The sequence below is a fragment of the Arthrobacter stackebrandtii genome (genome assembly GCF_017876675.1).
Lineage (GTDB): Bacteria > Actinomycetota > Actinomycetes > Actinomycetales > Micrococcaceae > Specibacter > Specibacter stackebrandtii.
In genome coordinates, this window is the sequence record NZ_JAGIOI010000001.1 from 2,978,660 (window position 1) to 3,036,330 (window position 57,671).

The 57,671-nt window shown below is 64.7% G+C and carries 50 protein-coding genes, 1 other RNA gene and 1 riboswitch (2 of these 52 running past the window's edge); of the genes, 26 read left to right on the forward strand and 25 right to left on the reverse strand.

Going from position 1 to position 57,671, the window contains the following annotated elements; genetic code table 11:
- The 12 genes from JOF48_RS12945 to ssrA all read left to right on the forward strand — a co-directional run.
- On the forward strand, positions 1-148 hold the end of the coding sequence (locus tag JOF48_RS12945) for a type II secretion system F family protein (protein WP_209681318.1). 791 nt of this gene lie to the left of the window's left edge; the window shows 148 of its 939 coding nt (coding positions 792-939); the start codon falls outside the window, past its left edge; the stop codon is at positions 146-148.
- Between the two features lie 157 nt (positions 149-305).
- On the forward strand, positions 306-488 hold the full coding sequence (locus tag JOF48_RS19700; RefSeq protein WP_245346945.1) for a hypothetical protein: 183 nt from the start codon (positions 306-308) through the stop codon (positions 486-488).
- A gap of 65 nt (positions 489-553) precedes the next feature.
- Positions 554-862 (forward strand): pilus assembly protein, encoded by a 309-nt coding sequence (locus tag JOF48_RS19705; RefSeq protein WP_245346525.1) that lies wholly within the window; start codon positions 554-556, stop codon positions 860-862.
- Positions 843-1,304, forward strand: coding sequence for a hypothetical protein (locus JOF48_RS12955; RefSeq protein ID WP_245346526.1), 462 nt, complete (start codon positions 843-845; stop codon positions 1,302-1,304). The genes JOF48_RS19705 and JOF48_RS12955 overlap by 20 nt, the downstream gene beginning before the upstream one ends.
- The gene (locus JOF48_RS12960) at positions 1,301-1,825 is read left to right on the forward strand and encodes a pilus assembly protein TadG-related protein (RefSeq protein ID WP_209681322.1); all 525 of its coding nucleotides are present in this window, start codon (positions 1,301-1,303) and stop codon (positions 1,823-1,825) included. Before JOF48_RS12955 ends, JOF48_RS12960 begins: the two co-directional genes overlap by 4 nt.
- Before the next feature lie 11 nt (positions 1,826-1,836).
- Positions 1,837-2,955 (forward strand): peptide chain release factor 2, encoded by a 1,119-nt coding sequence (gene prfB / locus JOF48_RS12965; RefSeq protein ID WP_209681324.1) that lies wholly within the window; start codon positions 1,837-1,839, stop codon positions 2,953-2,955.
- A 335-nt stretch (positions 2,956-3,290) separates the two neighbouring features.
- The gene (ftsE, locus tag JOF48_RS12970) at positions 3,291-4,211 is read left to right on the forward strand and encodes a cell division ATP-binding protein FtsE (protein ID WP_209681326.1); all 921 of its coding nucleotides are present in this window, start codon (positions 3,291-3,293) and stop codon (positions 4,209-4,211) included.
- Complete coding sequence (gene ftsX / locus JOF48_RS12975; protein ID WP_209681328.1) at positions 4,208-5,122, forward strand: permease-like cell division protein FtsX; 915 nt, start codon at positions 4,208-4,210, stop codon at positions 5,120-5,122. The genes ftsE and ftsX overlap by 4 nt, the downstream gene beginning before the upstream one ends.
- Before the next feature lie 87 nt (positions 5,123-5,209).
- The gene (locus JOF48_RS12980; RefSeq protein WP_209681330.1) at positions 5,210-6,781 is read left to right on the forward strand and encodes a M23 family metallopeptidase; all 1,572 of its coding nucleotides are present in this window, start codon (positions 5,210-5,212) and stop codon (positions 6,779-6,781) included.
- A gap of 173 nt (positions 6,782-6,954) precedes the next feature.
- Complete coding sequence (smpB, locus tag JOF48_RS12985; protein WP_209681332.1) at positions 6,955-7,428, forward strand: SsrA-binding protein SmpB; 474 nt, start codon at positions 6,955-6,957, stop codon at positions 7,426-7,428.
- 121 nt (positions 7,429-7,549) lie between these two features.
- Complete coding sequence (locus tag JOF48_RS12990; protein WP_245346528.1) at positions 7,550-8,836, forward strand: glycoside hydrolase family 3 N-terminal domain-containing protein; 1,287 nt, start codon at positions 7,550-7,552, stop codon at positions 8,834-8,836.
- Between the two features lie 94 nt (positions 8,837-8,930).
- Positions 8,931-9,298: a transfer-messenger RNA gene (ssrA, locus tag JOF48_RS12995) on the forward strand.
- Between the two features lie 118 nt (positions 9,299-9,416).
- Here the strand turns inward: ssrA and JOF48_RS13000 are convergent.
- Entirely contained in the window at positions 9,417-10,811 is a 1,395-nt protein-coding gene (locus JOF48_RS13000; protein WP_209681334.1) for an L-serine ammonia-lyase, read from the reverse strand.
- Between the two features lie 310 nt (positions 10,812-11,121).
- On the opposite strand from JOF48_RS13000, the gene JOF48_RS13005 reads away from it, so the two are divergent.
- Positions 11,122-17,463 carry an SdrD B-like domain-containing protein gene (locus tag JOF48_RS13005; RefSeq protein WP_209681336.1) on the forward strand — a complete coding sequence of 2,114 codons (6,342 nt, stop codon included), beginning with the start codon at positions 11,122-11,124 and terminating at the stop codon, positions 17,461-17,463.
- An 82-nt stretch (positions 17,464-17,545) separates the two neighbouring features.
- Here JOF48_RS13005 and JOF48_RS13010 read toward each other — a convergent pair whose 3' ends face one another.
- The 5 genes from JOF48_RS13010 to JOF48_RS13030 form a co-directional block, all read right to left on the reverse strand.
- Positions 17,546-17,797, reverse strand: a complete 252-nt coding sequence (locus JOF48_RS13010) for a response regulator transcription factor (protein WP_342591240.1) — start codon at positions 17,795-17,797, stop codon at positions 17,546-17,548.
- On the reverse strand, positions 17,784-20,165 hold the full coding sequence (locus JOF48_RS13015) for a hypothetical protein (protein WP_209681339.1): 2,382 nt from the start codon (positions 20,163-20,165) through the stop codon (positions 17,784-17,786). The genes JOF48_RS13010 and JOF48_RS13015 overlap by 14 nt, the downstream gene beginning before the upstream one ends.
- A gap of 416 nt (positions 20,166-20,581) precedes the next feature.
- Complete coding sequence (locus JOF48_RS13020) at positions 20,582-21,289, reverse strand: hypothetical protein (RefSeq protein WP_209681341.1); 708 nt, start codon at positions 21,287-21,289, stop codon at positions 20,582-20,584.
- On the reverse strand, positions 21,286-22,020 hold the full coding sequence (locus tag JOF48_RS13025; protein ID WP_209681343.1) for a hypothetical protein: 735 nt from the start codon (positions 22,018-22,020) through the stop codon (positions 21,286-21,288). The genes JOF48_RS13020 and JOF48_RS13025 overlap by 4 nt, the downstream gene beginning before the upstream one ends.
- An 81-nt stretch (positions 22,021-22,101) precedes the next feature.
- Positions 22,102-22,506, reverse strand: coding sequence for a DUF5997 family protein (locus tag JOF48_RS13030; RefSeq protein ID WP_209681345.1), 405 nt, complete (start codon positions 22,504-22,506; stop codon positions 22,102-22,104).
- Between the two features lie 290 nt (positions 22,507-22,796).
- On the opposite strand from JOF48_RS13030, the gene JOF48_RS13035 reads away from it, so the two are divergent.
- Together JOF48_RS13035 and JOF48_RS13040 are read left to right on the forward strand one after the other, a co-directional pair.
- On the forward strand, positions 22,797-23,096 hold the full coding sequence (locus JOF48_RS13035) for a DUF4193 domain-containing protein (protein ID WP_203313340.1): 300 nt from the start codon (positions 22,797-22,799) through the stop codon (positions 23,094-23,096).
- A 6-nt stretch (positions 23,097-23,102) separates the two neighbouring features.
- Complete coding sequence (locus tag JOF48_RS13040; RefSeq protein ID WP_209681347.1) at positions 23,103-24,806, forward strand: AMP-binding protein; 1,704 nt, start codon at positions 23,103-23,105, stop codon at positions 24,804-24,806.
- On the opposite strand, the gene JOF48_RS13045 is transcribed toward JOF48_RS13040, so the two are convergent.
- The 9 genes from JOF48_RS13045 to JOF48_RS13085 all read right to left on the reverse strand — a co-directional run bounded on the left by JOF48_RS13045 (position 24,803) and on the right by JOF48_RS13085 (position 34,560).
- Positions 24,803-25,195 (reverse strand): DUF3592 domain-containing protein, encoded by a 393-nt coding sequence (locus JOF48_RS13045; protein WP_209681349.1) that lies wholly within the window; start codon positions 25,193-25,195, stop codon positions 24,803-24,805. The genes JOF48_RS13040 and JOF48_RS13045 overlap by 4 nt on opposite strands.
- 116 nt (positions 25,196-25,311) lie before the next feature.
- Positions 25,312-26,073, reverse strand: coding sequence for a metal-dependent transcriptional regulator (locus JOF48_RS13050; RefSeq protein WP_209681351.1), 762 nt, complete (start codon positions 26,071-26,073; stop codon positions 25,312-25,314).
- 17 nt (positions 26,074-26,090) lie between these two features.
- Positions 26,091-27,341 carry an Nramp family divalent metal transporter gene (locus tag JOF48_RS13055; protein ID WP_209684523.1) on the reverse strand — a complete coding sequence of 417 codons (1,251 nt, stop codon included), beginning with the start codon at positions 27,339-27,341 and terminating at the stop codon, positions 26,091-26,093.
- Between the two features lie 193 nt (positions 27,342-27,534).
- Positions 27,535-28,302, reverse strand: a complete 768-nt coding sequence (locus JOF48_RS13060) for a class I SAM-dependent methyltransferase (protein WP_245346529.1) — start codon at positions 28,300-28,302, stop codon at positions 27,535-27,537.
- 291 nt (positions 28,303-28,593) lie between these two features.
- Entirely contained in the window at positions 28,594-30,021 is a 1,428-nt protein-coding gene (locus JOF48_RS13065) for an aminotransferase class V-fold PLP-dependent enzyme (RefSeq protein ID WP_209681353.1), read from the reverse strand.
- Between the two features lie 38 nt (positions 30,022-30,059).
- Positions 30,060-30,173, reverse strand: a riboswitch (SAM riboswitch).
- Positions 30,174-30,337: 164 nt separating this feature from the next.
- On the reverse strand, positions 30,338-31,153 hold the full coding sequence (gene hisN, locus JOF48_RS13070; RefSeq protein WP_209681354.1) for a histidinol-phosphatase: 816 nt from the start codon (positions 31,151-31,153) through the stop codon (positions 30,338-30,340).
- Positions 31,154-31,571: 418 nt separating this feature from the next.
- On the reverse strand, positions 31,572-32,690 hold the full coding sequence (rsgA, locus tag JOF48_RS13075) for a ribosome small subunit-dependent GTPase A (protein WP_209681357.1): 1,119 nt from the start codon (positions 32,688-32,690) through the stop codon (positions 31,572-31,574).
- Between the two features lie 4 nt (positions 32,691-32,694).
- Positions 32,695-34,038 carry a 3-phosphoshikimate 1-carboxyvinyltransferase gene (gene aroA / locus JOF48_RS13080; RefSeq protein ID WP_209681359.1) on the reverse strand — a complete coding sequence of 448 codons (1,344 nt, stop codon included), beginning with the start codon at positions 34,036-34,038 and terminating at the stop codon, positions 32,695-32,697.
- Between the two features lie 6 nt (positions 34,039-34,044).
- Positions 34,045-34,560, reverse strand: coding sequence for a DoxX family protein (locus JOF48_RS13085; RefSeq protein WP_209681361.1), 516 nt, complete (start codon positions 34,558-34,560; stop codon positions 34,045-34,047).
- Positions 34,561-34,757: 197 nt separating this feature from the next.
- On the opposite strand from JOF48_RS13085, the gene JOF48_RS13090 reads away from it, so the two are divergent.
- Positions 34,758-35,507 carry a sigma-70 family RNA polymerase sigma factor gene (locus JOF48_RS13090; RefSeq protein WP_245346530.1) on the forward strand — a complete coding sequence of 250 codons (750 nt, stop codon included), beginning with the start codon at positions 34,758-34,760 and terminating at the stop codon, positions 35,505-35,507.
- 2 nt (positions 35,508-35,509) lie between these two features.
- Positions 35,510-35,770, forward strand: coding sequence for a mycothiol system anti-sigma-R factor (rsrA, locus tag JOF48_RS13095; protein ID WP_209684525.1), 261 nt, complete (start codon positions 35,510-35,512; stop codon positions 35,768-35,770).
- 115 nt (positions 35,771-35,885) lie between these two features.
- On the opposite strand, the gene JOF48_RS13100 is transcribed toward rsrA, so the two are convergent.
- The 7 genes from JOF48_RS13100 to JOF48_RS13125 all read right to left on the reverse strand — a co-directional run bounded on the left by JOF48_RS13100 (position 35,886) and on the right by JOF48_RS13125 (position 43,901).
- Complete coding sequence (locus JOF48_RS13100) at positions 35,886-36,428, reverse strand: group III truncated hemoglobin (RefSeq protein WP_209681363.1); 543 nt, start codon at positions 36,426-36,428, stop codon at positions 35,886-35,888.
- A gap of 6 nt (positions 36,429-36,434) precedes the next feature.
- The gene (locus JOF48_RS13105) at positions 36,435-36,902 is read right to left on the reverse strand and encodes a hypothetical protein (RefSeq protein ID WP_209681366.1); all 468 of its coding nucleotides are present in this window, start codon (positions 36,900-36,902) and stop codon (positions 36,435-36,437) included.
- 630 nt (positions 36,903-37,532) lie between these two features.
- Positions 37,533-37,607, reverse strand: coding sequence for a 50S ribosomal protein bL37 (locus JOF48_RS20195; protein WP_411802843.1), 75 nt, complete (start codon positions 37,605-37,607; stop codon positions 37,533-37,535).
- 90 nt (positions 37,608-37,697) lie between these two features.
- Positions 37,698-38,306 carry a PadR family transcriptional regulator gene (locus tag JOF48_RS13110; RefSeq protein ID WP_209681368.1) on the reverse strand — a complete coding sequence of 203 codons (609 nt, stop codon included), beginning with the start codon at positions 38,304-38,306 and terminating at the stop codon, positions 37,698-37,700.
- Positions 38,306-39,130: a DUF4097 family beta strand repeat-containing protein gene (locus JOF48_RS13115; RefSeq protein ID WP_209681370.1), complete on the reverse strand. Its 825-nt coding sequence runs from the start codon at positions 39,128-39,130 to the stop codon at positions 38,306-38,308. The genes JOF48_RS13110 and JOF48_RS13115 overlap by 1 nt, the downstream gene beginning before the upstream one ends.
- A 283-nt stretch (positions 39,131-39,413) precedes the next feature.
- Positions 39,414-40,037 (reverse strand): GDSL-type esterase/lipase family protein, encoded by a 624-nt coding sequence (locus JOF48_RS13120; protein ID WP_209681371.1) that lies wholly within the window; start codon positions 40,035-40,037, stop codon positions 39,414-39,416.
- A gap of 60 nt (positions 40,038-40,097) precedes the next feature.
- Positions 40,098-43,901 (reverse strand): multifunctional oxoglutarate decarboxylase/oxoglutarate dehydrogenase thiamine pyrophosphate-binding subunit/dihydrolipoyllysine-residue succinyltransferase subunit, encoded by a 3,804-nt coding sequence (locus JOF48_RS13125; RefSeq protein ID WP_209681372.1) that lies wholly within the window; start codon positions 43,899-43,901, stop codon positions 40,098-40,100.
- A 306-nt stretch (positions 43,902-44,207) separates the two neighbouring features.
- Here JOF48_RS13125 and guaB1 point away from each other — a divergent pair, with 306 nt between their 5' ends.
- Positions 44,208-45,707, forward strand: coding sequence for a GMP reductase (guaB1, locus tag JOF48_RS13130; protein ID WP_209681373.1), 1,500 nt, complete (start codon positions 44,208-44,210; stop codon positions 45,705-45,707).
- A 121-nt stretch (positions 45,708-45,828) separates the two neighbouring features.
- Here guaB1 and JOF48_RS13135 read toward each other — a convergent pair whose 3' ends face one another.
- The 3 genes from JOF48_RS13135 to JOF48_RS13145 are packed head-to-tail and all read right to left on the reverse strand — an operon-like array spanning position 45,829 to position 49,095.
- Entirely contained in the window at positions 45,829-46,746 is a 918-nt protein-coding gene (locus JOF48_RS13135) for a carbohydrate ABC transporter permease (RefSeq protein ID WP_425353718.1), read from the reverse strand.
- Positions 46,743-47,720, reverse strand: a complete 978-nt coding sequence (locus JOF48_RS13140; RefSeq protein ID WP_209681374.1) for a carbohydrate ABC transporter permease — start codon at positions 47,718-47,720, stop codon at positions 46,743-46,745. Before JOF48_RS13140 ends, JOF48_RS13135 begins: the two co-directional genes overlap by 4 nt.
- Positions 47,721-47,742: 22 nt before the next feature.
- Positions 47,743-49,095 (reverse strand): ABC transporter substrate-binding protein, encoded by a 1,353-nt coding sequence (locus JOF48_RS13145; RefSeq protein WP_245346532.1) that lies wholly within the window; start codon positions 49,093-49,095, stop codon positions 47,743-47,745.
- 173 nt (positions 49,096-49,268) lie between these two features.
- On the opposite strand from JOF48_RS13145, the gene JOF48_RS13150 reads away from it, so the two are divergent.
- From JOF48_RS13150 to JOF48_RS13185, 8 genes are all read left to right on the forward strand, one after another.
- Positions 49,269-50,324, forward strand: a complete 1,056-nt coding sequence (locus JOF48_RS13150; RefSeq protein ID WP_209681375.1) for a LacI family DNA-binding transcriptional regulator — start codon at positions 49,269-49,271, stop codon at positions 50,322-50,324.
- A gap of 184 nt (positions 50,325-50,508) precedes the next feature.
- Positions 50,509-51,357: a sugar phosphate isomerase/epimerase family protein gene (locus JOF48_RS13155; protein WP_209681376.1), complete on the forward strand. Its 849-nt coding sequence runs from the start codon at positions 50,509-50,511 to the stop codon at positions 51,355-51,357.
- A gap of 50 nt (positions 51,358-51,407) precedes the next feature.
- Positions 51,408-52,415: a Gfo/Idh/MocA family protein gene (locus JOF48_RS13160; protein WP_209681377.1), complete on the forward strand. Its 1,008-nt coding sequence runs from the start codon at positions 51,408-51,410 to the stop codon at positions 52,413-52,415.
- An 85-nt stretch (positions 52,416-52,500) separates the two neighbouring features.
- Entirely contained in the window at positions 52,501-53,361 is an 861-nt protein-coding gene (locus JOF48_RS13165; RefSeq protein WP_245346533.1) for a sugar phosphate isomerase/epimerase family protein, read from the forward strand.
- Between the two features lie 67 nt (positions 53,362-53,428).
- Complete coding sequence (locus JOF48_RS13170) at positions 53,429-54,595, forward strand: Gfo/Idh/MocA family protein (RefSeq protein ID WP_209681378.1); 1,167 nt, start codon at positions 53,429-53,431, stop codon at positions 54,593-54,595.
- Between the two features lie 126 nt (positions 54,596-54,721).
- A complete protein-coding gene (locus JOF48_RS13175) occupies positions 54,722-55,768 on the forward strand; it encodes a LacI family DNA-binding transcriptional regulator (protein WP_342591242.1) in 1,047 nt (348 codons plus the stop codon).
- Positions 55,769-55,853: 85 nt separating this feature from the next.
- Positions 55,854-57,311, forward strand: coding sequence for a glucuronate isomerase (gene uxaC, locus JOF48_RS13180; RefSeq protein ID WP_209681388.1), 1,458 nt, complete (start codon positions 55,854-55,856; stop codon positions 57,309-57,311).
- On the forward strand, positions 57,308-57,671 hold the beginning of the coding sequence (locus JOF48_RS13185; RefSeq protein ID WP_209681390.1) for a mannitol dehydrogenase family protein. The gene runs 1,082 nt beyond the window's last position; the window shows 364 of its 1,446 coding nt (coding positions 1-364); the start codon lies at positions 57,308-57,310; its stop codon lies off the right edge, out of view. The genes uxaC and JOF48_RS13185 overlap by 4 nt, the downstream gene beginning before the upstream one ends.

The window sequence follows — 57,671 nt, forward strand, 5'->3', positions numbered from 1 at the left end:
TGTCCGCGACGTGGCCAAGCGCGAGCTCATGGAATCTGCCGGCCGCAAGGAAATCGGGATGATGGTCCCGCTCATTTTTGGCGTCCTGCCGCTCACGGTCGTCTTCGCAGTCTTTCCCGGCCTGGCCCTGCTGCAGTTTGGATTCTAGATGGCGGCTACCCAGGACAGGAACGGCAGAAGCAGACAACACGCAGGGCAACACCAGGTGGAGGGACAGCAACATGTACGCGAAGAACTGGATGACGGAGACGGGGGTGGCACTGCTGGTCCTCGCCGGACGCTGCAGGGCCCTTGTACTGAAGGGCATGGAGAGGCTGGGGCGGCGGCTGCCGCCGCTCCGCCCGGCCACAGAAAGGACCCGCGGGGATGTGCCCGGCTGGGTCTTGATCACCCTCATGAGCGCCATCCTCGTGGCGGGACTGCTGGCGATCGCCGGTCCCGCATTGGAAAGGCTGTTCAACCAGGCCATGGACCAAGTGGTTCCGTAGCCCGGGAGCGGCAGGCGGGCTCCGCCGTCGTCGATTTTGTCCTGGTCAGCGCCCTGGTCACTGTCATGTTTGTGGCGCTGCTGCAGCTGACGCTCGTGCTGCACGTACGCAATACCGTGGCAGATGCGGCGTCGTCGGCTGCGCGCTACGGTGCCCTCGGGGACCGGACGGCGGAGGACGCCCGCAACCGGGCCGCCGCCCTCGTGGCCGCCGCGCTGGGACCGGGCTTTGTGCAGGATGTCAGCGTGTCTGTGGGCGCACTCGACGGAATGCAGGTCATGACGGTCTCGATCAAGGCGCCGCTGCCGGTCATCGGCCTGCTGGGCCCCTCCCATGCGCTGGAGGTGAGCGGGCATGCTGTCATCACCCGCTGACGGGGCTGTGCCGGAGGCCCGTGGCGGGGCCGGGGGAGAGGAGGGCAGCGCCATCGTGGAATTCATCTTCCTGGCGGTCCTGCTGATGGTGCCGGTTGTGTATCTCATCCTGACAGTGGGCCAGGTCCAGGGCGGTGCCTACGCTGTGGTCGGGGCCGCCGACCAGGCCGCCAAGGTGTTTGTGCTCCACGAGGACGGGGCCGCGGCGGAAGCGGCTGCTCTCGACGCCATGAACCTGGCCGTCACCGACATGGGCTTTGACGCCGCCGGGGCACAGCTGACCATCTCCTGCAGCGCCGACTGCTCCACGGCGGGAACAATCGTCACCGCCCGCGTGCAGCTTCGGGTGGAACTGCCCGTGGTGGGCTCACTGCCTGGCGTAAGCGCCACCGCCGCAACCGTGGAATCCAGTGCAAGCCAAAAGGTGGGCCGGTTCAAATGAGGAAGCTGCTCCCGCCCGGCAGGCCCGCGCCGGTTCGCGCAACCGGGCCGTTCCGCACACATGGTGAGGCGCGAGCCGGTGGCCGGGACGAGGCTGGTGAGGCCGGGCAGATCATGGTGCTGCTCATTGGCTATGTGCTCCTGACGCTGCTGCTGGTCACGGTGGTGGCCGCGGCCGGCAGCCTCTACGTGGGGCACAAGAAACTGTTCTCACTGGCCGACGGCGCGGCGCTCGCAGCAGCCGACACCTTTGAGGTCAACGGCGCCGAGGGTGCCGCCGACCCCGGGACCCGGCTGGACAGCGGGGCCGTGAGGGCCGCGGCCCAGGAGTACCTTGCCGGGCAGCCAATCCCGGAAGGGCTGGACGCAATTGCGCTGGCCTCGGCCAGCGGAGCCGGGGACGGACGGACCGCGGAGGTGAGCCTGGGCGCCGTCGTTCATCCGCTGTTCATCAACTTCCTGGTACCGGACGGGATCAGCATCTCCGTCACCAGTACGGCGCGGGCCAAGCTGCTGCTGTAGGCTTGAATATCATGGCAGCGATCGACTTTCCCGCAGAACTCCGCGCCCTTCGCGCAACGTACACCTCTATAGAGCAGGTCTCCGAGGTGCCGAAGCTCTTGGAGGACATCGAGGATCTTTCGGACCAGGCAGGCTCGCCAAACCTTTGGGACGACCCCGCCGCCGCGCAGAAGGTCACCTCCAAGCTCAGCCACGCCCAGTCCAAGCTGGAGAAGCTGCGCACCCTTGAGTCCCGGATCGACGATCTCGAGGTCCTCGTGGAGATGGCGGAGGAAGAGGGCGACGCCGACACCCTCGCCGAGGCTGCCAAGGAGCTTCCGGCCCTGCAAAAGTCGCTTGAGGACCTGGAGATTGTGACGCTGCTTGCCGGCGAGTACGACGAGCGCGAAGCCGTCATCACCATCCGCTCCGGCGCCGGCGGCGTGGATGCCGCCGACTTTGCCGAAATGCTGCTGCGCATGTACCTGCGCTGGGCCGAGCGCCACGGCTACCCCACGGCCGTGCTGGACACCTCCTACGCCGAAGAGGCCGGACTGAAGTCCGCCACCTTTGAGGTCAAGGCGCCGTACGCTTTTGGCACGCTGAGCGTCGAGGCCGGCACGCACCGCCTGGTCCGCATCAGCCCCTTCGACAACCAGGGCCGCCGCCAGACCTCCTTCGCCGCGGTGGAGGTCATCCCGCTGATCGAGTCCACGGACAGCATCGACATCCCGGAAAACGAGATCCGTGTTGACGTGTTCCGGTCCTCAGGCCCGGGCGGGCAGTCCGTGAACACCACGGACTCGGCTGTGCGCATGACACACATCCCCACAGGCACCGTGGTGTCGATGCAGAATGAGAAGTCGCAGATCCAAAACCGCGCGGCCGCCCTGCGCGTGCTGCAGTCGCGGCTGCTGCTGCTGAAGAAGGCCGAGGAAGACGCCACGAAGAAGGCCATGGCCGGTGACGTCAAGGCCTCGTGGGGCGACCAGATGCGCTCCTACGTCCTGAATCCGTACCAAATGGTCAAGGACCTGCGCACCGAACACGAGGTCGGCAACGCCGGCGCCGTGCTGGACGGCGAAATCGACGACTTCATCGACGCAGGCATCCGCTGGCGCGCCGACCAGCGCAACGCCGCCAAGGCCTGAACACTCCAAAGACACAACACAAGGCTGGAGCCCTGCCGGCAGGACCCCAATCCTGACCGGCGCCTCCGCGCCTTTCCGCCGTGTCCGGGAGCAGCCGGCACCGGGCGCCACCAGGGCGGAACCTGCACGGAATCCCGCGGGCTCCAGACCCTCGCCAAGCAAAACCGTGCACAGCCGCCGTCCCACAGAAACGCCGCCCCTCGACACACCGGCACGGAACCGGGTTTCCAGCAATGGCGCGCCTAGAGTGGTAAGGCTGGCGGTTTCCACCCCCAAACCACGCCCGACGCGCCAGCACACCAGTGCACCTTCGCTGGACGGGCAATGAAAAAGTCATGATTCGTTTTGAAAATGTGAGCATTGCGTACGACCGCAAGTCCAAGCCGGCGCTCGACGATGTTTCCTTCGATGTGCAGCGCGGCGAGTTTGTGTTCCTTGTGGGCTCCTCGGGATCCGGAAAGTCGACCCTGCTGCGGCTCGTCCTGCGCGAGCACAAGACACCGCACGGCCACATCTACGTGGCCGGCCAGAACGTGGCGAGCGTGCCCAGCTGGCGCGTGCCCAAGTTCCGCCGGGGCATCGGCGTGGTCTTCCAGGACTTCCGCCTGATCCAGACGAAGACGGTCTTTGCCAACGTGGCCTATGCCATGCAGGTGCTGGGCAAATCCCGCGCTGCCATCCGTGTTGAGGTGCCGCGCGTGCTGGAGCTCGTGGGCCTGGAGGACAAGGGGCGCCGCCTGCCCACCGAACTCTCCGGCGGTGAGCAGCAGCGTGTCGCCATCGCCCGCGCCATCGTCAACCAGCCCGGCATCCTCCTCGCCGACGAGCCCACCGGCAACCTTGACCCCACCACCAGCGCCGGCATCATGGAAATCCTGGACAAGATCAACCAAAACGGCACCACCGTGGTCATGGCCACCCACGACGACGACATCGTCAACTCCATGCGCAAGCGCGTCATCGAGCTCAAGCACGGCAAGGTGGTCCGCGACGAGAACGCCGCGCAGTACACCTCCATGATCCCCGTCGTCCCTGCGGCAGGCGCCGCGAAGATGGACGACGCCGAACCCCAGACCCGCCGCCAGCGGATAGTAAGTGCCGCCGCGGCAAGAGACGCCGCCAACGACTCGCTGCCGCCGCGCCTGGAACGCCGGCGCGGCCCTGACCCCGTGCCGCCTGCTGACAACCCGGCCGGGGCGGCCACCGGAACAGATGCCACCGGCAACGCGAAGACCACGATTGAGGACCACAAGTGAGACTTGCTTTCATCATGAGCGAGTTGGGGAGCGGCCTGCGCCGCAACCTGACAATGGTCATTTCGGTGATCCTGGTGACCTTTGTGTCGCTGACGTTTGTTGGCGCCGCCGGCGTCCTCCAGATGCAAATCAGCCAACTCAAGGGCTTCTGGTACGACAAGGTGCAGGTCACGATCTACCTGTGCAACGACGTGCCGGCCAACACCAACTGCCTGGCGGGCCCCGTCACGGACGAGCAGAAGAAGACGATTGAAGGCATGCTCGGCTCGGCGGCCGTGAAGCCGTACATCGAGTCCTGGGCGTTTGAGTCCCAGGACGAGGCGCTGGTCCACTTCCAGGAGCAGTTCGCGAACTCGCCCATGGTGGATTCGGTGGAAGCCGCCAACCTGCCCTCGTCGTTCCGCATCAAGCTGACGGACCCCGAGAAATACCAGATCATCAATGAGACCTTCTCGGCCACGCCAGGGGTGGACTCCGTGGTGGACCAGCGCAGGGTCCTGGAAAAATTGTTCTCGTGGATGAACATCGCCACCTATGTGGCCATCGGCGTGGCCGTGCTCATGATCATCTGTGCTGCCCTGCTGATTGCCACCACCATCAGGCTGTCCGCCCAGTCGCGCACCAGGGAGATTGAAATCATGCGCCTGGTGGGCGCGTCGCGGACAGTCATCCAGCTGCCCTTTGTGTTGGAGGGCGTCATCGCCGCAACCATCGGTGCGCTGCTGGCCTCGGGGGCTGTTTGGGCCATTGTTCACTTCTTCATGGGCGGCTACCTTGCCGAATCCAACTCGGGAACGCCCTTCATCTCCGCCACGGACGCCTTGACCATCTATCCCATCCTGATCCTGCTCGGCGTGGTCTTGGCCGGCGTTGCGTCGGCCGTTTCCCTGCGCAAAAACCTGAAAGTGTAGGATCAGTGGGGGTAGTGTTACTGGAGTGACTCTTGTGACTAATGTTATTTGGGCATGTTTAAGCAACTTTTGAAGGAGCCAACAGGCATGAATGTGGAATCAAGCGGGGGAAATGGGCAGGTGGAGTCCCCCCGTCTTGGGCGGGCCGTGCCGCGGCACCGGACGGCAGTCCGCCGTGTCCTGCTGGGCATCAGCACACTTCTTGCCGTGGGCCTGCTGGGACTGGTTCCGGCGGCCCAGGCCGACAATGCCAGCGACAAGGCTGCGGCGCTTGAGCAGCAGGCGCAACTGGAGCAGCAGGCCAACGAGGTCCAGTCGTCGCTGGAATTTGTGGATGCCGGAATTGCCAAGTCGGCGGCGGACCTGGTCACGTTCCAGGGCCAGCTGCCCGGTGCCCAGGCAGCACTGGCAGGGGCCGAAGCCCGCGTGGCAACCGCCACGGGAGTGGTGAGTTCACTCACCGCACGGATCGACCTTGCCCAGCAGAACAAGGACAAGATCACGGCCCAGATCGCCACGGACGCCGAGAAGTCCACGGAAACCAAGGCCATGATCGGCCAGATCGCGGCCCAGTCGTACAAGGCCGGCGGACTGCCGCCGAACCTGACGCTGATCCTCGGCGCCGATTCGCCGAACGACCTGGCCAACTCCATCGACCTGGCCGAGCAGGCGCTCCGCAGCCAGACCGCTGCCCTGGAGGCGCTGACGGCGCAAAAGGCAACAAACCAGAACGCCCAGGTCCGCCTCGCCGCAGTTGAAGAGGAAATCAAGGACCTGAAGCAGCAGGCCGAGACCGCGCTGGCCGCCGAGCAGGTGGCCCGCAACCAGGCCGCCACCGAAAAGGCCAAGGTGGACAAGCTCATCAGCGACTCCGCTGCACTGAACGCCACGCTGGAGGCCGAAAAGCCCCGGATCCAGGCAAAGCTGCAGGCAGTCCAGAATGAGAAGGACGCCGTGGCCACGCAGATCGCCGAGATCCAGCGCAAGGAACGTGAAGCCGCCGAGGCTGCCGCACGCGCCGAAGCCGCCCGGCTGGCAAAGATCGAGGAAGAACGCCGCATTGAAGCAGCCCGCGTCGCCTACGAGCAGGAACAGGCGCGCATCGCCCAGGAGAAGGCCAACGCCCAGGCCAACCTCGGCGGGGGCGGCAGCTCCTACACACCGCCGCCGTTCGTCCCGCCCACGTACACGCCCCCGCCGTACGTGCCGCCGGCACCCGGCAACCCCTCCGCGTTTGGGCTGCAGCACCCCTTCGCCGGCAACATCCCCATCACCTCCGGCTTTGGCTGGCGCCAGACCCCGGCCGGCACCATCGACTTCAACGGCACCGGCTCCTACCTGCACTCCGGAATCGACTTTGGCGCCACCTGCGGCACGCCCGTTTACGCACCCGCGGACGGCGTGGTCCAGATCGCCGGCCAGACGAACGTGGTGTACGGCGGCGGCAACGTGCTGTACATCAGCCACGGAGTGGTCCAGGGCAACGCACTGATGACGGTCTTTTACCACAACTCCTCCGTCATTGTCTCCGCCGGCCAGGCGGTCAAGCAGGGCCAGCTGGTGGCATACTCCGGCAACACCGGAAACTCCACCGGCTGCCACGCACACTTTGAAACCTGGCTCAACGGCAGCCCCGTGGACCCCATGGGCCTGCTCTAGGACGGTCCGGGCCCGCAGCACGCGGGCCCGGCCTCCCTTCCGCGGGCGGGCATGTACGACCGGCGTCACAAACCCCGTCCGCCGGCCGCCCCGCCCTGCGGGTGTTGCTAAACTGGGGATCCGTGCCGCAACGTGCGTGCCGGAAAGTTTGCTAAATACCTAAGGAGTCTGCCGTGCCCAAGGAAAGTGGCCTGAAGGTGGTGGCCACCAATCGCAAGGCCCGGCATGACTACCTCATCATGGACACCTTCGAGGCCGGCCTGGTCCTCATGGGAACCGAGGTCAAGTCGCTGCGCGAGGGCAGGGCGTCCCTCGTGGACGGCTTCGCCACGTTCTACAACGACGAGCTCTGGCTAGAGGGCGTCTACATCCCCGAGTACCTCAACGGCAGCTGGACCAACCACACGGCCCGCCGCCGCCGCAAGCTCCTGCTGCACCGCGAAGAGCTCGAGAAAATCGACCGCAAGACGCGCGAATCCGGCTTCACGATCGTGCCGCTGCAGCTGTACTTCAAGGACAGCCGCGCCAAGGTTGAGATCGCCATCGCCAGGGGCAAGAAGGACTACGACAAGCGCCACGCCCTCCGCGAACAGCAGGACAACCGCGAGGCACTGCGCGCGATGCGTGAGAAAAACCGCGGCGCCTAGCCCTGCACCGCGGGCCGTTCCGGCGCGTTCCCGTTCCACCCCGGCCGGGCGGCACTGCCCCTTGGCATGACACCGTTAGACACGAAGGCAGGCTGTTGTGGCAAGTGGCACCAAGCGTTGGTTGATCATTGGCGCAGGAATCGTGGTTGTGGCGCTCGTGGCGGTGTTCGCCGTGCAGTTCTTCACCGGTGCCCCTGGCGCATCCCCCACAGCCGCGGGCTCTTCCGCTTCGCCAAGCACGAGGCCCGATCCTTCCGCCAGTGCTGCACCCTCCCCGGATGCCCCGTCGCCTGAGCCTGCCACCTCGGCGGCGCCGGCTCCCAGCGCAAGCCAGGCCCCGCCGTCGGCCGCACCGAAACCGGGCGATGCCCAGTCCGTGCTGGCGGCCATGTCCCTGGAGCAAAAGGTGGGCCAGGTCCTTATGGTGTCCTCGCCGGTGACGGGGGCCACCCCGGATTCGCTGTACGCGCTGGACACCCTATACGTGGGTAATTTTTTCATGAAGGGGCGCAGCACGGCAGGGAAGTCGGCCATTGCCGGGGAGGTCGCGGCCGTCTCGGGGCATGTCACGGGCAGCCGGACCGCCGGGGCCCTGCCCTTTGTGGCGACAGACCAGGAAGGCGGGTTTGTGCAGATCATGCAGGGCCCGGGCTTTGACACGATGCCGCAGGCAGTGGAGCAGGGCGAGCTGCCCGTGGACCAGCTGTTGGCCGACGCCACCGAGTGGGGGCGGCAGCTGGCGGCTGTGGGCGTGAACGTGAATCTGGCACCCGTGCTGGACACCGTGCCCAGCGAGGCGTTCGCCCCGAAGAATGCGCCGATCGGCTATTTCGGCCGGGAGTTTGGCTTTACGCCGGAGAACGTTTCAAGCCACGGGTTGGCGTTTGCCCAGGGCATGGCGGCCGCCGGTGTTGAGGCCACCGCCAAGCACTTTCCCGGGCTGGGCCGGGTCACAGCGAACACGGACACCGATTCGGGGGTCACCGATGCCGCCACGGTGCGCAACGACCCCTACCTCGCCCCGTTCCAGGACGCCGTGGACGGCGGGGTGCCGTGGCTGATGATCTCCAACGCCGTCTACACCAAAATCGACCCGGACAATATGGCGCCGTTCTCACCCGTGATCGTCACCGACATGGTGCGCGGGGACCTTGGTTTCAAGGGCATCATTGTCAGCGACGACATTTGCGACGCCGTCCAGGTCTCCTCGGTGCCCGTAGCCGAACGCGGGGTGGACTTCATAGTGGCCGGCGGAACCATGGCGCTATGCACCAACGAAACGCTCCTGCCGGCCATGTACAACGGCATCGTGGCGGCGGCGCAGGGCGATCCGGCCTTTGCCGGCCGGGTTGACGCCGCGGCGCTGCTGGTACTTCAGGCAAAGGCAGCCAAGGGGCTGCTTGGGTAGGGCACCGTGGAATATTTTCCGCTGCAGATGCGCTAGCATGGATAGACCACAGGCAGTTCCCTTGGGAGCAGCAGGTGGATTTGAAAAAACAATAGGGGATGATCGGTTTCGACGGTGTTCGTCGAGACAGGTGAAGCGGGTCGAGGATACAGGGTTATCTCGTAAACGATCTCTGTAAAACAATAAGTGCTGAATCAAATCGCACTGACTTCGCTCTTGCTGCCTAAGCAGTAAGACAGTCCGTCAGCCCGGGAATGCTCTCGTCCCGGATCCTGGCGTCATTTAGAGGGCCACTGCTCTAAGTTCTTGTTGTAGGCGCTTAGGGGACTTTTATACAACTGGGCCTGGCAGCTGCTTGTTTGCGAGACAGCTGGGGCCGAGAAAAACCGTACGCAAACTGCACCCGGAGAAGCCCTGACAACACAACATCGGACGGGAGTTCAATTCTCCCCATCTCCACATCCCTATTGGGCCTGTCCTCCGCTTCGGCGGAGGACAGGCCTTTTTTATTGTTCGCGGCTGTGCACACAGCCGCGAGGGGCCCGCTGCGGGCTTGCAAGCTCGCGGGAGCGGTTGGGACTCAGCATTCCACCACGTTGACGGCGAGCCCGCCCATGGACGTCTCCTTGTACTTGGAACTCATGTCGCGGCCGGTCTCGCGCATCGTCACAATGACCTCGTCGAGGGTGACATGGTGCTGTCCGTCGCCCCACAACGCCATCTTCGCCGCATTGATGGCCTTCGCCGCGGCAATCGCATTGCGTTCGATGCACGGGATCTGCACCAGACCGCCCACCGGATCACAGGTCAGGCCCAGGTTGTGCTCCATGGCAATCTCCGCCGCGTTCTCCACCTGTTCCGGTGTGCCGCCCATGACCTCGGCCAGTCCCGCCGCCGCCATGGACGACGCCGAACCCACCTCGCCCTGGCAGCCCACCTCCGCACCGGATATGGAGGCCTGTTCCTTGTACAGGATGCCTACGGCCCCGGCGGCCAGCAGGAACTTGACCACGACGTTGTCGATCGCCTCCTGCGTGGCGTTGCGGACCGCGTCGATGTAGTGGGTGGCGTAGAACATGACGGCCGGGATGATGCCGGCGGCGCCGTTTGTGGGTGCGGTGACGACCCGGCCGCCTGAGGCGTTCTCTTCATTCACGGCCAGGGCCACCAAGTTCACCCACTCCTGCCAGAACTTGGGGTCCCTGTCAGGGTCCTCCGCCCTCAGCCGTGCATGCCAGTCCGGTGCTCGGCGCCGAACCTTCAACCCGCCTGGCAGGACGCCGTCACGGTCCAGGCTTGAGTTCTTGCAGTCTTCCATGACGTCGCGAATATGGAGCAGGCCGTTGCGCACCTCCTCCTCGCTCCGGGAGACCAGCTCGTTGGCCAGCATGACGCCGCTGAAGTTCAGCCCTGAGGAGTGGCAGTGGCCCAGCAGCTCGGCGGCCGTCCTGAAGGGGAGGGGGAGGAGCTGCTTGGAACTCTCCAATTCTGCGGCCGCTGATTCAATTTCACCCTCCCGGACAATGAAGCCGCCACCCACGGAGAAGTAGGTGGCCTCGTGGAGGCTGTTTCCGGCGGCGTCGCTGACGGTGAACGTCACGCCATTGGTGTGCCGGGAGAGAATGGTCAGCGGATGCAGGACGATGTCCTCTGGGCCGTACAGCAGTTCGATGCTGCCGCCCAGGCGCAGCGGCTCCCCGGCGGCGAAGGCGGCAAGCCTGGACTCCACTTCCTCCGGCAGGATGAGTTCCGGCTCGCGGCCCTCCAATCCCAGCAGGACGGCCGTCATGGTGCCGTGGCCACGCCCCGTTGCCGCCAAGGAGCCGTAGAGGTCGACCCGGACCGAGCTGACCCGCGGCAGCACGTCCGCGCCCAGCTCCCGCACAAAGGCGGCCGCGGCTCGCATGGGCCCGACTGTGTGGGAACTCGAGGGGCCAATGCCCACTGTGAACAAATCAAAGACACCGACGCTCATGGCTTGGGCTTTCTTGACGAAGGGTATGCGCTCGGGGTTGGAGCGCCTGCGTTTCAATGCTACAGCCAGCCAGATGGCCAATGTGATCGGGGCCGCAGCACGGCACATTTTTGCCATATTTTCACGCTCAATGTCTCTGGAGGGTTAATCGGGACGGTGATTTATTCGCCATTCGGCTAATTCGGCTGTCCCGGATGGAAGCATCGTCGGTGGATATTTGGCTCACGCCGCGCCTTGGGGGTGTGCGGAGCTTCGTCGATGGTGCGTTGCACGAGTGGTTTGTGGGGCACCACCTATTGTGAGGAAACGAATGTTAATGATTCGAAGGGGGCTGGCGCTGCTGCTGGCCCTGCTGCTGGCGTCCGGGATCGGGGCACCAGCCGCGATGGCCGCGCCAGATGGTGACATCCCCGCACCCGCCAGTGTTGGCGGAGGGATGTACCTGGAAAAGACGGTGGCTGATCCCAAGCCACTGAAGCCGGGAGATTTTGTAACATACGACCTGACCATCGGCTGCTCGTCGATTGAAGTGCCGTGCGTCGATGCCAAGCTCATTGACCTGCTGCCGCCGCCGCTGGTGGTTAGCACCGTCACTCCGACTGGATTCAAGCAGCCCGTCGAAGAGAAATATAACGATGACCGCAGCCAGGTTGAGCTGACCTTCAACGAGTTTGCTCCCGACAGCCCCGAAGAAAAGGGCCTGATTGCCGGTTCTGACTACCACATCACCATCGTCGCGCAGCTGCCAGCGAACGCTTCCGCCGAGCTGGGCGGCACCTCGCTCATCAACGAGGCCACGCTGACGTCCACGACCGGCAGGGTCACCGACCCGGCTCCGGCCGTTCCGGTGGAAATCGATCCCGCACTCAAGGCGGATATTACCAAGGCGTGGGGCGTGCCGAGCACCATTGCCGGTGAAGAGACCGCCAACGCACTGACCCTGGGCGGCATCAGGAATGCCTCGCTTGTGGGTGCCAACGCACTGACCATCCTGGAGCCTTCCGGCGAGAGCAAACCGTTCGATCAGGTTGCCTTCACCGGATTTGGCGCACACACCTTCCCCGAGGGAGCCGACACCGTCACCGTCAACTGGTTTGTCGGGGAAACCAAGCACGACGGCGTTCCCTCCGCAGAACCCACGATCCCCGCCGATGTTGACTTGGCCGCCATCACCGGCTTCGAGATCATTTACACCTCCTCCACTTCCACCACCGGCGACGGCGCCAAGGGTGGCATTGTTGCAGATGGCACGGCCGGTTCCCTGGTGCTCAACACCGTGGTCCGCCCCGGCGCCACCGGCGTTGTGCGGAACGAAACAAGCATTGTGGCCACAACGCCCAAGGGCGATTCACCCGTCGCGAAGGCCGAGAACTCGTTCGAGATCACGGCCGTGACCTTCGTGGTCAACGCCACCAAGTCCATTGCGCCGCCGAGCGTTGTTGCACAGACGCCGGGCTTCGAGGGCCGCACGGAGAACAAGGCCACGGTTTCCATTGGTGCCGTGAACGGCTCCAACCAGCCGTTGCAGACCATGACCATCAAGGAGCCGTCCACCGGCACCGACCCCTTTGGGGCAGGCATCGACTTTGACGAGTTCGTGGCCAGCGGCTGGCCTGCCAACACCGACAGCATTGTTGTCACTGTGGACGGCACCGAATACACCTTGGCCGAGTCGGACGGAAAGATTGCCTTCCCGGCCAACATGCCCAAGGGCGAAGCCGTGAAGTCCTTCACGGTGGCATTCACCGGAAACTACGCCCCGGGCGAATCAGTTGAAATGAAGTTCGGTGTCATTGGTGAGACCGTTGGCGACTACACCAACACCATCGAAGCCGGCGGAACTTCTGCCGGAGGAACCCCTGCCGCAACCGGCGAGGCCAGTGCGCCCCTGAAGGTTGTCGAGCCTTCCGAGGACCTGGTGGGCGGCAAGTTCTTCTCCACCGCCGGCATGTACGCTTCCGACAACCGCGTTGAAGGAGTCACCGGTGAGAAGGTCAACGCGACCCTGAACACCAAGGTCAAGGACTCCTCCAACGTCCACGTGCGTGAAATTGTGCAGACCGACAACTTTGAGACCATGATGCCCAAATGGAAGGCCAACAAGGTCACCATTGCAGAGATCCAGGGCGCCTCGACCGTCAAGGTTGAATACCTGAACGCTGCAGGCACCTGGATTGTCCTGAAAGAAAACGCTGCCAGCCAGGAGATCCTCGACCTGCCTGAAGGTGCCAAGGGGGTGCAGGTTACATACCAGCGCACCGAGGGCACGTTCCCCAAGGATGCCAACGTCACCTCCGTTGTGGAGTTTGAACTGACCCAAGACATGGCGGCCGGGGACGAGTTCAGCAACAACCTGGGCCTGAACAAGGGCGAGAACACAACGGCAGAAGTTGTTTCGGACAAGAACATCAACCTCGGCGTCACCAAGTCCTGGGCACCAGGCACAGTTGTCCAGAAGCCGAACAACAAGAACCCGGAATCGAAACTCACGCTGGGAGCAAACAACAGCTCCGCGAACGCCGTGGACTCGCTGAAGGTTTCCGAACCGGCGGCAGGCACAAAACCGTTCGACTATGTTGAGATCACCTCTCTTGGCGTCGTGCTGGGCGACGGCGCAACTGCCGAGCTGGCCCGCCTGAAGCTGACCCTGGCCGACGGTGGAACGCGCGAACTCTCCGGCACGGAAGCTCTCTCACCGGCAGGAGTTGAGGGCATTGACTGGGCCAACGTTGTTGGCTTTGACTTCTCACTGGTCAAGACCGGCGACTTGCTGGTTCCCCGCCAGGCCAGCTTCACCGTGAACGTCAACACCAAGCTGCGTGACACGGTGCTGGGCACCAACGAGCTGGTTGACACTGCCCTGGGCAAGCTGGATCCGGCCTACACCATCCCGAACACCGTGGACGCAACAGTGGCCCGCGACGGGGAATCCAAGGATGACAGGGCCTCGGCGGAGTTGAAGGTCATCACCGAAAACTCGGTGGAGATCACCCCGGCGCTGACCAAGTCGTTCAACCCGGCCGGCCCCGTCCCGCTGTTCCCGCTGACGCCCACCGAGGTCACCCTCGCCATCAACTCCGGCGCGGACAAGGCAGACAAGATAATGGTCGAGGACATCGACCCGACCTTCTGGAATGCCTTTGACTTTGTGAAGTGGACCGACTTTGCGAGCGGCCCGGGCAACGCGAAGATGACGTACGAATTCTTCACGGGCGGCACGTACAAGACCGTTGACGGCAGTCTCGAGGTCACCGGCGGCGAATGGACCAAGGCCGAAAACCTGGCGACGAACATGAACTCGCTCGTGGATGCCCACAACGGCAAGGCGCCCATGACCGCCGTCGAAGGTTTCCGGATCACCATTGAGAGCGGCAACTACGAGGAGCTGGCCCGCAACGTCAACACCTTCAAGTTCCAGGTGAAGCCGCGCTACATGCTGCGGTCCGGTGAAATCAACAGCAGCGACGATGGCACCAGGAACCCCGGCGAGACTGCAGACCGCACCATTGCCAACACGGCAAGCGGCAAAATGTCACGGCTGGGCAAGCTACACGAGGTTCCGGATTCGACGGCTGACTACGCGTTTACGCCGGGTGTCCTGGGATCAACTGTGACCAAGACCAACAACGCCCTGGATGCGAAGATCGCGGCAGGCGGCGAGGCAAGCTACACCATGACGGTTGAGAACAACGGCACCGAGCCGATCCTCGACCCTAAGATTGTGGACAAGCTTCCGTCGGATGCCACTGGACCCATGATGGGCGTGGATCCCGACTTTGCCGCAACCACCGTCTACAAGCTGGACAATGCCTTCACCTCCGCGAAGCCCGGCACAACCATCCCCACCGATAGCGAACTCGTTTCGGCAACCGTTGTGGATGGTACCGATGTCACCTTCACCTTCCCCGCAGGCACCGTCCTGTACCCGGGTGAAAAGTACACCGTGGTGCTGGCCGTCAAGGTGCGCTCCGGCCTTCCTGCAGGCTCCAACCTGGTGAACAGCATGGAATTCTCCGGCTCCAACATGCCTGAACCGGAGAAGGGCGAGAGTCCCGTTGTTGTCATTGCAGGCCAGAGCTACAACTCCATGAAGCTGGTCCGCGAAGTTCCTTCGGCAGGCCAGACCGCTCCCACCGGCGTGCACAACGTGGTCAACAACCGCGAGTGCTACGACTTTGGTGACGGCTTCTACCGCTACCCGTGTGTTGTTGAGACCAAGCCCGGCGGCACCGCCGAGTGGCAGCTCACCGTAACCAACACCGGCAACGTCCCCACAAACCACATGGAAATCCTGGATGTGTTCCCGTGGATCGGTGACCACGGTGTGACCACCAGCCAGTCGGGCACCCCGCGCGGCACCAAGTGGACCCCCACTCTGCTGGAAATCAAGGAGGCCGAACTGCCTGAAGGTGCCACCCGGGAGATTTTCTACCTGGTTGGCGATCCCGCAAGCTGCAAGCCTGTCGGTGACTTTGGCGACGGAACCCCGTGGTCCGGCTGTGAAGACAACTGGCTCAGCGAGCGCCCGGCGAACCCCAAGGACATCATGGGACTGAAGGCCGTGTATGACTTTGCGCCGGGCCTGGCCCTGAACGAAGGTGTGTCACTGACATTCTCCACGGAGTCCGCCACTGAGATGCCGGAAGGCGCCAGCGAGCTGGCCCCCGCCTGGAACTCGTTTGGCTACTACGCCAACGCGCAGGTGAACGGCAAGACCGACCACCGCAGCCAGGAGCCCATCAAGACCGGCATCACCTTCCGTCCGGTTGAGAAGGAAAAGGTCTCTGTTGGAGACTACGTCTGGATTGACGGCAACAAGGATGGCCGCCAGGACAATGATGAAGTTGGCATCAAGGATGTCACCCTTGTTTTGACTGGTCCGGACGGGTTGCCTGTCACCGACGTCTATGGCAACCTGGTGCATCCCACCATGACCGACAAGGACGGCAAGTACTCCTTCGACAACCTGCCGGTGCTGAAGGACAATGAGTCCTACACGGTGACGATCGACCGGACGGCATCGGAAACGGTGCTGGCTCCCTACCACCCCACCAAGGCTGGTGAGGGCAATCGCGAAGGTGACTCCTCAATGTGGGTAGCCACGTCCGAGGGGCTGACGGAGGATGGCCAGCATCATCCGACCCTGGACTTCGGCTTTGTTCTGCCGAAGGTGTCTCTGGGTGACTACGTGTGGGTTGATTCCGACCGTGACGGTGTCCAGGATGAGGGTGAGAAGGGCATCAAGGGTGTCGTTCTTACCGTCACGGGTCCCGACGGCAACCCGGTTGTTGATGTGTTTGGCAACCCGGTTGGCCCGGCAACGACGGATGACAACGGCCACTACACCTTCGAGAACCTGCCGGTTCTGAAGGATGGCGAGTCGTACACCGTCAACATTGACAAGGAAGGATCGAAGGAGCCGCTGGCACCTTATGTTCCGACTGTCGACACGGGCGCTGACCGTGGCACCAACTCCTCGACGTGGGAAGCCACATCCGAGGGCCTGACGGAGGATGGCCAGCATGATCCGACCCTGGACTTCGGTTTTGTTTTGCCGAAGGTGTCTCTGGGTGACTACGTGTGGGTTGATTCCGACCGTGACGGTGTTCAGGGTGATTCTGCCCTGGAGCCCGGCATCCCGGGTGTGGTCCTGACGATCACCGGCCCCGACGGCAAGCCTGTCACCGACGTGTTCGGCAACGAAGTCGGCACCGCAACGACGGATGACAACGGCCACTACACCTTCGAGAACCTGCAGGTTCTGAAGGATGGCCAGTCGTACACCGTCAGCATTGACAAGGAAGGATCGAAGGAGCCGCTGGCACCTTATGTTCCGACTGTCGACACGGGCGCTGACCGTGGCACCAACTCCTCGACGTGGGAAGCCACATCCGAGGGCCTGACGGAGGATGGCCAGCATGATCCGACCCTGGACTTCGGTTTTGTTTTGCCGAAGGTGTCCGTGGGTGACTACGTGTGGGTTGATTCCGACCGTGACGGTGTTCAGGGTGATTCTGCCCTGGAGCCCGGCATCCCGGGTGTGGTCCTGACGATCACCGGCCCCGACGGCAAGCCTGTCACCGACGTGTTCGGCAACGAAGTCGGCACCGCAACGACGGATGACAACGGCCACTACACCTTCGAGAACCTGCAGGTTCTGAAGGATGGCGAGTCGTACACCGTCAGCATTGACAAGGAAGGATCGAAGGAGCCGCTGGCCCCGTACATCCCGACCATCGAGACTGAAGGCAACCGGGAAGGAGACTCATCCACCTGGACGGCAACGTCCGAGGGCCTGACGCAGGATGGCCAGAGTGATCTGACCCTGGACTTCGGCTTCGTGCTCATCCCCGAGCCCCTTGCCCCGGTTGAACCGATTGATCCTGTGGAAACGCCGGAGCCGACGGAACCGGCCAACCCGGTCGAGCCCGTGGATCCGACGGAGCCCGTTGCCCCGACGGGCCCGGTGGATACGGCCAGCCCGGCCGCACCGGCCACGGAAACGGCACCGGCCGCCCCGGCACCTGCTGAAAAGCTGTCCAACACCGGTTTCAGAAGCATCGCCCTGATGGGCGTAGGCCTGCTGTTGACGCTGGGAGGTGGCGCCGTGGCACTCACTGCCCGACGCCGTCGCACTTCAGCCAGGCGCTAGGCCGACAGCCGCCTTAAGACTGTGGCCCTGCCCTTCCCAACGGAAGGTGCAGGGCCACAGCCGTTTAATGGCCTAAAAGCCGTTAGAACAAATGCTCGCGGTGCGCCACCAGCAGTGCTTCCTCGCGGGAGGTGACGCCCAGCTTCTTGTAGAGGGAGCGCAATTGGGACTTCACCGTGTTGAGGCTGACAAAATGGTTGCGGGCAATCTTCGCGCGGTCACCGGTCACGGACAGGGTCGCCAGGATCAGCTGCTCCCGCGGCGTCAGCGAGATGAGCGACAACGAGTGCGGCAGCAGCCCGTGCAGCGGTGCGGGCGCCTCAGGCCAGGGCACCCCCCAGCGTGGTGGCGGCGGCAACGATTCGCTGCAGGTCGGTGTCCGGAAGCATCACCAGCGGCCAGTGGTTCCCCAAGGTAGTGACACTGCTGGAGATGCGCTCGATGTCCGGACGGACAAGCTCTGCCGGCTTCAGGGCAAGCCGGGCGGCCGTGAGCAGAAGTTGGGCCTCCAGCGACTGCTTGGCCGACGTGTACCTCACCTGGCCGCCCAGCAGCTCCACCACCTCAGCGTGCTGGTGCATGCCCAGCCTCATCCTGGCGCGGGCCAGAACGCTGGATGTGCCGCTTCTGGGGAGCTTGGCGAGGGCCGCCTGCGCCCCCGTCGCGTTGCCGGCCGCCATGAGCAGCTCGGCCTGAACCACGGCAAGCTCCATTGCGTCCACCGGGTTGAGCGAGGGCAGTTCCTTCCGGTGCAGCAGGACCAGGTCCAGCCGTCCGGTGGCGATGCCCGCCCGCCCGCGCAACAGCTCGATGCGTGCCTCGATGATGCGAAGCTGGCCCCAGAACTCGCTCGTGGACGTCTCCGTCATGACCGGCGCCAGGCATTTTTCCGCGCTGTCAGGATCCAGCCTGCCCAGCTCGATGAGGGCCTGGGCCATGGCCAGGGGGGTGCGCTGGTAAAGTTCGACGGCGGGCATGTCCGGCAGCGCTGCCTGAGCCGCGGCAGCGTAGTCCGCAGCCGTGGTGAGGTCGCCGTCGACGGCATAGCGGTAGGCCAGCAGGGACAGGGCGAAGAACACCAGTTGCGCGGACTTGGACTGCTCGGTGATGCTGACGCTTTGGTGCAGCACCTTGGTGGCTGCGGCCATGTCGCCGGCAAACAGCAGCGTCAGGCCCCACTGGCCCAGTGCCAGTGCTTCAAACCGGGCCAGCTCGTCATGGGCGGCGAGGGGCAGCTCCGCATGCGCCTTCAGGCTCTTGCGTGCGGCCGCCGCTGCCATTTTGAATTGGCCAGTCAGGCGCAGGGCAACAGCCTCCGCCAGGCCGGTGGCCAGCCTATCTTCCGCAGGCAGCGACTTGCCCTGCAGCCTGCTGGAGGCCAGTGCCAGGGTAAAGTACTCCACGGCCTTGAAACGGGTCTGTTTGCGCGGCATGTTCGCCACGCCGGCGGCCAGGCAGAGCACAGGGTGCTTGACGATGCTGGCCTGCGGGATTGACATCAGTGTGGCGGTGAACCGGGGCCCGCCGTCAAGCATGGGCTCCAAGCCGGAGCGAATGAGGATGCTTGATGCCAGCCGGTAGTCCTCATTGGCTACAGCGTAGGCGAAGGCGGGATAGTAGTTGCGACGCTGGAATTCGTAGTCCGCCGCCGCCGACAGCGACTGTTTCCGGGCAGCGCCAAGTTGCTGCGCAAAAATGGGGGAGAGGGACTTTCGGATGAACTCCCTGTAGCCATGGGTTGCGGAGTATGGCGTAGTGGTGGTCCACAGTAGTCCTGACTCGGCCAGTTCGCGGATGGCAGCCGCCGCATCGAGGCCAGGGCACACCGCCTGGGCCAGGGGCAGGTCAAAGTCCAACACTGGCAGCGTGGCGGCCATGAAGGCGTCGGTTGTCGGCGACAGCCATTGGATCCGGACGGCCGCCAAGTCCCTGCGCAGCACATCGATGACCCGCTGGACCACGTTCTCGACGAGCGGCATGTTGGGCGACTGGGGTTCAGTGGACACCATCCGTGCGGTTCGATGCAGGACCGGGGTGCCAAACAGCTGCGCGCTGAGGTCGCTGCTGACATGCTCCAGCACCGTGCCTGCATGGTATTCGCGGGCTTCACTGTCATCGAAGGCCAGGGCGTCGCGGTCGATGACCTGCACCGCGACGTTGCTGGACAGGTGGAGTGCCTCGATGGAAAGAGCCGAGCGTGCCACCACAATGATGCGCAGTTCGGGTGCATGCTCCAAAAGGTCCAACAGCCCGGTTTCCACCTCGTGGCGGCTGGCAGGTTGGATGTGGTGGAAGTTCTCAAGGATCAACGTGAAAGCCGGGGCGCCGTGCACCAGTGCGGCCACCCGCGCCGCCGGACATCCGGGGGCAGGAATGTCGCGGGCCAGGTTGTTCCCGGCTGCAGGACCTGAGCCGACGTGGATGCGAGCCGCCTGCTCAACTTTGGACCAAAATGCGCGTGCCTTCTGCTGTTCCCCGCTCAGGTGCAGCCAGAGCAAGCGCTGGTCCGTGGAATTGGACCAGTGCTGCAGGGCAACCGACTTGCCGCAACGCATGGGGCCCCTGAGGACCAGCAGCGGCGCCTTGGACCTCGCCTCAAGCAGCCCCGTCACACGCCCCCGGTACATGACCAGCGGGTCGGACTGCTCCCTTGGGGTCCGCATGTCAACAAGAGTGTCATGGTTGTGTTCGGACAAGTCCATGTAATGCCGCACTCCTCCCCAAAGTAGTGGTTCCGGCATTCCAGCCGTCATTTCAATCGGGCAGTGCACAGCCGTGGTGGACGGTATCCCGGCGTGGTCTGCCGAGGCTTGCAACAATCGCCACGATTGAAATGGTCCCCAACAAACACATCTAGTCTACCGTCCGGCCGGGATCGCGGTGATAGGCGGGGTGGGACCGGGGCCGACGGGGCCTTGTGCGGGGGTGCGGCATGGGGGTTAAATGATTGAGTGGTGGGCCGGCTGTTATTCCGATCCACCACTCACCCCCAAAGCGTTGTGTGTCCAATGTAGTGGAGTGTTCACACATTCATTATTATTGCATTAGTAATGGAAAAGTACATATTTGTCGTGTGAGACGGCAATCACGTGTCCGCCGGCAGCAGTTTTGAGCCCGCTCAGACGGCCGCTTTCCTTCGCTTGGTGCCCTTCAGATAGGACAGCCAGACCAGTGCAAGTCCCACCGCCACGAACAGCACGGCACTGAAAGAGATCCCCCGAAGCAGGGCGTCGTTGGTGTCCGGAAGCACTTGCAATGGCACCGTGGCCAGGACAAGGACGAAGCCGATGCACATCAAAAATGCAGAGGCCCTGTCCAAGAGCAGGTGCCGCGCAAATGTGGCCCTTGCCGTGGGGACCACCACGCAGGCAGCGGCGTAGGCCATGTAGGCCATGCCAAATCCGGAGTATGCGGTGAGCGCCGGTTCGCCGGGCAGCGCCGACAGCCCCGTGGAGGAAGGGGCCTTGGTGGAGAAGAAATAGCTGACCCAGATGCCCAGGGAACAAATCACCAGTACGGCGATGCCCACGGGTCCCCGGACCATTGCCCATGCGAGCGGCGAGTTGTAGGCTGCCGCCACCTTGGCGGCCAACAGGAAAAAGACGGCAAAGAGGCTCAGCCTCAACAGCACGTTGGCGAGATTGATCCCGCCCAGCACGGCATCGATAGGCATGTAGATTGCGTGGATGCTCAGCCCCACGCTCAGGGAGGCCATGGCAAAAATCCAAAACAGGCTCCGGTTCCGCCCCTTGAGCATGGAGGGGAACCGGATGGCCGTGCAGGCCAGGCAGGCAAAGAGGGCAGCGAGCTGCAGAACTGTCGTCATCCCAGGTTCTCCCAAATGTTCTGGACCGCCGCGGCGTCATCTTCAGAGCGGCGCAGCACGCGCCCCAATACGTCAAGCCTGTGGGATGCAAGCAGCACCAGCTCGCTGTCGGCCACCTGGTGCAGCGCCAGCTCCCGGGCGTCGGGGGCCCATCCGGCCTCGGCCGGCGACAGAAATCCGGTGGCCACCAGTCCGTTGGTCAGTCCCACCCCCGCAATGCGGGCGCTTTCAATGGCCAGCTCGGCGTTGAGGCGGTTGGCGGTGATCTGTGCCGAAAGGTTTTGTGGGGCGATGGATGCCTGGCGGGCAACTTTTTGCCGCAGCTCCGAGGTGTCAACGGCGTCGAGCCATGCGCGGACCGAGGAACGGTGGTGCGGGCCCGACAATGCAAAGGTGCCCGGGGCGGCGTCGTTCTCCGCAGCGGCCTGCCTGTGGAGGATCTCCTGCAGCAGGTCGGTGTCCGAGATTTGGCTGAGGGCTTCGGCCTGGGTGGGTGCCGTGATGCCGGAGGCCAGGTCCTGGAAGGCGGGGAAGGCGGCCAGCGACGTGACCACGGGAAGTTCCAGGGAACGGCTGACGGCCGCAATCGTGGCCAGGGAAACGCGCCCGCGCACCAGCTGCTGCGCCAGCGTGGAGCGCTTAATGCCGGCGGCGCGGCACACGGCGGCATGGCTCATGGAGCCTGCCACCGAGGAAAGCCAATGTTGGAAACTTTTTGCCGAGACGCTCACGGGGTGAATGCTACTTGAAAAGCCGGCTCCGTGCCGCTCGGCAGGTGTGCCGCCGTGCCGGGTGCCCCTGTTGCCAGGCCATCAGTCCCGGGAGTCGACGATCCCCCGAAAACGGCTTCCGACGCCGTCGAACTGGCTGCGGCGCAAGCCCGGTGCAGGGTCGGGCAGTTCGCTGTTGTCGTGGAAGTCGCAGATGACGTAGCTGAACTCCGGCCACCATTTCTTGGGCCGGGCGACCTCCAGAAAGTCGCACAGGTAGCAGCGCAGCTCTACCCAGACGGGGCGCTTGCCAGTGGCGTTGGCCCGGGACTGTGCAAGCCAGGCCGGGGGATTGGCGTCGATGGCGGCCACTTCGGCGGCGCTGAGCCGGGAGGGGATGCCGTTGCGGGCGGCCATCTCCGGGGGGATGTTCAGTGCCTGGGCCACTTGCCGCCGGTTCAGCGACTTGCGGTTCAGAGATTCACGGGGGGAAGGGTTGTTTTCCATGTTCTACCAAGGATAGGTGGCCCTGCCGGGACTGGCGATTTCTGGCCGCCCGAATGTGTCACGGGAACGTCCGCGGCGGCGTGTTTCACGGGTGAGAATGGCCACATTGGGTGCGCATTCGTTGGGAATTTTCGGCGAGTTTGCCGTGTTTGCACCAAATACCACGGCCATACCCTATGCTGTGGGAAAACAACAGGGAATTCAGGGCGCATTATCAGCTTTCAGGGGCTAGTATGGGGCGCTGAAAGACCCAGCCCATATCACGAGCAGTTCAGGAGTTTGAAAACCGCATGGCAACGGATTACGACGCACCACGCAACAAGGATGAAGACCACGAGACAGAGTCGCTGCAGGCGCTCCAGGTGCAGCGTGGCGGTGCCCAGACGGCACACATTGACGTCGAAGACTCAGACACGGCCGAAGGCACGGACCTTCCCGGTGCCGATCTCTCCAACGAGGAACTGATCATCCAGGTCATTCCCGCACAGGACGACGAGTTCACCTGTGCCTCTTGCTTCCTGGTCCGCCACCGCAGCCAGGTGGCCCGCGAGAAGAACGGTTTGTTCTACTGCAAGGACTGTGAAGGCTAAACACCAATGGAGCTCTCGGGTGCACGCGTGCAGGAACTTTTGGACATGTTCGCGGCGCCTGGCGCCAATGCTGCTGAACTTCTGTGTGACCGGCACCCGTCCGGCCGCACAGCCTTCACGGTCATTGGCGCGGACCTGGACTTTGTTGATATCAGCTACGGCGAGCTGCGGGAGAAATCCACGCAGTTCGCCGCTGCTTTAACTGCCCTCGGCGTGCGCCGCGGCGACCACGTTGCCACGCTCATGGGCAAGTCAGCCGAACTCGTCATCGCCCTGCTGGGCATCTGGCGCATCGGCGCCGTGGATGTGCCCCTCTTTACCGCCTTCGCCCACGATGCCATCGCCTTCCGGTTGCAGGCCAGCGGTGCGCGGCTGGTGGTGTGCGACGCCGACCAGCGCCGCAAGCTGGTCCCGCCGGGCGAGATCCCCACCGACGCCTCGCTGCCTGTCATTGTGGCCCGCGGCGAGGCCTTTGGCTACGACCACTCCTTTGCCGAGCTGATGGCGGGGACGTCCGCCGTCTTTTCCTCCGGTTCTCCCGAGACGGCCGGTTCCCCGGATTCTTCCGGGATGTCCGACGGCGGAACGGTCGCCGTGGGCGGCGACGGCACCCTCGTGCAGCTGTTCACCTCCGGGACCACCGGCACCCCCAAGGGTGTGCCGATCCCGCTGCGGGCCGTGGCTTCCTTTGTGGGCTACCACCGCTTTGGCCTGGATGTGCGGGATGACGATGTTTTTTGGAACATGGCCGATCCCGGCTGGGCCTACGGGCTGTACTTTGCCCTGCTGGCGCCCATGGCCGCGGGGAACCGCTCATTGTTGCTGTCGGCGGGCTTCAGCGCCGAATTGACGTGGGCCGTCATGGAGAAGTTCGCCGTCACCAACTTTGCCGCGGCCCCCACCGTCTACCGCTCGCTGCGGGCAGGCTCCGCCGCTGGTGACGGCCATGTGCTGCGCCGCGCATCAAGTGCCGGCGAGCCGCTGACGCCCGACGTCATCGCCTGGGGCCGGGAGGCCTTCGGCCTGGAAGTCCATGACCACTACGGACAGACCGAGCTGGGCATGGTGGCCGGCAATGCGTGGGCAGGCGGCCTGGCCGAACCGCTGCGGCCCGGATCCATGGGCCGGCCGCTGCCGGGATGGGGCGTGGATGTCCTCGCCGCTGACTCCGATGTTCCCGCCCCGGATGGTGAACCCGGGCGCATTGCCGTCAACGTTCCGCAAAGCCCCTTCATGTGGTTTGGCGCCTACGTGGACGCCCCCGAAAAAACTGCCGAACGCTACAGTGCCGACGGCTCCTGGTATATCACCGGGGATTCCGGGCGCCGCGACGGAGACGGCTACATCTACTTTTCCTCCCGTGACGATGACGTCATCATCATGGCCGGCTACCGGATCGGGCCCTTTGATGTTGAGTCTGTCCTGGTGACGCATCCGGTGGTTTCCGAGGCCGCAGTCATCGGCACCCCGGATGACATCCGGGGCGAAGTCCTTGAGGCCTTTGTGGTGCTCCGGGACTCCGCGGCCGGCTCCCCTGAACTGGCAGCCGAACTGCAGCGCCTGGTGAAGGACAAGTTCGCCGCCCATGCCTATCCGCGGCGGATCCACTTTGTCCCCGAGCTGCCAAAGACGCCAAGCGGCAAGGTGCAGAGGTACATCCTGCGTGCAGGGCGGACCACGCCCGCGGACAAGCCGGGAGCGCCGGATTAGGCGGGAAAACTGACCGCGAGCACCGTCAGTAGAATGGCGGTGAACAGGCCCAGAATGAGTATGATCCAGCCAATGATGATGAAGATCTGCCCTGAGCTCACCACCCCGTCCAGGCGGAAGCGAGAAAAGTCTTTAGGGTCGAAGGCCACCGTCACGGCCGTTCCGGGCAGCAGCGGCAGGGACCTGGCGACGGCGCGGCCGCGCCGGAAGACGCCGTCGGGACTGCGCCATTCATACCTGGGCGGGCCGAAGGTTCCGGAGGGAACTGCAATGCCCTGCACCAGCGGCCATTTGCCGCTGCCCGGCTTGTAGAGGACGGTGCCGATGGTCAGGAAAACTGCCCCGAGCAGGAGCGGGATGGCTGCAAAAACTGGTATCCAGGGAGGCATCCACCCATGCTACCAATCGGCCTGCCGGAAGCCGGAAGCCGGACGCCTTGTGGGACCCGGCGCAGCCTGGGCCCGCCGGTGCCGGACATTCGCGCTGTTGGGAACAGCCGGGGCTGTCAGTCCGCGGAGTGCCCGCTCATCAGGGTGCCGCCGGTGAACTCAGCCACGGCACATCCCGGGTGCGTGCCCACCGAGGCCAGCCACAGCGAGGCCGCAACCTCATCGCCCAAAGTCAGGTGGCCGGCGTCGGCCATGTCCTGGGAAGGTCCCGCCAAACTCACCTGCCAGCCGGCGCCGAAAGGCGGGCGGCCCAGGACGGTGAGCTGCGTGTCCAGGCCGATGCCGATGGATTCGAGGTGGCGCAGGAGCTCGGGGTCGTGGTCGCTGATGCGCGAGATGCGTCCGGTGTGGCCGGGGTCCAGCTCGTCAAGGCGGTGCGAGGGGGGCATGCTGATGCGGCCGGTGGCGTCGGGGATGGGGTCGCCGTGGGGGTCGCGGACGGGGTGGCCCAGCTTGGCGCTCATGCGCTCGATGAAGTGCTCGGAGACGGCATGTTCCAGCTGTTCGGCTTCGTCGTGGACCTCGTCCCAGGTGTAGCCGAGCTCGCGGACCAGGTAGGTTTCCAGCAACCGGTGCCTGCGGACCATGGACAGTGCGAGCCTCAGCCCCCGGGCTGTCAGGTGGATGGGGCTGTACGGCTGGTGGTCCACGAGGCCCTGGTCCTTGAGCTTGCGGACCATCTCCGACACCGACGAGTTCGCGACGCCGAGCCGGGTGGCCAGCACGCTGGAGGTGATGGGCTTGTCCTGCCATTCGGTGTAGGCATAGATGACCTTCACATAGTCTTCGATGCTGGAGGAGGTGGCAGTCTGTTTCACGTCCCCCAGCCTACCCGCTAGGCCTGCCCGGTGAAGGTCAGCCACAGCAGCAGGGCGTTCAGGGCCACGATCAGGATGACGCTGGTGAGTGCGGCAAGGCGCAAGGGGAGCCCGTCGCGGTGTTCGCCCATGACCTTTTTGCTCGCTGTCAGGCGCAGCAGCGGGATCAGGGCGAACGGGATGCCGAAGCTGAGCACAATCTGGCTCACGATCAGCGCCCAGGTGGGGTCGATGCCGACGGAGAGCAGGATAATGGCCGGGATCAGGCTGACCACGCGCCGGGTCAGCAGCGGGATGCGGATGTGCAGCAGGCCGTTCATGATGGTGGCCCCGGCGTAGGCGCCCACCGAGGTTGATGCCAGTCCCGACGCGAGCAAGCCCACTGCAAACACCACGCCCATGACCGGGCCCAGGCTGTCCACTATCGCTGTGTGCGCGCCCTCGATCGTGTCGGTTCCGGAGACCCCTCCCAGTGTTGACGCGGCCAGCAGCAGCATGCCGATGTTCACTGCGCCGGCCAGGATCAAGGCAAGGACGACGTCGAGCCTGGTCGCCTTGATGATCTTCCGAAGGCGCGCCGGGGTGCTTCGGGCGTCGGTGTGGCGGTCCTTGGCCAGCTGAGAGTGGAGGTAGATGGCGTGGGGCATGACGGTGGCACCAAGCATTCCGGCTGCGAGAAGGACGCTGTTGGCGCCGTCGAAGCGGGGGACGAGTCCGCCGGCGATGCCGGCCGGGTCCGGCGGGCTGAGGACCAGCCCGGCGAGGAACCCGATGGTGATGATGACCAGCAGGAAGATGATGATGGACTCAAAATGCCGTTGGCCGTGGCGGTTCTGCACGCTCAGCAGGGCCATTGAGGTAACGCCGACTATCAGGCCGCCCACGGGGAGCGGGAGCTGGAACAGCAGGTGCAGTGCGATGGCGCCGCCCACCACCTCGGCGAGGTCCGTTGCCATGGCCACCAGTTCGGCCTGCAGCCAGTAGAGGCGGCGGCTGCGTGTCTTGAGTCGCTGGCCCAGGTGTTCCGGAAGCGACTTGCCGGTCACCACGCCGAGTTTGGCCGACTGGTACTGCACCAGCATGGCCATGACGTTGGCCGTGACCAGCACCCACACGAGAAGGTAGCCGTACGTGGCGCCGGAGGTGAGGTTGGCGGCCACGTTGCCGGGATCAACATAGGCAATGGCGGCGACAAACGCGGGGCCCAGCAGCACGAGCCCGCCGCGGGGGCTCCGCAGCGGACGCTTCTTCAAGGTGTCGAGCACAATCCATCCTTCGCTAAGCCTAAGTCAAATATTTAGGCTTACCGAAATCATAAGTGACGTGGCTGTGCTTGTCGAGGTGACTCAGTTTCCCTGAGGTATTGCTATGGGGAAACAAAGGTGGCGCTGGCGGGAGTTGGACCCGGGGCTGGGACCCCGCCGCCGGATGAGATGTGCTGCCCGGTGCCGTTGGACGGCGTCAGAGCTTGTGGCTGCGCCAAGTCTGGGCGAGATAGGGGAGCTCCAGTTCCTGGCCGTGCGCATGGCCCAGGTGTTCAAGCAAGTACCAAGCCAGATTGCCCATGACCTTTTCGCGGGTGGCATCGGATGCCTTGAGGTAGTAGCTGCGTGACTTAGCCAGCTCCATGATCCCCTCCGGCGTCAGCGGCTGCGCCCACCGGGTGTTGTGTGCTTCCGGTGCCGAGAACTCGGGGCCAACCTCGGGGCGGAAGTCGGGCTTGTGCACGTCGCCCGCGTGCATGATCCGGGCGAGGCGGTGGACCCACGGGAGGCTGACGTCGAGCTGGTTCCACACCAGCCCAAGGGTGCCGCCGGGCCGCAACACCCGTGCAATCTCGGTGCTGGCGGCCACTGGGTCGACCCAGTGCCAGGCCTGGGCCACCACCGCCAGGTCCGCCGATGCGCCGGGCAGGTCCAACTGTTCTGCAGTGCCGGTGACGGCCGTGACCTCTGGCAGGTTGGCCGTGAGCTGGGCGAGCATGTCGGTGGAAGGGTCGACGGCGGTAACGGTCCAGCCGCGTCCGGCCAGCAACTGCGTGTACTTTCCCGTGCCCGCACCAATGTCCAGGACATCGCGGACGGGGCCGGCCGTTTCCAGCAGCCAGTCCAGTGAATCGGCAGGGTAGCCGGGACGGACCTTGTGGTAATGGTCGCCGCCCTCAAGGAACGCTGCAGCCATGTGCCTGCGCCGTTCCGCGTCGAAAACCGGTCCGCCCATGCCTGCCATGTCCACTCCCACCAACGTTGTGCCTCCTGCTGCCGCTCAACTTTACCGTGGGCAGGGCCGCCCCATCCCCATGAAGCCCGCAGCAATGGCATCAATCAATGCACGCGACGCCATCGCAGCAATGGCTGGATTTCTCGAAACCCCATCGCAGTACGCAAGACGCAGTGCTTGGCTGTGGCACACCCCGCCGCACCGAGGTGCGACAGGGCTGGCCGAAAATCCGTCATTGGTGCGACAGGGATGGCCGAAAAGCGGTCATTGGTGCGATGGCGTCGAAGGGAGGGGCGTGGACTAGTCGGTGGCGCAGGGGGCTGCGCCGGCTGTCCCCGGGGTGTTGGGTGCCCAGTCGGGGTAGCTGCGGGTGTCGTTGGCGGGGACCCACCGGCCGGCGTCCACAACGTAATCCCAGCCGAGGCCGTCGCGCAGCAGTGCGGCCACGCCGTCGATCAGGCGCTGGGCATCCTCCAGCCGCGAGCCCACGCCGAAGCTGGCCCGCAGCGAACCGGCCGGCAGGCCCAGCCGGTTGAGCAGCGGGTGGGCGCAGAACTTGCCGTCGCGCACGCCCACACCGTGTTCGGCGGAGAGGTAGGCGGCGACCAGTCCGGCGTCGTATCCGGTGACCGAGAAGTTGACTACGCCGATGCTGCCGCAATCTGCGTAGTCGGCGCCGTCGTTGAACAACTCATGGACGCTGGCACCGTCGAGCGCGGCGAGCCCGTCCACCAGGTGCCTGCGAAGCTGCTGCTCGTGCTCGTGCCACTGCGCGGCGTCCAGCCCGGCGAGGACCTCGGCGGCCCGGGCCAGTGTGGCGGCGCCCAGCACGTTGGGGGAGCCGGCCTCGTGGCGGGCCGGTCCCTCGGTCCAGCTGGTCGACTCGAGGCGGACCTCCTTCACGGCGCCGCCGCCGGCCAGGTGCGGGGCCCCGGCGTCGAGCCAGTCGGGGCGGCCCACCAGGACGCCTGCACCAAAGGGGGCGTAGAGCTTGTGGCCGGAGAAAGCCAGGTAGTCGATGCCGCTCGAGGCCAGGTCGATGCGGCGGTGCGGGGCGAGTTGCGCGGCGTCAACCACGATCCGGGCGCCGTGCTTGTGCGCCAGCGCGGCAAGCTCGGCCACGGGCAGGACCTCGCCCGTGACATTGGAGGCGCCGGTGACGGCCAGCAGCACCACGTTCCCGGCGCGCAGCTGCGTTTCCACGCGGGCCAGGGTCGAGGCGATGGAGCCGGCGGCAACCACTGACCTGTGCGGGAGCGCCTGCCACGGGAGGAGGTTCGCGTGGTGCTCGATGTCCAGGTAGAGCACCTCACCGTGGGCGTTGGAGCGGCCCTCGGTGAAGCCGCGCTGCTTCAGGATGGATTCGACGCAGCCGGCCAGGAGGTTCAGGGAGTCGGTGGTGTTGCGCGTGAAAATGACGGTGTCGTCTGCGCGGGCGCCCACAAACTTGGCCACGATGGTGCGGGCGTTCTCGTACACCGAGGTGCTCACCTGGGAAGCGTATCCGGCCCCCCGGTGCACGCTGGCGTAGTAGGGCAGCACCTCATTCAGGTGTGCGGCCACCTCTTCCACGGCCGGGGCCGAGGCGGCGTAATCCAGGTTTGCATAGCGCACATGCCCGCCGGTGATGAGGGGCGCGGGCAGTTCCGCACCGACAACCGGCAGCAGGGGGTCGGCGGCAAGTCCGGACAATTTCAGGGTGGCTGATTCCAACAGGGCAGAGCTCATGAGTAGTTCCTTCGACGAAGGACCCTTGGGTGCCAAGGAGTCCGCGCTTGCCAAGACCGCTCCGGCCTGGCCAGGTCGTCACCCGGGGCACCCCGCCGCGAAAGGAGGGTTGCCGGCCAGCAAACCGGGGTTTAGCGCTGGCACTCGTGACCTATGCACAAGAGATTAGCCCAACTTTTTGACATGTGCATTTGTTACGCCGTGTGTCGTCACCTGGCCTGGCCGCGGCGCAGGGCAACGAACAAGTGCGACGGCGGGAGTCCGCCGTCGCACTTAACCCACCTGTGCTTCTACCTGGTTGGGGAGGGTGTGGGCATCAGCTGAGGAGGTCGTCCCAGCTGGGGTTCAGGCGCTGCAGCACCTCCGTGTGCAGGATGGAGTTGGTGGCCAGGGCGTTGCCGCCGTAGGGGCCGTCGACGCCGTCGAGCGAGGTGAAACGGCCGCCGGCCTCCTGCACGATCGGGACCAGGGCGGCCATGTCGTAGAGGTTGAGCTCCGGCTCGCAGGCAATGTCCACGCTGCCCTCGGCGACCATGCAGTACGACCAGAAGTCGCCGTACGCGCGGGTGCGCCAGACGTCGTCGGTCAGTGCGATGAAGTCATCGCGGTTGCCGCGCTCCTTCCATCCGGTCATGGAGGAATATGACATGGAGGCGTCCTTGAGCTCCGTGACGTTGGAGACGCGGATGCGGGTGGCGGAGGCGAGGGACTTGCCCATGTAGGCGCCGGTGCCCTGGGCCGCCCACCAGCGCTTGCCCAGTGCGGGTGCGCTGACGAGCCCAACAACGGGAACGCCGTCGTCCACGAGTGCGATCAGCGTGGCCCAGACGGGGACGCCGCGGACAAAGTTCTTGGTGCCGTCGATGGGGTCGATGATCCAGCGGCGCGTGCCGTGCCCGCTGCTGCCGAACTCCTCGCCCAGGACGGCGTCGCGCGGGCGGACGCGGGCGAGCTGGCTGCGGATGGATTCCTCGGCGGCCTTGTCGGCGTCCGTGACCGGGGTCAGGTCCGGCTTGGTTTCGATGGCCAGGTCGAGGGCCTTGAAGCGGGACATGGTCAGGGAATCCACGCTGTCCGCGAGCACGTGGGCGAGGCGGAGGTCGTCGTTGTACGTCTGGGGTTCGATGGTCATGGTGATTACGCTATCGCGGATTGGGCCCGGGTTCGGGCAGGGCCACTCCCCAACGACCTTATGCGCAGCGACGGGCCGGCACCGTGCGCATGGCCAAGCCCGTGTTTGGGTATGCGCAAGATTCACCTCCCAACGTGGCGCCAGTGAAGGAGCTGCGCCCGATGCCACCCCGAACCGTGCGCATGGCCAAAGCCGTGTTTGGGTATGCGCCAGATGGCCACCCAACTGTGCGCATAGGACCCAAGGGAGGGGCTTTGACCGCGGCCTGCCGTTGACCACGGCCCTGCCTGCGCAAGCTGGTCCGTGACGGACTCCCGCTCCTGCGCGTGGTTTGGGCACAACCACGCGCAGCCCAAGAGTGGCGCATCGTTTGTCCGTGACCGAGCGCAGGAGCAGGGCGGGCCGGGCGCCGTCGGGGTCAGTCGGTGACGCCGAGCTCCTTCTCAGCCGCGCGGCCTTCGGTGCGGTCGCTGGTGCCGAGGAGGCGGCGCAGCGACGCCAGGCGGGCCGGGCCGGCGTCGCCCGCGCTTCCCTCGGCAACCCACGGATCCAGTCCGCAGTTCACGGCGGCGCTGTCATGCTTGCAGCCGCGTTCGCAGTTCTCGGCGCCCGGGGCCAGGTCCGGGAAGGCCTGCAGGATCCGGTCGGCGTCAACATGCGCCAAGCCGAAGGATCGGATGCCGGGGGTGTCGATGATCCAAGACCCCGGCAGGCCGTCCTGCAGCTGCAGCGCCAGCGCGGACGAGGACGTGTGCCGCCCGCGGCCGGTGACGGCATTGACGCCGCCGGTGGCGCGCTGGGAACCTGTCAGGGCGTTGACCATGGTGGACTTGCCGACGCCGGAGTGCCCCACCAGCACGGAAACCTTCCCATCGAGATAGCCGTGCAGCTGCTCGACGGCGCCCCCGGCCAGGAGGGCGGAGTCGCCGTCGTCGGAGCGGGCGTCAATGCCGGAGGCGCCGTCCGCGGCCGTGCGGCTGATGATGACCGTCATGTCCAGGTGCTCGTAGTTGGCGAGCAGCTCGGCGGGGTCCTTGATGTCCGTCTTGGTGATCAGCAGCAGCGGCTCGATGCCGGAATCGTAGGCGGCCACGAGGGCGCGGTCGATGAAGCCGGTGCGCGGCTCCGGGTTGGCGGCGGCCACCACGATGACCAGCTGGTCGGCGTTGGCCACCACCACCCGCTCCACGGGGTCGGTGTCGTCGGCGCTGCGGCGCAGCAGCGTGCGGCGCTCCTCGACCCGGACCAGCCGGGCCAGGGTGTCGGGCTTGCCGGAGGTGTCCCCGACGAGCGCCACAAAGTCGCCGGCCACCACGGGGTTGCGCCGCAGTTCCCTGGCCCGGGCGGCGATCAGGGTGCGCTCGGTGGACAAGTCCTCGTCGACGATGGCGGTGTAGCGCCCCCGGTCCACCGTGATGATCCGGCCAATAACCGCGTCGTCATGGGCGGGCCGGTCCTTGGTTCGCGGCCGGCTGCCCTTCTTGTTGGCCCGGACGCGGACATCGGATTCGTCCCAGTTGCTGTAATCTCGTGCCATGCGCCTATGCCCCGGCTTCAACCGCCGAAGCGTTGTCCGCACTTGATGACGGTTCGGCGGTCTGGGCCACCATGGCCGCCCACATGGCAGGGAAGGCCGGCATGGTCTTGGCGGTGGTGGCGATGTTCTCAACCTCGACGCCGGGCACGGCCAGTCCAATGATGGCGCCGGCCGTGGCCATGCGGTGGTCATGGTAGCTGTGGAACACCCCGCCGTGCAGGGGGGCAGGGTTGATGATGAGCCCGTCCTCGGTCTCGACGGCGTTGCCGCCCAGTGCGTTGATCTCCGCCACGAGCGCGGCGAGGCGGTCGGTCTCGTGCCCGCGCAGGTGGGAGATGCCGCGCAGCTGCGACGGCGTCGAGGCCAGGGCGGCGATGGCGGCCGTGGAGGGGGCCAGCTCCGAGGTGTCGGAAATGTCGACGCCGAGGATCTCGGGGCCGCCGGTGACAGTCAGGATGCCGTCCTCCAGGGTGACCGTTGCGCCGAACTGGGGGAGGATCTCACGCCACTTGTCGCCCACCTGGGTGGTGTTGGACGGCCAGTTCGGGATGCGGACGGTTCCGCGCGTGGCGAGGGCAGCCGCGAGGAACGGGCCGGCGTTGGAGAGGTCCTGCTCCAGGGACACATCAAACGCGGCGACGGGGCCGGGCGTCACGATCCAGTTCAGCGGAGTGGAGTCATCCACCACGACGCCGAGGGAACGAAGCACCTCCACCGTCATGGAGATGTGGTCCACGCTGGGCACGGACTCGCCCACGTGCTCCAGGTGCAGGGGTGTGTTAAAACGGGCCGCAACCAGCAGGATCGCGGAGATGAACTGCGAGGAGCCGCCGGCGTCGACCTGCACATGGCCGCCGTCCACGGAGCCGGTGCCGTGGACGGTGAACGGCAGGAAGCCGTCTTCCGCGTCTTCGACCCGCACGCGGAGCCCCTCCAGCGCAGCCACAATGGGAGCCATGGGGCGCACCAGGGCCGCGGGGTCGCCGTCGAACTTCACGGCCCCGGAGACCAGCGCGGCCAGCGGCGGGACAAAGCGCATGACCGTGCCGGCAAGCCCGCAGTCAACGGTGAGGCCCGCGGGGGCGGTGAAGCCGGCCGGGATGGGCGTGACCACCAGGTCTGGGACGTCTCCTGCGCCCGGCATCTCGGTGATGCCGGCGCCGAGGGCGCGCAGCGCACCGATCATGAGGTCCGAATCGCGGGACTGCAGCGGGGCGCGGAGGCGGGATTCACCGTCGGCAATGGCTGCGAGGACAAGGTACCGGTTGGTCAGCGACTTGGACGCGGGGATGGTGACGGTGGCGTCCAGGGGGGTGGCGGAGAAGGGTGCGGGCCAATGGGCGGTCATGTGTTGTTACTGTCCTGTCACGTCGTGGGCGAGGGCGCGGACCTGCTTGTCCGCATTCTGCAACTGCTTCTTGGTGTTCTTCTTGCCGGCCTCAACGAGCTTCTCGGAACGCCAGGCCAGGCCGGGGCGCCCGGCAGTGTCAACGCTGGCCAGCAGCGCACCGCCGATCAGGCCGATGTTCTTGCCCAGCTGGTTGCGGCGGTGGGCGCGGTTTTCCTTGGTGGACTGGTCCGCGTTGCGGTACTCGGCCACCGTGTTCAGGCCGGCGGTCAGCGCCAGCACCACGGCGGCGGGCCGCGCGAACTTCCCGGTGGCCAGCAGCACGCCGGCACCCACCTGCGTGCCGGCAATCACGCGGGCCAGGTTCTTCTGGCTCGTCTCCACGGGCAGGGCGGCACCCAGCGGGCGCAGGACCGGTCCCAGCGAGACCGCGGTTTGCTCGGCATTGCGCAGCCGGTCGATGCCGGAAAGGATGAACGAGGACGCCAGCATGGGGCGGGCAAGGGCGCGGACAATGGTCAAGGAAGCCTCCTGTATGGTGCTCGTTGCCTTCCGGCGGTGGCGGCAGCCGGGCTGCGGAAGGCTCTTGCTGTGTACAAGTCTCCCACCTTGGTGCCGTGTTTGCGGAATATCCGACGGCGCCGGCCGGTTTGCATCATTAGCGGTGCCTTGCGAAGCGGGCATCCAAGGGACGCACCATGCCATGGAAAGGAACGCCAATGCAGACACTGAGCCCACAGGCCGCGCCCGCAGCGGGCTTCCAGCTGCAGGTGAGCATAGACTCGAAGGTGATGAACATTTCCGAGCCTGAGCAAACTGTCAGCACCGAACCGGCCGTTGTGGTCACGGACGTTGCCGGCGTTGATGTTGCCAACGAGACCACTGAAGCCAGGCGTGCACGTTTTGAGCGTGACGCCATGGTGTACGTTGACCAGCTGTATTCGGCCGCCATGCGCATGGCCCGCAACCCCAGCGACGCCGAGGACCTGGTCCAGGAGGCCTACACCAAGGCGTTTTCAGCGTTCCACCAGTACAAGCCGGGCACCAACTTGAAGGCCTGGCTGTACCGGATTCTGACCAACACTTACATCAACCTGTACCGCAAGCGCCAGCGCGAGCCCCTGCAGTCCAACGCGGACACCATTGAGGACTGGCAGCTGGCACGGGCGGAGTCGCACACATCGAAGGGGCTGCGTTCGGCCGAGGCCGACGCCTTGGACCACCTGCCTGATTCCGACGTGAAGAATGCGCTGCAGGCCATCCCGGAGGAGTTCCGGCTGGCCGTGTATTTTGCCGATGTCGAGGGATTTGCCTACAAGGAGATCTCTGAGATCATGAACACGCCCATCGGCACCGTGATGTCACGGCTGCACCGGGGGCGGAAGCTTTTGCGTGACATGTTGGCTGACTACGCCGTGGAGCGCGGCTACCTCAGGGAAGCCGACCAACTAACTGAGACGGAGAAATGACCATGGGCGACTGCCAAAGCCTGGGCGATTGCGACGACGAGCGCATCGTGCGAATTTATGAATACTTGGACGGTGCACTGTCCTGTGACGACCTCGGTGAGATCAAGGCCCACCTTGACGGTTGCGCCGACTGCTCGCACGAGTACGACCTCGAATGCGTCATCCGTTCCGTGGTGAAGCGCTCCTGCAAGGAGGCTGCCCCGGAAACCCTCAAGGCTGCCATCCTGGCCCGCCTCCACGAAGGCCGCCCCGCCTCGGTCTGACCGCTGCTGCCCGGCGCGGTCTGGGCCCTCTGCCATGGGCGTGCCCGCTGCCGTCGGCCGCGCCTGCAGCTTGGCACCCCGGCCGGGCGCGTTTGGAGGACCCGGCCCGGGGGCTTTATGCGTCCGGGCGCACGGAAATGGTGCTGTACTGGCTCGCCGGACGCCCCGTCACCCGCCGGTGCAGCGACCCCGCAATCAGGTGGGCCTGCACCTTGGCCATCTCGGCCTTCTCTCCGGCAAACAGTTCATCCACCGTTTTGGTCCACAGCTGCAGCCACCGGTTGAAGTGATCCAGCGTCAGGGGTTCCTTGGCGTTGATGTCGAAATGGATCTTCAGCGCATTCCTGCTGTACAACCCCGCCTTGAACAACACCGTCTGCCAGAAGTCGGCCATGATGGGCATGTGGCGCGGCAAGTCCATGTGCGTGACCTCCGTGAAGATGTGCCCAATGAGCTCGTCCCGGAACGCCTTGGTATAGAACGCCTCCACCAGAAGCAGCACGTCCTCCCGGGTGGCGATGTCCGCCCGCGGGCAGCCGACCTCGCAAGGGGAGCTGCCGCCGTCGTGCTGGTTCGCGGCAGCTGGGTAGCTGGTGAGGCTCGACGCCGTTCTGCCGGAGTTCAGCGGTTGGCGCGCCGCCCGTGTTGTGCCTTCCATGGCCGGCTACGCCGCCAGTTCGAGGACGATGAGAATGCCAGCCAGCGGCAGCGCGGCCACCTTGAGCATCTCCGAGACGATATAGCTGACATGGGTTGCCGTGGCCACCTTGGCCTTCACCGCGGTGCTGCCCGTGTGGGTCAGGGCGGTGTCCGAGAGTGCCTTGGTGCGCTGGCCCATGGCCGGGCGCAGAACCAACATCTGCAGCGCAAGGGCCGCGGCTGCGATGGCCAGAAGGATGCCGGCGGGCATCGTCACCAGCCCCTGCTGCTGCGTCCAGGCGCCAATGATGAGCACGGACAGGGCAGCCTCCACTATGTTGAGCACCTTGAAGACCAGCCGCCCGATGCCGACGCCGAGGGCGTGGGTCATGCCGGGAGCCTTGAATTTCAGCGGAGTTTCGATGAATGAGATGGCGGTGACCATGCCGAACCAGACGAACGGCAGCATGACAAGCAGGACGGTGGCAAACATATTCGGCTTTCACTGGGGCGGCGCTTTCCCCTCCAGCCTATCTTTTAGAACACCATTTTCCTTGTTTAATACCTGCCTGCTTGCTCACACCTTGAAGCTGCGGTCCCGGCTGGGACGCCGCTCTGAAAATATTAGCGTTCTCCTGCCGGCCGGCGCCTGTGGGCCAATTCCGCGCCATTGGACCAGGCCGGGTGCCGCGCATAAAGTGCGACGGCAGGCGCCGATGCCCTCAAAGTTGGCTTCCGGTGCTGCCGTGCCGCGAGACTGGGGTCGCCGGGCCCTGCCACCCGTTGAAAGAGCAGATGTTGCGACGTGACCGATTGAAAGTGCAGCACCTGCGATGAAACCACTGGTGGGATCATCGCAGGTGCTGCACTTTCAACCATGGGGGCCCGCGGAAGTCGCATGTGCTGTCGTCTCAAGCGTTTGCGTCCGGATCGCACGGGCGGGCGATCCGCCCTATAGCTTGCCCGGACGCTTTCTTGCGCCCAAAGCAGGGCAGCGGAGGGCGGCTTGCGCTGCCTGGTGCGTGGCGCCGTCGTACTTTGGGCGGCGCACTTTCCGCAGCCGGGCACGCAAAAGCCCGCACCACCGGGCGGTGGTGCGGGCTTTTGTACCATAAGTCAAGACTTAAGTGTTGGGACGCTTACCGTGGTTAGCGCCGCCACGCTTACGATCCCGACGCTTGCGCGAACGCTTGGACATAGCTGCCTCCAATCATCTAAAAGATCTTCAAAACCGATCCGCCTCTAGTTTCGCATAAATCGCACATGTGAACCTAACCGGGATCGGCGGCTAGGCCTTGAATGCGCCCTTGACCGCGGCCGTGGCGTGGTCCAGGGCGGCCTGGAACGCGGCGAGGGCATTCTCGTCCAGCTTGTTTTTGGCGGACTGCACGCGCAGCTCCACGCGGAGTTCGTCGCGGAACTGCTTCAGGAGGAATTCCGCCTGCTGCAGCGGCGCCCCGGTGCCGGCGGGCTGGCTGCGCGGTGCCGCGGGTGCCTGGCGGGCCGCGGTGCGAGCCGTTTCTGCGCTTGCCGCCAGTTCGGCGCGCAGGGTGCGCATGTTGTCCTGCACCTCGTTGCGGATCTCGTCCGCGAGCCGGCGGACCGACGAGGTGATGTTCGCCTGCACCTCCTTGAGCTCATTCTGGCGCAGCTCAAGCTCTGCCCGTCCGGCGTCGGTCAGGGAGTAGATGGTGCGGCGGCCGTCCATGGTGGTTTCCAGCAGGCCTTCCTCTTGCAGTTTTGCCAGCCGGGGGTAGACGGTCCCGGCGCTGGGGGAGTAGGTGCCGCCAAAGCGGTCGGTCAGGGCGCGGATGATCTCGTAGCCGTGCTGTGGCCCCTGCTCAAGGACTGCAAGCAGGTACAGGCGCAGGGCGCCGTGGGCAAAGACGGGAGGCATTAGAACTCCTCCTTTTCCAGTGAAGGGTTGCCGGATCCTGCCACGGGGGAGCGGACGATCGAGACTGCGCCCGAGACGGTGGCGGTGTTGGCTTTAAGGCGGGGTTCCGCCGGCCCGGCCGAGGCCACGGTGCTCTGCCCCACGGTGGTGAAGCGCTGCTGGTCCAGCAGCAGGCTGCCGGAGGCACTGGTTGCGGTGACGTCAACGCCCACGTTGCCAGGGAGGCGGACCATGACCTCCCCGGACACGGACTTGGCGCTCAGCGACCGCGGAGCACCCTGCAGGTCCAGGCTGATGTTGCCGGAAACGGTGTTGGCGCGCACGTCGGTGAGTTCGCCCGAGGCCATGACATCGCCGGAGACGCTCTTGATCACCAGGGGGCCGTGGTGGTCGCGGGCAATGACTTCCCCGCTGACGGTGTCAATATTGAGCATGCCTTCCGTGGCGTCGGCCATGAGTGAGCCTGTGACGGTGCGCAGGGTCGTCTTGACGCTTCCGCTGACCATGCCGTCGCCGCTGACCGTGCTGGCGCTGACGAGCGCCCCGGCCGGGACCGCGATGCTGATGACGGCGGTGGCGGACTGCTGGAAGTTGATGAGCCGCTGCAGCCAGTTGGATGCGTTGAAATGCTCAACTTTCAGGGTGCCGTTGCTGAGGCGGACTTCCAAGGGCTGCCCGTCGATTTCGGAAACTTCCAGGGTTGTGGTGGTTCCCTCGGTGACGACGATGTCGAAGCGGCCCTTGATGAGCGCCACCTTGATCTCCGCCACGCCACTGAATTCCAGTGTCTGTGGTTCTGTGATGGACCACGATTCCTCGTTCATTTCATCTCCTTCGGTACGCGTTATATCGCGTTGTTGAGAACACGATATAACGTGTTGGCGCCGAGATCAAGATATATCGCGAAACTTCCCGCGACGCGCTTTCACTGTTTGGGGCGTTTGGGGCGTCATTCCATCACCGTTCGGGGTGATTTCACCGAGGCTGACGCGGCCCGGCCGGAACGCACGAACGCTCCCGCACTGGATGTGCGAGAGCGTTCGGAGTAAACCAGCCATTGCTGCGACAGGGTCGGAAGAATACCGGCCATTGCTGCGACAGCGTCGGCTAAACGGCTTCTGGGATTTCCAGCCACTGGAACCAGCCGCGGTGCAGCACGAGCCAGGCCATCAGGCCGTAGCCAGCCTGTCCCGGGGCGCCCGCGTTGGCGGCGACGTCGTTGCGCCACTGCTCGTGGTTCTGCAGCGGAGCGAAGGTGTCCACGTAGTGGTGCTTGCGGCGTGTGGTGACGTCGGCGAAGGCCGTGTTGAGTTCGGCCAGCTTCCGGTTCAGCGCAGGATCGAGCGACGGCGGCGGCCCCACCACGAACACCGGGATGTTCAGCTGGGTGGCGCCGTCGAGGATGTTGGCCAGGTTCAACCGGCTGCGGGCCGTGGACAGGCCGTACTCGATGTCACGGCCTGAGAGACCGATGATGAGGCGGTTCTCATGGAAGTCGTCAAAGCGGCGCCCGGCCTCCTGCAGCCACCGGCCGGCCAGCGCCTCGGTGCCCTCCCTCGGGGTGGCCAGGACAAACGGCTCGATCGTGACGGCATCCTGCGGGGTCCGTGCCAGCACCCGGCCAAGCCAACCCAGGGCGCGGGGATCGCCCACACCTGCCACCAGCTCGTCTCCCACAGCGACTATTCGCAGTTCCCGCTTCTCCACGGTTCCCCTCTTCTTTGTGCGCATAACAGACAGTGAAATAAAAGATGCCCGGCCTGAAAGTGCAGACCGGGCATCAGTGGTGCGTTAGCTACGCTCGAACGCCTGCTTGACCAGCAGGGTCTGCTCGACGGCGTGCGTCTTGGCCGAGCCCGTCGCGGTCGACGCGGAGGCCGGGCGTGAAACGCGGCCCAGCTTCCGGTCCAGCTCGGGTGCCAGGTTCAGGCCCATGAACGGCCACGGACCCTGGTTGGCGGGCTCATCCTGTGCCCACACGATTTCCGCGTTGGGGTACTTGGCCAGCTCGGCCTTGATCTCCTCCAGAGGCAGCGGGTACAGCTGCTCCACGCGGATGATGGCAACCTTGCTGTCCGCGGCCTTGTCGCGGGCTGCGATCAGGTCGTAGTACAGGCGGCCGGAGACCAAAATGACGCGGTCGACGGCGTTGGGCTCCAACGCTGCATGCTCACCGATCACGGGGCGGAAGCCGCCCTGCGTGAAGTCCTCAACAGCGGACGCGGCGGCCTTCAGGCGCAGCAGCTGCTTCGGGGTGAAGATGATCAGCGGCTTCCGCGGGCGGCGGTAGGCCTGGCGGCGCAGCAGGTGGAAGTGCGATGCCGGTGTGGTGGGGTTGGCCACGATCATGTTTTCCTCGGCACACATCTGCAGGAAGCGCTCGATGCGGGCGGAGGAGTGGTCGGGACCCTGGCCTTCGTAGCCGTGCGGCAGCATCAACACGAGGGAGGAGTGCTGTCCCCACTTCTGCTCTGCCGAGGAAACGAACTCATCGATGACGGTCTGTGCACCGTTGACGAAGTCGCCGAACTGGGCTTCCCAGACAACGAGGGCGTCGGGGCGCTCCACCGAGTAGCCATACTCAAACGCCATGGCGGCGTATTCGCTGAGCAGCGAATCGTAGATCCACAGCTTGGCCTGGTCCTCGCCGAGCTCGGTCAGCGGGGTCCAGACGTCGCCGTTGGTGCGGTCGTGGAAGACTGCGTGGCGCTGCACGAACGTGCCGCGGCGGGAGTCCTGGCCGGCCATGCGGACCGGGACACCCTCCAGGAGCAGCGAACCGAAGGCGCTGAGTTCGCCAAAGCCCCAGTCGATGCCGCCTTCACGTGACATTGCGGCACGCTTTTCCAGCAGCGGCTTGAGCTTGTGGTGGACGTCGAAGCCCTCGGGGATGGCCAGGTGGGCATCGCCGATGCGGGCCAGGGTGTCCGCGCTGATCGCTGTGACCTGGGGATCGTTGACGCCGGTGTCGCCCTGCTGGGCGATGGGGCGTTCCAGGCCGGAGACGGCCTGGGAATCCTTGGTGACGATCGGGATCGGCGAGGTCTGGGCCGCGTGCGTCTCGGCGAAGACGCGCTCGAGGCGCTCCTGGTAGTCGCGCAGCAGCTGCGTGGCTTCGTCTTCGGTGATGTCGCCGCGGCCGATCAGGGCCTCGGTGTACAGGCGGCGCACCGAGCGCTTGGCCTCGATCAGGTTGTACATGAGCGGCTGCGTCATCGAGGGGTCATCGCCCTCGTTGTGGCCTCGGCGGCGGTAGCAGACCAGGTCGATGACAACGTCCTTGCGGAAGCGCTGCTGGAACTGGTACGCCAGCTGGGCGGCGCGCACAACTGCTTCGGGGTCGTCGCCGTTCACGTGGAACACCGGTGCCTGGATCATCTTCGCGACGTCGGTGGAGTACACCGAGGAACGTGAGGACGACGGGGCGGTGGTGAAGCCCACCTGGTTGTTGACAACGACGTGGATGGTGCCGCCGGTGCGGTAGCCGCGCAGCTGGGAGAGGTTGAGCGTCTCCGCAACAACGCCCTGCCCTGCGAAGGCGGCGTCGCCGTGCACCATGATGGGCAGCACGGGGAAGTTCTCGCCCTGGTCCAGGCGGTCCTGCTTGGCGCGGACGATGCCCTCGAGTACGCCGTCGACGGCCTCCAGGTGGGACGGGTTCGCGGCGAGGTAGACCTTGGTCTCGTTGCCGGCGTCGGAGGTGAATGTGCCCTCCGTGCCCAGGTGGTACTTGACGTCGCCGGAGCCCTGGACGCTGCGGGAATCCTGCGTGCCCTCGAACTCGCGGAAGACCTGCGCATAGGTCTTGCCGGCGATGTTTGTCAGCACGTTCAGGCGGCCGCGGTGCGCCATGCCAATGGCGACCTCGTCGAGGCCGTCGTCGGCTGCATCGGAAATGATGGAGTCCAGCAGCGGGATCAGGGACTCGCCGCCCTCGAGGGAGAAGCGCTTCTGGCCGACGAACTTGGTCTGCAAAAACGTCTCAAACGCCTCCGCGGAGTTCAGCTTGGAGACGATGCGCAGCTGCTCTTCGCGGCTCGGCTTGGAGTAGGGGTGCTCCAGCTCGTTCTGGAACCATTCACGCTGCTCGGGTTCCTGGATGTGCATGTACTCGACGCCGGTTGTGCGGCAGTATGCGTCGCGCAGCACGCCGAGGATGTCGCGCAGCAGCAGCTTGGCCTTGCCGCCGAATCCGCCGGTGGGCCATTCGCGGTCCAGGTCCCAAAGGGTCAGGCCGTAGGTGAGCACGTCCAGGTCGGGGTGCTTGCGCTGGACGTATTCCAGCGGGTCGGTGTCGGCCATGAGGTGGCCGCGCACACGGTAGGAGTGGATCAACTGCTGGATGCGGGCAACCTTGTTGATCTCGTCTGCCGGGTCGACCTGCAGGTCAAGGCTCCAGCGGACGGGCTCGTACGGGATGCGCAGGGATTCGAAGATCTCGTCGTAGAAGTTCTCGGCACCGAGCAGGAGCTGGTTGACCTTCTTCAGGAACTCGCCGGAGCCGGCACCCTGGATGACGCGGTGGTCATAGGTGGAGGTCAGCGTGAGGATCTTGGAGACGGCGTTCTGGGCGATGATCTTGGGGCTGGCGCCCTGGTACTCGGCCGGGTAGTCCAGCGAGCCGACGCCGATGATGGCGGCCTGGCCCTTGGACAGGCGCGGCACGGAGTGCACGGTGCCGATGCCGCCGGGGTTGGTCAGCGAGACAGTGGTGCCGGAGTGGTCGTCAGCCGTGAGCTTGCCGGCGCGGGCGCGCTTGATCAGGTCCTCGTAGGTGCGCCAGAACTCGGCAAAGTTCAGGGTCTCGGCGCGCTTGATGTTCGGCACCATGAGCAGGCGCGTGCCGTCCGGCTTGGGCATGTCAATGGCGATGCCGAAGTTCACGTGGGGAGGCTGGACGGCAACGGGCTTGCCGTCGATCTCGTCGTAGTAGACGTTCATCGAGGGGAAGGCGGCCAGGGCCTTGATGACGGCGTAGCCGATCAGGTGCGTGAAGGAGACCTTGCCGCCGCGGGCGCGGGCCAGGTTGGAGTTGATCACGACGCGGTTGTCAATGAGCAGTTTCGCCGGGATGGCGCGCACACTGGTGGCCGTGGGGACTTCCAGGCTGCTGATCATGTTCGCGGCAATGGCCTTGGCAGGGCCGCGCAGGACGGTCTTGACCGCTTCTTCCGGGACGGACTTGTCCTTGGCGGTCTTGGGCAGCTGCGCCGGGATCGGGGTGGTGCCCGTGCGGGCAGCATCCTTGGCCGGGGCGGGCGGGCGCGGCGCGGCCGGTGCCTTGGGGGCCGCAGCGGCAGCCGCCGGTGCAGCGGCGGCGGGGGCCGCCGTCGTGGTGGGGACAGGCACAACGGGTGCTGCGGGAGCGGCCGCGACGGGGGCGGGGGCTGCGACTACCGGGATCTGGGCGGTAATGGGGGATGCGGCGTGGCGGCCGTTGCCGGCTGCATCATCGGCCGCGAAACCCTCAAACAGTGGCCACCACTTCGTGTCCACTGAGTTTTTATCGCTCTTGTAGCGCTCATACAGTTCATCGACGAGCCACTCGTTGCCGCCAAATTCTTCGGGTAGACGGTGGATGGATTGCTCTGGCACGTGTATTACGCCTCTTCCATGAGTTCTGGTTGCCCGCTGTACAAGGTTGCGCAAGGCGGCGGCACCCGGTCATTGCGTGGATGCTGTCGGCACAAACTTGCGTAGCCTATTCGATATGTGTCCGGAGTCCAACAAACCCCGATCCCCAGCAAGTCTAGTAAGCTACCCGCCCTCTAAGCCAATCTAGAGTGCGGCGCGCCACGGCTATGAGCGAAATGAGCGGTTTTTTGCGGCGAGCGGGGCATTAGACTCAATCCCGTGCGCAGCCCGGCGCCGTCGGGAGCGCCGCACCTGTTAGGGAGTGCCATGCGTTTTCTGAACCAGCCCGCCACCGACCTGACCTACTCCGACGTGTTCCTGCTGCCGTCCCATTCCACCGTTACCTCGCGCCTGGATGTGGACCTGTCCAGCGGCGACGGCACCGGCACCACGATCCCGCTGGTGGTGGCGAACATGACAGCCGTTTCCGGCAAGCGGATGGCGGAGACCGTGGCCCGGCGCGGCGGCATGGCCATCCTGCCGCAGGACGTGCCGCTGGAAGTGCTGCGCTCAGTGGTCGAGTGGGTCAAGGCCCGCGACACACTCTTTGAAACCCCGCTGCTGATGACTGCCGGGGACATCGTCATCGACGCCGTGCACCTCATGTCCAAGCGGTCCCATGATGCGGTGGTTGTGGTGGACGGCAGTGACTTTGTGGGGGTGGTGCGCGGAGTGGACTGCGAGGGCGTGGACCGGTTCGCCTCACTGGCTTCCGTGATGCGCTCCAACCTGCTGACCCTGGACGCCGATCCCTTTGATGCGATCCGGGAGGCTGCCGACGCCGGTGACCTCGACTTCGCCGCCGCCAAGGCCCAGACGGACGAGGCCCTGCGGTCCGCGTTCGCCGTGCTGGACTCCGCCGGGACCGACTACGCGCCCGTGCTCCGAGCCGGTGAGGTGGTCGGTGTGCTGACCCGCACGGGTGCGCTGCGCTCCACCATCTACCGCCCCGCCCTGGACGCTGCCGGGCGCCTGCGCATCGGGGTGGCCGTGGGCATCAACGGCGACGTCGGCGCGAAGGCCGCCGCCCTGCTGGAGCACGGCGTGGACACGCTGGTGGTGGACACCGCCCACGGCCACCAGGAGAAGATGCTGGCGGCCCTGCGCACCGTGAGGGCCCTGTCTCCCGCCGTGCCCGTGGCTGCCGGCAACGTGGTCAGCGCCGCCGGCGTGCGGGACCTGGTGGAAGCCGGCGCCGACATCCTCAAGGTGGGCGTAGGCCCCGGAGCCATGTGCACCACGCGCATGATGACGGCCGTTGGCAGGCCCCAGTTTTCCGCCGTCCTTGAATGTTCGACGGCGGCCGCTGAGTTGGGTGCGCACGTCTGGGCCGACGGGGGAGTCAGGTACCCGAGGGATGTTGCGCTGGCCCTGGCGGCCGGGGCAAGCCAGGTCATGATCGGCTCCTGGTTTGCCGGCACCTACGAAAGCCCCGGCGACCTGCAGGTGGATGCGGCCGGGCGGCAGTACAAGGAGAGCTTCGGCATGGCCTCTGCACGGGCCGTGCAGAACCGCACGTCGGCCGAAGGCGCGTTTGAGCGCGCCCGGAAGGGATTGTTTGAGGAGGGCATCTCCACGTCCAAGATGTACCTGGATCCGGCCCGGCCGGGCGTGGAGGACCTGCTCGACATGATCACCGCCGGGCTGCGCAGTTCCTTTACCTACGCGGGCGCCTCCTCGCTGGCGGAGTTCCGCGAACGAGCCATCGTGGGCGTGCAGTCGGCAGCCGGCTACGAGGAGGGCCGCCCGCTGCCGCAGAGCTGGTGACGCACACGACGGGTCGCGGTGCGGAGCGGGGCAGCCGACGACAAAGCCCGGCACCCCGGCCGTGAATGGCGGGGTGCCGGGTTTGTGAACCTGCGGCTTGCGCGCTGTGCCGGGTCCTGGGTTACTTGACGCCGCCTGCCGTCAGCCCGCCCACCAGGTAGCGCTGGAAGACGAAGTACAGGATGACCACGGGAGCGGCACAGACCAGGGCCGCCGCCATCATCTGGCTGTACACCGGGATGGCGCCGCCTTCCTGGCTGGCGGCAAACGTCTGCAGGACAATGGCTGCCGTGGCAGTGTCCGGCTTGGTGAAGATGGAGGCAAAGAGGACATCGTTCCAGCCGAGGAGAAAGGCAAAAATGGCTGAGACCACGATGCCGGGCCAGCTAAGGGGGACGATGATCCGGAACAGGATGCCTACGTTCGATGCCCCGTCGATCCGCGCTGCCTCCTCCAGTTCGCGCGGCAGGCCCCTCAAGTAGGTCACCATGACCCAGGTGGAGAACGGCAGTGCAAATGTCAGGTAGGCGATGAACAAGCCCCACAACGTGCCGATGATCGTGATGCCGATCCAGGAACCGATGGATGCGAAAAGCACGAAGACCGGGAGGAGCATCAGCGTGCCGGGGATGCTCTGGAGGCCAAGCAGACCGCGAAGCATTGTCAGCCGCCCCCAAAACGTGAACCGGACCAGCACGTAGGCGGTGCCGATGGCTATCAGGGCGGAGACAATGGCCACGGCACCGGAGACGATCAAACTGTTGACAATACCCTTGCCGAGACCGACGCTGCTCCAGATTTTTGTGTAGCTCTCCAAGGAGAATTCGCTCGGCCAGAACTCGCCCCGGGCCACTCCTATGTCAGAGTTCAACGACGCCAGGAAGATGTAGGCGATGGGTACGAGCACCAGGATGCACAGCACAGTCGTCAGGACGGCAATCAGCCATGTCGGCATCAGCCGGGTTACTTCAGAATTGCGGCTCCTGCGGTTCCTGCTTCTGGCTTGGGTGGAGCCTCGTGTCAGCGATTGGGTGCTCACTTCTTTCCTCCTTCGTCAGAGACGTCGAGCTTGACGGCCCGCAGGTAGATGAACAGCGGTATGGCTATGAGGATCAAGGAAACGACTGCCATGGCCGCACTGAGGCCGAAACGGAAGCTCTGGAAGCTCGTCACATATACGAGGATGGGCAGTACGTTCACATCGGCAGGCGCCGGAGCACCAAAGAGGACGTAAGGGAGGGTGAAGTTGTTGATGTGGTTCAAGGTTCCCAGCAGAAAGGCCAGGGCGACCGGTCCCTTCAAATAGGGGAAAATGACTTCACGCAGTTTCCGCCACCACAGGGCCCCGTCGATGGCGGCTGCCTCGTGGACTTCCATGTCCACGGACTGGAGCCCGGCCAGTGCCAGCAAGTAGATGAACGGCCATGCGGCCCAAATTTCAACGCCTACCAGCGTCCAGTAGGACATGGGGCCGTTGAGCCACAATGCCGGATCAATGCCCACATTGTTGAGGACGCTGTTGACGATGCCGTCGGGCTGAAGCATGGTGCGCCAAACAGTTGCCACGACGAAGGACGGCAGGACGTAGGGAATGAGGAACACTGCCCTGACAATGGCCCGGCCGCGATAGGGATTCTGTGTGACGACTGCTGCGGCAACACCAAGTGGAACGGTAATTATCGTTGACAGGACAGCGAAGGAAATACTGATCCAGATCGACCGAAGGAGATCAGTTTTTGTAATCGCCTCGATGTAGTTGTCCAATCCGACAAACGGAGTGGTCAGCCATTTGCGGAGCGTGTACTGGTCAAGGTCGATGACCGACATGTACAAGGCCAACGCAAGCGGTATCAGGATGATGACGGTAATGAGGAAGCCGCCAGGGGTGAGCATCCACAACGGCCGGTTGCGCTCCGTAACCCCCTTGCGCTTCTTCGTTTTCAGTGGGGATTGTCCCCCTGCAGGACGGGTTGACTCGTCCTGCAGGGTATTCCCGGCGTTCTTGCTAGGCATGGTGTGAATCTTTCAGCAGATTTTATTTGGCCCGGTCCAGGGCGGCCTGGGACTTGGACTGTGCGTCCTTGAGGCGGGCGGAAAGGTCGGCTGCGCTGACCGATCCCGCGGACAGGTCCGGAATGCTCTGGACAGCCACGTTGGTCAATGCCAGCTGAACGTCTCCCCATGCGCCGCTGAAGGGAGTCGCGACCGACTTTGCGGCGGCCTCGAGGGCCGGGGCAACGAGGGGGTCGGACTGCAGGGCCTCGGCAGCCTCCACATTGGTGGGCATTTCGCCGAAGATCTTGTAGTACTCCGACTGGGCATCCTTGTCGGTGATCATCTTGATGAATGCGAAGGCCAGATCCTTGTTGGGAGAGTAGTCGGCAACGACCAGGTTGTCGCCGGAGAGGATGCTGGCAGCTTCGACGCCGTCGGAGGGGCGAGCCGTCTCACCGGGAGGGACCATCGGCAGCAGGGCGTACTGGTACTTTCCCTTGACATCAGACTTGTCGAGGGTCGGGATGCTCAGCGGCGAGGTCATCGGCAGGTAGCCGGCCTTGCCCGCGGCGAAGGCGGCCACGGCCTGCGCGTTGCCCCAGCCGACGGCCGCCGGGTCCACGATCTTGTCGTTGGTCATCCAGCCAAAGTAGGCGTCATAGGCGTTGGCGACTGTGGGGTCATCCACACGTGCCGTCTTCCCGTCAATGATTGGATTGCCGTTCTGGACGGACATCCCCCAGATAAACTTCCAGGGATCGAAGTTGTCCTTGTACGCGATGGCCAGGCCGTACACATCGCCCTCGGTCATCTTCTTGCCGTGTTCTGCAAACTCGTCCCAGGTGGTGGCGGGCTTCTCAATGCCGGCCTTGGCAAGAAGCTCGGTGTTGTAGGCCATGACGAACGGCCGGCTCACAAACGGGATTCCGATGAGGTTGTCCTTGTCGGGGCCCGAGATTCCCAAGGTGGCGGGAACGAACTTGTCTTTTCCGCCAATCTTCTTCCATTCGTCGTCGCCGAGCTTCACAAAGGCCCCGGTTGAATATGCGGTGGGCGTGAAAGTGGTGCCCAGCCCATAGACGTCCGGGCCGGTGCCGGAGACAACGGAGGTCTGGATTCGCGTCATTTCATCATTTGCAGTGGGGAAGGTTTCCCACTGCACGGTGGCGCCCGTCAACGTCTTGAAGTCTTCTGCTGTTTTTGCGAACCAGGCCTTTTGCTCATCCGGGTACTGGGGTTTGGTGCTGAACAGCACCGTGAGGGTCTTGCCTGCTCCGTCCACTGCACCGTTGGTGCCCGAACCCTCCGTCGAGTTTCCGCTGCAGGCCGCGAGGGCGAGTGCCAGTGCACCCATGCCCCCGCCGATCAGAAAGTTCTTCCGTGTGATTTCCATGTGGTTCCTCCTTGAACAATGAAACTTCTTGCACGTGATGTGAGTCATAGGCCGGGGCCGTTGCTCAGACTCTATAGTGCTGGCAAGTGCCATGCAATCAGTTGCCAAAAAATTGCCAAAAGGTTTATGGTGGGAGGAATTCAAGGGTGTAAGGCTGATGGAGGCTGGGTTGCATGGCGTCTGAATACGTGCCGCAGGGTGGTCGGGTGGGCCCTGAGGGTGGCAAGGTGACCCTGCGGGATGTTGCCAACGTTGCCGGGGTGGCCACTTCGACTGTTTCGCGGGTTCTGTCCAACCCCGGTCGCATCAGCCCCAAGACGGCGGCTGCCGTCATGGAGGCCGCCCGGCAGTTGGGTTACGGGGCGGACAAGCCCCCCGTTGCTGCTTCTGTAGCCAGGCCTCGGGCCGTCGCGCTCCTGGTCCCTGACATTGCCAACCCCTTCTACTTCGACATCATCCATGGGACCCAGGAGCAGTTGAAAGCGGCAGGCTATATTCAGCTTTTGGTCAACACTGAGGAGTCTGCCGACCTGGAGCAGGCTGCACTGAACAGCATGATGTCGTCCTCCCAGGGTGTAATCCTGGCGGCATCCAGGCTCTCGACGGATTCCCTGGCCATGGCTGCAAGCCAGGTTCCACTTGTTGCGCTGAACCGCAATGATGCCGACGTTCCGGCCGTCCTGATTGATCCCAGCTTTGGCGTCCAGCAGGCATTCCAGCACCTGGTGTCGTTGGACCACCGTCGAATTGCCTATGTTTCAGGCCCGGCGCATTCCTGGTCCAGCCAGTGGCGCTGGCAGGTATTTGAGGAAGCCGCACGGGAGCATCAGGTCGAGGCCGTACGCCTGGGCCCGTATTCCCCCAAGCAAACATCCGGTGCCGCGGCTGCGGATGCGCTGATCACCAGCCGGGCAACGGCTTGCCTTGCCTTCAATGACCTGCTTGCCATTGGCATGCTGCGGCGCTTGCTGACACGCGGGGTCAAGGTGCCGGAGGACGTGAGCATTGTGGGGTTCGACGACATCTTTGGGGCCGACTTCTGCAACCCTCCATTGACCACCATTACAGCGCCCATTGAACAGGCTGCGAGGGTTGCCACCAGCATGCTGTTGAAGAGATTGGGCGGCGATCCGGCCGCCGAACGGCAGGTGTCCCAGTTGCCAACGTACCTGACCGTCCGCGAGTCCACGGGGGTGGCGCCCTCGGCCCGGGCCGGCGGGATCGGCTGAAGGCCCCGCCATTGCGTCAAGGGCTCGTTCCGGTGGATGCCCACTTCGGTCGCCAAATTTGGCAATCGGTTGTCAAGGTGCGGCCTGGACGATATGCTTGTCTACACATCGATGGTGATGCGAGTCACCGTTTGAACGCGCATTCTGACGACGTTGCCAGAAGAACCTAATTGTGGAGGCCCTGATGTCCATTGCCCAAAACCCCGTGTGGACCCTGTCCGGATTCGGCGACGAGATTGATCCCGACCCCAAGATTCAGGCAGCGGTGCTCTTGGCCCTGGGTGCTTCACACATTGAGGTTCGCAGTGCGTGGGGAACCAACGTCGCAGAACTCACCGACGCCCAGGTGTCCGACCTCAGGGCGATCCTCGATGAGACGGGGATGAAGGTTTCCGCGGTGGCCAGCCCCATCGGCAAGGTGGACATCTCCCTGCCGGCAGAGCATGAAGTGGAACGCCTGCGCCGCATTATCGAGGTGGCCAAGGCCCTCGACACCAAGTACATCCGCATGTTCTCCTTCTTCCGGTCGGCGGACCAAACCCCCGAGAGCATCCGGGGGGCCGTCATGGAACGCATGTCGCTGCTGGCCGGCCTGGCCGAAGAGTCCGGAGTCATGCTGATCCACGAGAACGAAAAGGACATATACGGAGACACTCCCGACCGTGTCCTGGACATCCTTGAAACGGTCAACTCACCCGCGCTGCGAGCTGCCTGGGACAACGCCAACTTCGTCCAGGTGGGCGTCCAGCCCTACACCGACGGCTACGCGAAAATCCGTCCCTACCTTGAATACCTGCAGGTGAAGGATGCCGTTGCCGCCACTGGCCAGGTGGTGCCCACCGGGGCCGGTGACGGCCAGTTGATGGAAACGCTGTCGGCTCTTCGCCAGGACGGCTACGTTGGCTTCGCGTCCCTGGAACCGCATCTGGCAGTCCAGAATGAGCTCGGCGGATTCTCCGGCCCGGCAGAGTTTGGTGTTGCCGCCCGCGCCTTCCGGTCCGCGACCGACGCCGCCGGCGTCACGCTGGCCTAAGGCAGGCACAAAGAATTTTTAGCGGCCATGAGCCAGACAAGAGGAGCAGCATGCCCAAGGTAGCGATCATTGGATGCGGTGACGTCTCCAGCGTGCATTTTGATGCCGTGGCGGCCATCGACGGGGCGGAACTTGTGGCCGTGTGCGACACCGACCCGGGCCGCCTGGCCGCGGCATCGCAGGCCCACGGTGTACCCGGATACAGCGAGGTGGTGAGGCTGCTCGAGGAAGTGCGCCCGGACGTTGTGCACGTCTGCACGCCGCACAACCAGCACGCAGACCCGGCCATCGCAGCTCTTGAACGCGGCGTCAATGTCATCAGCGAGAAGCCTCTGGCCAGCACGTTGGCTGACGGGGAACGGTTGGCGGCCGCCGCTGCCGCAAGTTCGGCGCGCATTGGCATCTGCTTCCAAAACCGGTACAACCATGCGGTGGCGGCCATGGCCGGCCGGCTGGCAGCCGGTGAATTTGGCGCCGTGCTGGGCGGCTCCGGAACGGTCATGTGGAACCGCACGCGCGAGTACTACCTCAACCGTCCCTGGCGTGGAAGCTGGCAAGGTGGGGGAGGAGGGCTGTTGATGAACCAGGCCATCCACACCCTTGACCTGCTGCAGTGGATCCTGGGCGACGTAACAACCGTGGCCGGCAGCGCGGCAACCCACACGCTGGGCGAAACCATTGACGTGGAGGACACCGCGGAGATTGCCATGGTCCATGCCAATGGTGCCCGCAGCGTCTTCTATGCCACGCTGGCAAATCCCGTCAATGCGCCAGTCACAGTGGACATTGTTGCGGAGAAGGCCACACTGCACCTGCGCGGGGACTTGACCATTGAACACGAAGACGGGCGGGTGGAAATTGTCCGGGAGCGCAAGGCCGCGTCCGGCGGGCGAGACTACTGGGGTGTCTCCCACCAACTGCTCATCGAAGACTTTTACTCCCAGCTGGGACAGTCCGGGCCATTCTGGATTGACCCTGCTGAAGCACTCAAGACACTGCGGATCATCAAGGACGTGTACGCACAGAGCTTCCCCGGGCGCCTCGCCGCGGTGTCCTAGCCCCACCAAGCGTCAAAGACAGCAGGGCTGCTGCACCGGCCGCTTCGAGCGGCGCTGGCACGGCATCCGCAACGAAAGGAAAACCATGGCAAAAATCGGTGTTCAGGCAATGATGCTCAAGGACAGTTTTGCGGAGATTGGCGCATTTGAGACGCTCCGCAAGGTCAGCGAGCTCGGATACAACTCAGTGGAGGTCTCCCAGATCCCCATGGACGCAAAAAACGTTGGCGAGCTGGAGCAGGCCCAGGCGGAACTTGGCGTTGATGTGGCGTCGCTGTCCGTCATGATGGAAAAGCCCGTCGGAAGGCCCGGCGAATCCCTGAAAGACGACTTCGAGAAGATCATTGACGACGCCAAGCGCCTTGACACGAAGCTGCTGCGCATCGGCATGATGCCATTTGCTGCCATGAGGAACCTTGACGCGGTGGTTGAGTTCGCCAAGGAAACCAACGGGTATGCGGAACGGCTGCAGGAAGAGGGCATCAAACTCTACTATCACAACCACCACATTGAGTTTGCCAAGTTTGACGGCAAATACCTGCTCGACATCATCAACGAGAACTCGCCGGCCATGGGCTTGGAGATTGACGTCCATTGGGTGGCGCGAGGCGGGCTGGACCCGGTGCGGACACTGGACAAGTATGCCGGGAACACCGCGATGGTGCACTTGAAGGACTATCGGATCGGGATGATGCCGGAGGAGGCATTTGGCCTGCTGGATTCCGGCGACATGGCCGGGTTCATGAGTGCATTCAGGGATATTGTCCAGTTCGCCGAGGTCGGCGAAGGCAACCTGGACTTCCCCTCCATCATTGAGCATTCCCTCGCAGCCGGGGCGCAGTACCTGCTCGTGGAGCAGGACGAACTCTACGGGCGCACCGTGTGGGAGGCGCTGGAAACTTCGCGCCGGAACCTCATTGCGATGGGATTCGCGAACCTGTTCTAGGCGCCGCCCCACACCGCCAGGCAAGGCAACACAAGTATTTGTTCCACGATGCAAAGGACTGATTCAAGTGACACGAAAAGTACGGCTCGGCATTATCGGCCTGGGACAGCAGGGAGGGGCCTACGCCCGGTTCATCACCGAGGGGCTGGTTCCCAACATGGAAATTGGTGCGGTCACAGACGCCGACCCTGCCAAGCAGGCCATGGCGGCGGAGAGCTACCCAGGAGTCAAGGTGTATGGCGACTACATTGAAATGATGGACAGCGGGGATGTAGACGCCATTGTTACCTGCATTCCGCACTACCTGCACCCCGAGGTGGGCATGGCGGCCCTGTCGCGTGGGCTTCACGCAATGGTGGAAAAACCTGCCGGCGTTTACACCAAGCAGGTGAAGGAACTGAACGAATTTGCCGCCTCAAAGCCCGAACTGTCCTTTGCCATCATGTTCAACCAGCGTAACAACCCGCTCTACCAGCGGTTGAAAGAGATCGTCGACAATGGTGAAATTGGCGAGATCCTGCGAAGCAACTGGATCATCACCAACTGGTGGCGGCCCCAGGGCTACTATGACTCGAGCGAATGGCGTGCCACGTGGGGCGGCGAGGGCGGTGGTGTGCTGGTCAACCAGGCCCCCCACCAGCTGGACCTGTGGCAGTGGATCTGCGGCGTGCCGAAGTCCGTGTTTGCCAAGGTCTCCTACGGGTTTCGGCGTGACATCGCCGTTGAAGATGAGGTCACTGCGCTGGCCGACTTTGGCGGCGGCGTCACCGGCACCTTTGTCACCGCCACCCATGACATGGTGGGCACCGACCGGTTTGAGATTCTTGGCGACCAGGGCAAGATCGTCGTCGAAGGCAGCAAGACGGCCACAGTCACCCGCTTGAAGAAGAAGGAACGTGAGATCAGCCAGGACATGGGCATGGATGACGTCCGCAAGCTCTTCATGGGGCAGCTGGACATGGATGAATTCCTGACCACCGAAACAGTGGAATTTGATTCCGTGTGGGGCGGCCAACATGCCGGCGTGCTGCAGAATTTTGCGGCCAACATCCTTGACGGCACGCCGCTGCTTGCGCCCGGCTCCGACGGCATCAACGGAGTCCGGCTGGCCAATGCCATCCACCTCTCCAGCTGGAAGGGGGAGGAAGTGGGGCTGGACTTCGACGAGGACGAATTCCTGTCCATGCTGAACGACCGCATCCGCACCGAAGGCAAGTATCCCAAACGCGCCTAAACGACGGCGGCCACCACCTGGACGCGGCGGGCCTGACAAAGCGCAGTGCCTCCGCGTCCCGATGTCCAGATTGCGACGGCCAGTCAGTTAGCATGGGCGCTGGCAACCAACAGCGAAGGAACTTCAGTGTCAAACCCCACCATGGCAGGCAGCGGCAAGGGCGGACGGGCACCCCGCGCCAAAAGCGCTGCCACCATCTATGACATCGCAGAACTGGCCGGCGTCAACCCGTCGACGGTCTCCCGGGCGCTCAGCAAGCCTGGGCGGGTCAGTGCCAAGACCCAGCAGAAGATTCTTGATGCGGCGGAAGAGCTCAACTACCACGTCAACATTTTTGCCAGGGCCCTGCCCACCGGCAAGACGCAAACAGTGGGCCTCATCGTTGCGGACATCACCAACCCGGCCTTCTTCGACATCATCCGGGGTGCCGAGACCGCGGCGTCTGACAGGGGCTACACCTTGATGCTCGCTGAATCGACCGAGTCGGCGGAGCATGAACTGACAGCCGCCAAGCGAATGCTGGCCACAGTGGACGCGCTGATCCTGGCAAGTCCCCGGCTGGCTGATGAGGAAATCCAGGCGCTGGCACGGAAGAAGCCGGTGGTGGTCACCAACCGTCGGGTGGCCGGCGTCGGCTCCGTGGTTGCCGACACCGAGGCCGGCGTGGCTGATGCGGTGCGGCACCTGGCCGACATGGGGCATGGCTCCATCGCCTATGTTGCCGGACCGGACCGTTCATGGATGTCCAGGCTGCGTTGGGAAACCATCAAGGAGCGCTGTGACTGGCACGGCATCGCCGTTGCCACGGTTGCCGCTGGTGCCCCAACGGTCGACGGCGGACGGCGCGCCGCCGCGGTTGTCCGCAAGGCAGGGGCCACGGCAGTCTTTTGTTACAACGACCTCATGGCGATCGGTCTCATGCGTGAGCTCCAGGCTGCCGGCATGAACGTGCCGGGGGACCTGAGCATCCTCGGTTTTGACAACATCTTTGGGTCGGACTTCACCACGCCGCCGCTGTCCACAATCAAGTCCCCGCTTCGTGAGCTGGGTGTCGCAGCAATGGCCATGGTCCTGGATGAAACCGTGCAGGAAAGCGGAATCACCATGGAATCCACGCTGACCACCGAACTGGTGCTCAGGGGATCAACCGGGCGCGCCGCCGGCCACTCCTAAGGCACTGCCGCGAAGCCAGGCAACACGGTTGGCAAAGTTTGGCAACCGGTTGACAACGACGTGTTGCCACGGGGAGGATTGACCTATGTCACAATCCACCGCACACTCGCCCTCCCTTGCGCAGGCCGAAGGCCTTGCGCAAAAGTCCCTGGCCGCAGATCCGGACCGCCTGCTGCCGGCCGACCCCGGCACCCGCGCCATCGCCCGCGACTTGCTGGCCCGGGTGGAAGACCTCCCCATCATTTCCCCCCATGGACACGTTGAAGCGTCGATGCTTGAGCTGGACACCCCTTTCCCGGACCCTGCAACGCTGCTGGTCACCCCGGACCATTACGTCACCCGCCTGATCCATGCGAGCGGCGTGCCATTGGAACGGCTCCGCATGGGCGGCACCGCCGTGGTGGAGCCGCGTGAGACATGGCGGGAATTCGCCAAGGCCTGGCCGCTCTTTGACGGCACCGCCTCCGGATATTGGATGCGCGACTCCTTCGAGCACGTCTTTGGCCTGACCCGCGAGGTCAACGCCGAGAACGCCGACGCCCTCTTCGATGAACTCGACGCCAAGCTCAAGAGCCCGGCCTTCCGCCCCCGCCAGCTGTTCAAGGACTTCAAGATCGAGGTTCTGGCCACCACGGACGACCCCCTGGACGACCTCGCCTCCCACGCGGCCATCGCCAGCGACCCCACCTTCGCCGGCCGGGTGCTCCCCACCTTCCGCCCCGACGCCTACATCAAGTTTGCGGCCGCCGGCTGGGCCGGGCGCGTGCAGCAGCTGATCGAGACTGCCGGCGACGGACTGGACGGTTATGCGGGATACATCCGTGCCATGGAGAACCGCCGCCAGTATTTTGTGGAGCACGGCGCGGTCTCCTCGGACCACGGCGCACGCACCGCCCAAACCCTGCGCCTGGACGAGTCAGCCGCAACGGCCCTGTTCGACAAGGCCCGCCGCGGCGAGGCCACCGCCCAGGACGCCGATGTCTTCGAGGCGCACATGATGTACCAGATGGCCCGCATGGCGGTCTCCGACGGCCTCGTCATGACCATCCACCCCGGCGTGTTCCGAAACCACCACACGGACTCGTTCAACAAGTTTGGTGCCGACACCGGCCATGACATCCCGTTCGCCGTCAGCTACACCGAGGCACTGCGCCCCATGCTGGAGGACTTTGGCACGGCGCCCGGCTTCCACTTCATCCCGTTCACGATCGATGAGACCGTGTTCTCCCGCGAGATTGCCCCGCTGGCGGGTTTCTACCCGTCAGTGTTCATTGGCGCCCCGTGGTGGTTCCTCGACGCGCCGGATGCCATGCTGCGTTTCCGTTCAGCCGTCACCGAAACCGCCGGCTTCTCCCGCTCCTCGGGCTTCATCGACGACACCCGCGCATTCTGCTCCATCCCCGCGCGCCACAACACCTCCCGCCGCATCGAGGCCAGCTTCCTGGCCCGCGTCGTGGCCGAGCGCCGCGTCAGCGAGGCCCGCGCCCACGACATCATCGTCGACATCGTCGATGCCGCACCCCGAAGGGCATTCAAGCTGTGACCGCCGCGCAAACCATCCCTGCACTAAGCCGCACCACCGCCAACACGGCACCGCCAGCGCCGGTGCGCATCGTCCACCTGGGCCTGGGTGCCTTCCACCGCGCCCACCAGGCCTGGTACACCCAGCGCGCCAGCGATGGCAACGAGTGGGGTATTGCCGCCTTCACCGGCCGGCGCCCCGATGCCGCCCTGGCACTTGCCGCGCAAGACGGGCTCTACACGCTCATCGAGCGGGGCGGTGACGGCGACTCATTTGAGCTTATGACCAGCATTGTCGAGGCCCACGACGGCGCGGATGTCGCCACCCTGGCGCGTCTCGTCGCAGCTTCCACCACGGCCATGGTCACCCTTACCATTACCG

Excerpts from the sequence above, each read along its gene's own strand:
- JOF48_RS19700 (WP_245346945.1), top strand. The coding sequence starts at position 306 with ATGGAGAGGCTGGGGCGGCGGCTGCCGCCGCTCCGCCCGGCCACAGAA.
- JOF48_RS19705 (WP_245346525.1), top strand. The coding sequence starts at position 554 with ATGTTTGTGGCGCTGCTGCAGCTGACGCTCGTGCTGCACGTACGCAAT.
- JOF48_RS12955 (WP_245346526.1), top strand. The coding sequence starts at position 843 with ATGCTGTCATCACCCGCTGACGGGGCTGTGCCGGAGGCCCGTGGCGGG.
- JOF48_RS12960 (WP_209681322.1), top strand. The coding sequence starts at position 1,301 with ATGAGGAAGCTGCTCCCGCCCGGCAGGCCCGCGCCGGTTCGCGCAACC.
- prfB (WP_209681324.1), top strand. The coding sequence starts at position 1,837 with ATGGCAGCGATCGACTTTCCCGCAGAACTCCGCGCCCTTCGCGCAACG.
- ftsE (WP_209681326.1), top strand. The coding sequence starts at position 3,291 with ATGATTCGTTTTGAAAATGTGAGCATTGCGTACGACCGCAAGTCCAAG.
- JOF48_RS12980 (WP_209681330.1), top strand. The coding sequence starts at position 5,210 with ATGAATGTGGAATCAAGCGGGGGAAATGGGCAGGTGGAGTCCCCCCGT.
- JOF48_RS13000 (WP_209681334.1), bottom strand. The coding sequence starts at position 10,811 with ATGAGCGTCGGTGTCTTTGATTTGTTCACAGTGGGCATTGGCCCCTCG.
- JOF48_RS13005 (WP_209681336.1), top strand. The coding sequence starts at position 11,122 with ATGTTAATGATTCGAAGGGGGCTGGCGCTGCTGCTGGCCCTGCTGCTG.
- JOF48_RS13015 (WP_209681339.1), bottom strand. The coding sequence starts at position 20,165 with ATGGACTTGTCCGAACACAACCATGACACTCTTGTTGACATGCGGACC.
- JOF48_RS13020 (WP_209681341.1), bottom strand. The coding sequence starts at position 21,289 with ATGACGACAGTTCTGCAGCTCGCTGCCCTCTTTGCCTGCCTGGCCTGC.
- JOF48_RS13030 (WP_209681345.1), bottom strand. The coding sequence starts at position 22,506 with ATGGAAAACAACCCTTCCCCCCGTGAATCTCTGAACCGCAAGTCGCTG.
- JOF48_RS13035 (WP_203313340.1), top strand. The coding sequence starts at position 22,797 with ATGGCAACGGATTACGACGCACCACGCAACAAGGATGAAGACCACGAG.
- JOF48_RS13040 (WP_209681347.1), top strand. The coding sequence starts at position 23,103 with ATGGAGCTCTCGGGTGCACGCGTGCAGGAACTTTTGGACATGTTCGCG.
- JOF48_RS13045 (WP_209681349.1), bottom strand. The coding sequence starts at position 25,195 with ATGCCTCCCTGGATACCAGTTTTTGCAGCCATCCCGCTCCTGCTCGGG.
- JOF48_RS13060 (WP_245346529.1), bottom strand. The coding sequence starts at position 28,302 with ATGGCAGGCATGGGCGGACCGGTTTTCGACGCGGAACGGCGCAGGCAC.
- JOF48_RS13065 (WP_209681353.1), bottom strand. The coding sequence starts at position 30,021 with ATGAGCTCTGCCCTGTTGGAATCAGCCACCCTGAAATTGTCCGGACTT.
- hisN (WP_209681354.1), bottom strand. The coding sequence starts at position 31,153 with ATGACCATCGAACCCCAGACGTACAACGACGACCTCCGCCTCGCCCAC.
- rsgA (WP_209681357.1), bottom strand. The coding sequence starts at position 32,690 with ATGGCACGAGATTACAGCAACTGGGACGAATCCGATGTCCGCGTCCGG.
- aroA (WP_209681359.1), bottom strand. The coding sequence starts at position 34,038 with ATGACCGCCCATTGGCCCGCACCCTTCTCCGCCACCCCCCTGGACGCC.
- JOF48_RS13090 (WP_245346530.1), top strand. The coding sequence starts at position 34,758 with ATGCAGACACTGAGCCCACAGGCCGCGCCCGCAGCGGGCTTCCAGCTG.
- rsrA (WP_209684525.1), top strand. The coding sequence starts at position 35,510 with ATGGGCGACTGCCAAAGCCTGGGCGATTGCGACGACGAGCGCATCGTG.
- JOF48_RS13100 (WP_209681363.1), bottom strand. The coding sequence starts at position 36,428 with ATGGAAGGCACAACACGGGCGGCGCGCCAACCGCTGAACTCCGGCAGA.
- JOF48_RS13105 (WP_209681366.1), bottom strand. The coding sequence starts at position 36,902 with ATGTTTGCCACCGTCCTGCTTGTCATGCTGCCGTTCGTCTGGTTCGGC.
- JOF48_RS13110 (WP_209681368.1), bottom strand. The coding sequence starts at position 38,306 with ATGCCTCCCGTCTTTGCCCACGGCGCCCTGCGCCTGTACCTGCTTGCA.
- JOF48_RS13115 (WP_209681370.1), bottom strand. The coding sequence starts at position 39,130 with ATGAACGAGGAATCGTGGTCCATCACAGAACCACAGACACTGGAATTC.
- JOF48_RS13120 (WP_209681371.1), bottom strand. The coding sequence starts at position 40,037 with ATGCGCACAAAGAAGAGGGGAACCGTGGAGAAGCGGGAACTGCGAATA.
- guaB1 (WP_209681373.1), top strand. The coding sequence starts at position 44,208 with ATGCGTTTTCTGAACCAGCCCGCCACCGACCTGACCTACTCCGACGTG.
- JOF48_RS13140 (WP_209681374.1), bottom strand. The coding sequence starts at position 47,720 with ATGCCTAGCAAGAACGCCGGGAATACCCTGCAGGACGAGTCAACCCGT.
- JOF48_RS13145 (WP_245346532.1), bottom strand. The coding sequence starts at position 49,095 with ATGGAAATCACACGGAAGAACTTTCTGATCGGCGGGGGCATGGGTGCA.
- JOF48_RS13150 (WP_209681375.1), top strand. The coding sequence starts at position 49,269 with ATGGCGTCTGAATACGTGCCGCAGGGTGGTCGGGTGGGCCCTGAGGGT.
- JOF48_RS13155 (WP_209681376.1), top strand. The coding sequence starts at position 50,509 with ATGTCCATTGCCCAAAACCCCGTGTGGACCCTGTCCGGATTCGGCGAC.
- JOF48_RS13160 (WP_209681377.1), top strand. The coding sequence starts at position 51,408 with ATGCCCAAGGTAGCGATCATTGGATGCGGTGACGTCTCCAGCGTGCAT.
- JOF48_RS13165 (WP_245346533.1), top strand. The coding sequence starts at position 52,501 with ATGGCAAAAATCGGTGTTCAGGCAATGATGCTCAAGGACAGTTTTGCG.
- uxaC (WP_209681388.1), top strand. The coding sequence starts at position 55,854 with ATGTCACAATCCACCGCACACTCGCCCTCCCTTGCGCAGGCCGAAGGC.